Annotated in this window: 52 protein-coding genes and 1 pseudogene (2 of these 53 cut by a window edge); 36 read left to right on the plus strand and 17 right to left on the minus strand. The window is 39.7% G+C overall.

The genetic code is table 11. The annotated features are described in order from the left end of the window. The 3 genes and pseudogenes from JOD18_RS08305 to lexA form a co-directional block, all read right to left on the minus strand. A pseudogene (locus JOD18_RS08305) lies at positions 1-68 on the minus strand (IS30 family transposase) (its annotated part extends 285 nt beyond the left edge of the window); the annotation flags it as partial. Between the two features lie 88 nt (positions 69-156). After that, the gene (locus JOD18_RS08310; protein ID WP_204668488.1) at positions 157-516 is read right to left on the minus strand and encodes a hypothetical protein; all 360 of its coding nucleotides are present in this window, start codon (positions 514-516) and stop codon (positions 157-159) included. 208 nt (positions 517-724) lie between these two features. Continuing rightward, positions 725-1,345 carry a transcriptional repressor LexA gene (gene lexA / locus JOD18_RS08315; protein WP_204668489.1) on the minus strand — a complete coding sequence of 207 codons (621 nt, stop codon included), beginning with the start codon at positions 1,343-1,345 and terminating at the stop codon, positions 725-727. Positions 1,346-1,600: 255 nt separating this feature from the next. On the opposite strand from lexA, the gene JOD18_RS08320 reads away from it, so the two are divergent. The 4 genes from JOD18_RS08320 to JOD18_RS08335 all read left to right on the plus strand — a co-directional run bounded on the left by JOD18_RS08320 (position 1,601) and on the right by JOD18_RS08335 (position 5,434). Continuing rightward, positions 1,601-2,263 carry a YneB family resolvase-like protein gene (locus JOD18_RS08320; protein ID WP_204668560.1) on the plus strand — a complete coding sequence of 221 codons (663 nt, stop codon included), beginning with the start codon at positions 1,601-1,603 and terminating at the stop codon, positions 2,261-2,263. Positions 2,264-2,465: 202 nt separating this feature from the next. Then, positions 2,466-2,693: a DUF896 domain-containing protein gene (locus tag JOD18_RS08325; RefSeq protein WP_204668490.1), complete on the plus strand. Its 228-nt coding sequence runs from the start codon at positions 2,466-2,468 to the stop codon at positions 2,691-2,693. A gap of 270 nt (positions 2,694-2,963) precedes the next feature. Continuing rightward, positions 2,964-4,964 carry a transketolase gene (gene tkt, locus JOD18_RS08330; protein WP_204668491.1) on the plus strand — a complete coding sequence of 667 codons (2,001 nt, stop codon included), beginning with the start codon at positions 2,964-2,966 and terminating at the stop codon, positions 4,962-4,964. A gap of 245 nt (positions 4,965-5,209) precedes the next feature. Then, positions 5,210-5,434 (plus strand): YneF family protein, encoded by a 225-nt coding sequence (locus tag JOD18_RS08335; RefSeq protein WP_204668492.1) that lies wholly within the window; start codon positions 5,210-5,212, stop codon positions 5,432-5,434. A 518-nt stretch (positions 5,435-5,952) separates the two neighbouring features. Here the strand turns inward: JOD18_RS08335 and JOD18_RS24975 are convergent. Genes JOD18_RS24975 through JOD18_RS08350 form a run of 4 tightly spaced genes read right to left on the minus strand, consistent with a single transcriptional unit; the run spans position 5,953 to position 6,913 of the window. After that, entirely contained in the window at positions 5,953-6,171 is a 219-nt protein-coding gene (locus tag JOD18_RS24975; RefSeq protein ID WP_204668561.1) for a transposase, read from the minus strand. Next, positions 6,168-6,266, minus strand: coding sequence for a hypothetical protein (locus JOD18_RS24980; protein WP_420827790.1), 99 nt, complete (start codon positions 6,264-6,266; stop codon positions 6,168-6,170). The genes JOD18_RS24975 and JOD18_RS24980 overlap by 4 nt, the downstream gene beginning before the upstream one ends. Continuing rightward, positions 6,244-6,678, minus strand: coding sequence for a hypothetical protein (locus JOD18_RS24215; RefSeq protein WP_239587999.1), 435 nt, complete (start codon positions 6,676-6,678; stop codon positions 6,244-6,246). The genes JOD18_RS24980 and JOD18_RS24215 overlap by 23 nt, the downstream gene beginning before the upstream one ends. Continuing rightward, positions 6,656-6,913 (minus strand): hypothetical protein, encoded by a 258-nt coding sequence (locus JOD18_RS08350; protein ID WP_204668494.1) that lies wholly within the window; start codon positions 6,911-6,913, stop codon positions 6,656-6,658. The genes JOD18_RS24215 and JOD18_RS08350 overlap by 23 nt, the downstream gene beginning before the upstream one ends. A 450-nt stretch (positions 6,914-7,363) precedes the next feature. Here JOD18_RS08350 and JOD18_RS08355 point away from each other — a divergent pair, with 450 nt between their 5' ends. Continuing rightward, complete coding sequence (locus JOD18_RS08355; RefSeq protein WP_204668495.1) at positions 7,364-8,068, plus strand: cytochrome c biogenesis CcdA family protein; 705 nt, start codon at positions 7,364-7,366, stop codon at positions 8,066-8,068. A gap of 147 nt (positions 8,069-8,215) precedes the next feature. On the opposite strand, the gene JOD18_RS08360 is transcribed toward JOD18_RS08355, so the two are convergent. Next, positions 8,216-8,638, minus strand: a complete 423-nt coding sequence (locus JOD18_RS08360) for a DUF2621 family protein (protein WP_420827789.1) — start codon at positions 8,636-8,638, stop codon at positions 8,216-8,218. A 302-nt stretch (positions 8,639-8,940) separates the two neighbouring features. Here JOD18_RS08360 and JOD18_RS08365 point away from each other — a divergent pair, with 302 nt between their 5' ends. The 6 genes from JOD18_RS08365 to JOD18_RS08390 all read left to right on the plus strand — a co-directional run bounded on the left by JOD18_RS08365 (position 8,941) and on the right by JOD18_RS08390 (position 16,909). Further along, positions 8,941-10,041, plus strand: coding sequence for an ATP-binding protein (locus JOD18_RS08365; RefSeq protein WP_239588000.1), 1,101 nt, complete (start codon positions 8,941-8,943; stop codon positions 10,039-10,041). 386 nt (positions 10,042-10,427) lie between these two features. Beyond that, positions 10,428-13,130: an aconitate hydratase AcnA gene (gene acnA, locus JOD18_RS08370; protein WP_204668496.1), complete on the plus strand. Its 2,703-nt coding sequence runs from the start codon at positions 10,428-10,430 to the stop codon at positions 13,128-13,130. A 170-nt stretch (positions 13,131-13,300) separates the two neighbouring features. Continuing rightward, positions 13,301-13,897, plus strand: coding sequence for a redoxin domain-containing protein (locus tag JOD18_RS24220; RefSeq protein WP_204668497.1), 597 nt, complete (start codon positions 13,301-13,303; stop codon positions 13,895-13,897). A gap of 17 nt (positions 13,898-13,914) precedes the next feature. Then, positions 13,915-16,182 carry an AAA family ATPase gene (locus tag JOD18_RS08380; RefSeq protein WP_204668498.1) on the plus strand — a complete coding sequence of 756 codons (2,268 nt, stop codon included), beginning with the start codon at positions 13,915-13,917 and terminating at the stop codon, positions 16,180-16,182. Continuing rightward, on the plus strand, positions 16,182-16,610 hold the full coding sequence (locus JOD18_RS08385) for an acyl-CoA thioesterase (RefSeq protein WP_204668499.1): 429 nt from the start codon (positions 16,182-16,184) through the stop codon (positions 16,608-16,610). The genes JOD18_RS08380 and JOD18_RS08385 overlap by 1 nt, the downstream gene beginning before the upstream one ends. Continuing rightward, positions 16,610-16,909: a hypothetical protein gene (locus JOD18_RS08390; protein WP_204668500.1), complete on the plus strand. Its 300-nt coding sequence runs from the start codon at positions 16,610-16,612 to the stop codon at positions 16,907-16,909. The genes JOD18_RS08385 and JOD18_RS08390 overlap by 1 nt, the downstream gene beginning before the upstream one ends. Positions 16,910-17,002: 93 nt before the next feature. On the opposite strand, the gene yidD is transcribed toward JOD18_RS08390, so the two are convergent. The 3 genes from yidD to plsY form a co-directional block, all read right to left on the minus strand. Continuing rightward, complete coding sequence (yidD, locus tag JOD18_RS08395; protein ID WP_204668501.1) at positions 17,003-17,227, minus strand: membrane protein insertion efficiency factor YidD; 225 nt, start codon at positions 17,225-17,227, stop codon at positions 17,003-17,005. An 11-nt stretch (positions 17,228-17,238) separates the two neighbouring features. Beyond that, the gene (folE2, locus tag JOD18_RS08400; protein ID WP_204668502.1) at positions 17,239-18,162 is read right to left on the minus strand and encodes a GTP cyclohydrolase FolE2; all 924 of its coding nucleotides are present in this window, start codon (positions 18,160-18,162) and stop codon (positions 17,239-17,241) included. Positions 18,163-18,680: 518 nt separating this feature from the next. Then, a complete protein-coding gene (plsY, locus tag JOD18_RS08405; RefSeq protein ID WP_204668503.1) occupies positions 18,681-19,265 on the minus strand; it encodes a glycerol-3-phosphate 1-O-acyltransferase PlsY in 585 nt (194 codons plus the stop codon). A gap of 721 nt (positions 19,266-19,986) precedes the next feature. On the opposite strand from plsY, the gene JOD18_RS08410 reads away from it, so the two are divergent. The 3 genes from JOD18_RS08410 to parC all read left to right on the plus strand — a co-directional run bounded on the left by JOD18_RS08410 (position 19,987) and on the right by parC (position 25,174). Then, a complete protein-coding gene (locus tag JOD18_RS08410) occupies positions 19,987-20,400 on the plus strand; it encodes a CoA-binding protein (protein ID WP_204668504.1) in 414 nt (137 codons plus the stop codon). Positions 20,401-20,436: 36 nt separating this feature from the next. Then, positions 20,437-22,392 (plus strand): DNA topoisomerase IV subunit B, encoded by a 1,956-nt coding sequence (parE, locus tag JOD18_RS08415; protein ID WP_204668505.1) that lies wholly within the window; start codon positions 20,437-20,439, stop codon positions 22,390-22,392. 334 nt (positions 22,393-22,726) lie between these two features. Beyond that, positions 22,727-25,174: a DNA topoisomerase IV subunit A gene (gene parC / locus JOD18_RS08420; protein WP_204668506.1), complete on the plus strand. Its 2,448-nt coding sequence runs from the start codon at positions 22,727-22,729 to the stop codon at positions 25,172-25,174. A gap of 264 nt (positions 25,175-25,438) precedes the next feature. On the opposite strand, the gene JOD18_RS08425 is transcribed toward parC, so the two are convergent. Beyond that, positions 25,439-26,233, minus strand: a complete 795-nt coding sequence (locus JOD18_RS08425) for an SDR family oxidoreductase (RefSeq protein ID WP_239588001.1) — start codon at positions 26,231-26,233, stop codon at positions 25,439-25,441. Between the two features lie 276 nt (positions 26,234-26,509). On the opposite strand from JOD18_RS08425, the gene JOD18_RS08430 reads away from it, so the two are divergent. Continuing rightward, on the plus strand, positions 26,510-27,394 hold the full coding sequence (locus JOD18_RS08430; protein WP_204668507.1) for a fructose bisphosphate aldolase: 885 nt from the start codon (positions 26,510-26,512) through the stop codon (positions 27,392-27,394). 280 nt (positions 27,395-27,674) lie between these two features. After that, positions 27,675-31,277, plus strand: coding sequence for a dynamin family protein (locus tag JOD18_RS08435; RefSeq protein WP_204668508.1), 3,603 nt, complete (start codon positions 27,675-27,677; stop codon positions 31,275-31,277). 262 nt (positions 31,278-31,539) lie between these two features. On the opposite strand, the gene hisJ is transcribed toward JOD18_RS08435, so the two are convergent. Then, positions 31,540-32,352, minus strand: a complete 813-nt coding sequence (gene hisJ, locus JOD18_RS08440) for a histidinol-phosphatase HisJ (protein ID WP_338029509.1) — start codon at positions 32,350-32,352, stop codon at positions 31,540-31,542. Between the two features lie 169 nt (positions 32,353-32,521). Between hisJ and JOD18_RS08445 the strand changes: the two genes are divergently transcribed. Genes JOD18_RS08445 through hisIE form a run of 7 tightly spaced genes read left to right on the plus strand, consistent with a single transcriptional unit; the run spans position 32,522 to position 38,130 of the window. Then, positions 32,522-33,646 carry an ATP phosphoribosyltransferase regulatory subunit gene (locus tag JOD18_RS08445; RefSeq protein ID WP_204668509.1) on the plus strand — a complete coding sequence of 375 codons (1,125 nt, stop codon included), beginning with the start codon at positions 32,522-32,524 and terminating at the stop codon, positions 33,644-33,646. Next, complete coding sequence (hisG, locus tag JOD18_RS08450) at positions 33,643-34,263, plus strand: ATP phosphoribosyltransferase (RefSeq protein ID WP_204668510.1); 621 nt, start codon at positions 33,643-33,645, stop codon at positions 34,261-34,263. Before JOD18_RS08445 ends, hisG begins: the two co-directional genes overlap by 4 nt. Next, positions 34,260-35,543 (plus strand): histidinol dehydrogenase, encoded by a 1,284-nt coding sequence (hisD, locus tag JOD18_RS08455; protein WP_204668511.1) that lies wholly within the window; start codon positions 34,260-34,262, stop codon positions 35,541-35,543. Before hisG ends, hisD begins: the two co-directional genes overlap by 4 nt. Further along, on the plus strand, positions 35,543-36,130 hold the full coding sequence (hisB, locus tag JOD18_RS08460) for an imidazoleglycerol-phosphate dehydratase HisB (RefSeq protein WP_204668512.1): 588 nt from the start codon (positions 35,543-35,545) through the stop codon (positions 36,128-36,130). The genes hisD and hisB overlap by 1 nt, the downstream gene beginning before the upstream one ends. Next, positions 36,127-36,729 (plus strand): imidazole glycerol phosphate synthase subunit HisH, encoded by a 603-nt coding sequence (gene hisH / locus JOD18_RS08465; RefSeq protein WP_204668513.1) that lies wholly within the window; start codon positions 36,127-36,129, stop codon positions 36,727-36,729. The genes hisB and hisH overlap by 4 nt, the downstream gene beginning before the upstream one ends. 5 nt (positions 36,730-36,734) lie before the next feature. Further along, positions 36,735-37,493 (plus strand): imidazole glycerol phosphate synthase subunit HisF, encoded by a 759-nt coding sequence (gene hisF, locus JOD18_RS08470; RefSeq protein WP_204668514.1) that lies wholly within the window; start codon positions 36,735-36,737, stop codon positions 37,491-37,493. Beyond that, positions 37,483-38,130 (plus strand): bifunctional phosphoribosyl-AMP cyclohydrolase/phosphoribosyl-ATP diphosphatase HisIE, encoded by a 648-nt coding sequence (gene hisIE / locus JOD18_RS08475; protein ID WP_204668515.1) that lies wholly within the window; start codon positions 37,483-37,485, stop codon positions 38,128-38,130. Before hisF ends, hisIE begins: the two co-directional genes overlap by 11 nt. Before the next feature lie 62 nt (positions 38,131-38,192). Here hisIE and msrA read toward each other — a convergent pair whose 3' ends face one another. After that, positions 38,193-38,720 (minus strand): peptide-methionine (S)-S-oxide reductase MsrA, encoded by a 528-nt coding sequence (gene msrA / locus JOD18_RS08480; RefSeq protein ID WP_204668516.1) that lies wholly within the window; start codon positions 38,718-38,720, stop codon positions 38,193-38,195. A gap of 99 nt (positions 38,721-38,819) precedes the next feature. Between msrA and JOD18_RS08485 the strand changes: the two genes are divergently transcribed. After that, positions 38,820-39,704 carry a 5'-3' exonuclease gene (locus tag JOD18_RS08485; RefSeq protein WP_204668517.1) on the plus strand — a complete coding sequence of 295 codons (885 nt, stop codon included), beginning with the start codon at positions 38,820-38,822 and terminating at the stop codon, positions 39,702-39,704. 77 nt (positions 39,705-39,781) lie between these two features. On the opposite strand, the gene JOD18_RS08490 is transcribed toward JOD18_RS08485, so the two are convergent. After that, a complete protein-coding gene (locus tag JOD18_RS08490) occupies positions 39,782-40,231 on the minus strand; it encodes an HIT family protein (RefSeq protein ID WP_204668518.1) in 450 nt (149 codons plus the stop codon). 216 nt (positions 40,232-40,447) lie between these two features. Continuing rightward, a complete protein-coding gene (gene gltC / locus JOD18_RS08495; protein ID WP_204668519.1) occupies positions 40,448-41,341 on the minus strand; it encodes a glutamate biosynthesis transcriptional regulator GltC in 894 nt (297 codons plus the stop codon). A 207-nt stretch (positions 41,342-41,548) separates the two neighbouring features. On the opposite strand from gltC, the gene gltB reads away from it, so the two are divergent. The 12 genes from gltB (at position 41,549) to JOD18_RS08555 (ending at position 57,090) form a co-directional block, all read left to right on the plus strand. Beyond that, a complete protein-coding gene (gene gltB, locus JOD18_RS08500) occupies positions 41,549-46,096 on the plus strand; it encodes a glutamate synthase large subunit (RefSeq protein ID WP_204668520.1) in 4,548 nt (1,515 codons plus the stop codon). Positions 46,097-46,113: 17 nt separating this feature from the next. Next, positions 46,114-47,610, plus strand: a complete 1,497-nt coding sequence (locus JOD18_RS08505; RefSeq protein ID WP_204668521.1) for a glutamate synthase subunit beta — start codon at positions 46,114-46,116, stop codon at positions 47,608-47,610. Positions 47,611-48,152: 542 nt separating this feature from the next. Beyond that, entirely contained in the window at positions 48,153-48,818 is a 666-nt protein-coding gene (locus JOD18_RS08510) for a DUF1801 domain-containing protein (RefSeq protein ID WP_204668522.1), read from the plus strand. A 251-nt stretch (positions 48,819-49,069) separates the two neighbouring features. After that, positions 49,070-49,237, plus strand: a complete 168-nt coding sequence (locus JOD18_RS08515; RefSeq protein WP_204668523.1) for a hypothetical protein — start codon at positions 49,070-49,072, stop codon at positions 49,235-49,237. A 360-nt stretch (positions 49,238-49,597) separates the two neighbouring features. Continuing rightward, on the plus strand, positions 49,598-50,686 hold the full coding sequence (locus tag JOD18_RS08520; protein ID WP_204668524.1) for a branched-chain amino acid aminotransferase: 1,089 nt from the start codon (positions 49,598-49,600) through the stop codon (positions 50,684-50,686). Positions 50,687-51,057: 371 nt separating this feature from the next. Beyond that, positions 51,058-52,185: a glutamate 5-kinase gene (proB, locus tag JOD18_RS08525; protein ID WP_204668525.1), complete on the plus strand. Its 1,128-nt coding sequence runs from the start codon at positions 51,058-51,060 to the stop codon at positions 52,183-52,185. Next, positions 52,178-53,422: a glutamate-5-semialdehyde dehydrogenase gene (locus tag JOD18_RS08530; RefSeq protein WP_204668526.1), complete on the plus strand. Its 1,245-nt coding sequence runs from the start codon at positions 52,178-52,180 to the stop codon at positions 53,420-53,422. Before proB ends, JOD18_RS08530 begins: the two co-directional genes overlap by 8 nt. Before the next feature lie 356 nt (positions 53,423-53,778). After that, the gene (locus tag JOD18_RS08535) at positions 53,779-54,702 is read left to right on the plus strand and encodes a manganese-dependent inorganic pyrophosphatase (protein WP_204668527.1); all 924 of its coding nucleotides are present in this window, start codon (positions 53,779-53,781) and stop codon (positions 54,700-54,702) included. A 79-nt stretch (positions 54,703-54,781) separates the two neighbouring features. Then, complete coding sequence (locus JOD18_RS08540) at positions 54,782-55,354, plus strand: hypothetical protein (RefSeq protein ID WP_204668528.1); 573 nt, start codon at positions 54,782-54,784, stop codon at positions 55,352-55,354. Between the two features lie 17 nt (positions 55,355-55,371). Next, the gene (locus JOD18_RS08545) at positions 55,372-56,157 is read left to right on the plus strand and encodes a class I SAM-dependent methyltransferase (RefSeq protein ID WP_204668529.1); all 786 of its coding nucleotides are present in this window, start codon (positions 55,372-55,374) and stop codon (positions 56,155-56,157) included. 139 nt (positions 56,158-56,296) lie between these two features. Next, positions 56,297-56,572 carry a CDP-alcohol phosphatidyltransferase family protein gene (locus tag JOD18_RS08550; RefSeq protein ID WP_204668530.1) on the plus strand — a complete coding sequence of 92 codons (276 nt, stop codon included), beginning with the start codon at positions 56,297-56,299 and terminating at the stop codon, positions 56,570-56,572. Between the two features lie 44 nt (positions 56,573-56,616). Next, positions 56,617-57,090: an 8-oxo-dGTP diphosphatase gene (locus JOD18_RS08555; protein WP_204668531.1), complete on the plus strand. Its 474-nt coding sequence runs from the start codon at positions 56,617-56,619 to the stop codon at positions 57,088-57,090. A gap of 17 nt (positions 57,091-57,107) precedes the next feature. On the opposite strand, the gene JOD18_RS08560 is transcribed toward JOD18_RS08555, so the two are convergent. Then, positions 57,108-57,671, minus strand: the 3' portion of a protein-coding gene (locus JOD18_RS08560; protein ID WP_204668532.1) for a CdaR family transcriptional regulator. 537 nt of this gene lie beyond the right edge of the window; only the last 564 of its 1,101 coding nucleotides appear in the window; its start codon lies beyond the right edge, outside the window — the gene reads right to left on this strand; it ends in the stop codon at positions 57,108-57,110.

Consider the following 57,671-nt stretch of genomic DNA (forward strand, 5'->3'; position numbering starts at 1 on the left):
GTCTGAAATGCACCAGTGGGCAATCGTTTATGTAGCGTTTTAATCGCGTATTCCATGAAGTCAGACGAGGCTTAAAATAAGTCAAAAGGAATTTTCGGTTTATATAATAAATGGAAACGAGTAATTACATAAGTTATAGGTTAATGGGCTAAGGCATTATGGAATAATTCCCTCAATATTGAATTCCTTCAGTACCTCTACACCGCCGATTAGTTGAATAATGGAGCCAATTGTCTGGATAGTATCGCCTGAAATCGCTTGTTTTTGGAACAAATAATCATAAAACTCATGAGCATTTTGCACTTGTTTTGACACCGAGTCTGCCTCGATGAATTTTCCGAATGTTTCTATCCAAACTCCTTCTACAATCTTCCATTCACCTGGCGATTCTCCTTGTAATTTATATAATCGAGTTAACAAGATTGCTTCTGTTAATGTGGTGATGAAATGGGACCATTGGACAATTTCTAATTGTTTTTCAATTGTTTGTATTTCTTCCTCATTGGATTTCTTCATCTTTCCATACCCTTATTTCCGATATAAAGCTGTCTTCTCTGATAGTCTATGCGTTTTTTAGAAACAATGTTCACTCCAGCCACAACAAAAGCGTTGGGCGCTTGGAGCTGGACGCGGCTACTTTAGGTATCCACAAGCAAGAATTCTATCATTTCCAACCAATAAAAAAACATCTTACTTAGAGATATAAGTAAGATGTTTGGAAAAGTTAGATATGGCGGTATAAGCCGATGACTTTTCCAAGGATAGTGACACTTTCATAAATTAATGGCTCCATTGTGGCGTTTTCAGGCTGTAAACGGATATGATCGTTTTCTTTAAAAAATCGTTTGACCGTTGCTTCGGTATCTTCAGTCATAGCCACTACAATATCACCATTCTCAGCCGTATGCTGTTGTTTGACAATTACCTTATCACCATCCAGAATACCAGCTTCGATCATGCTTTCTCCTTCAATAATCAATACAAACAAAGGATCATCTGCCTGGGCTGTATTTTGAGGAATGGGAATATACTCTTCAATATTTTCGACAGCGGTGATAGGTATACCTGCTGTTACCTTACCTATTACTGGAGCAAAGGTAGGCTCTATTTTTGGTACACTCCATTCCTCTTCTTGTGATAATACCTCTATTGCTCTTGGCTTCGTTGGGTCTCGTCTAATATACCCTTTCTTTTCTAAACGGGCTAGATGACCATGAACAGTAGAACTTGAAGCAAGACCTACCGCTTCCCCGATTTCTCTAACGGAAGGAGGGTAACCTTTTAAACCAACCTGCTCTTTAATATAAGCCAGGATATCTTCTTGACGTCTGGATAGGTTTGTCATATCTATTACTCCTTACACGTAATATTTATTAAATAGAGTATAACACAGGTAAGAAATATTTACAAACATTCGTTCGAAAAAATGTTGACATGAACATCTGTTCGTGTATAATATAATTACGAACAAAAGTTCTGTGGAGGCGATTAAATGTTGAAAAATATAACCAAAGTAGATGTCTTTTATTTTATTGTTTTTGTTGCAGCATTAGTCATTTTTTATCTATCTGCGGTAAATAACATTTAAGTGGGATAAATGATGAGAAGAGCTATTATTTATTGTCGTGTCAGCACGGAAAAAGAAACACAAGAGACATCTATCAAACGTCAAAGAGAAGAATTAGAACGTTTTGCCAAACAGCAGCGATTGGAAATATATCGAATCATTGAAGAGAGGCAAAGTGGATTTGATATGGAAAGAGAAGGCATCTTTGAGATGTTGGAGGCATTCCAGAATCAACAGGCAGATGTTCTGTTGGTACAAGATGAAACCAGACTTGGAAGAGGGAATACCAAGATAGCTTTACTGCATCAATTGAGTAAATGGGATATAGATATTTATACTTTGTCGCACAATGGGGAACTCCAGCTTTCGGAAGGCGATTCTATGGTGCTACAGATCATTTCGATTGTAGAAGAATACCAGCGAAAACTTCACAACGCGAAAATAAAGCGTGGAATGCGTAAAGCTGTCCAAAATGGCTTTGATCCAGCCAGAAATTTAAGTAATCAAGATCAGGCAAGAGGGAGAGAGCGTAAAGAATTTCCGATTCAGGAAGTAGTGCGTTTAAAGGAGAACCATTTAACATTTCGAGAGATAGCTTCTGTATTACAAGGAATGGGCTATGATGTTTCTAAGGCAACTGTCCATCGGCGTTATCAGGAATTCCAATCACTTGAAAAAAAGGGTTATCAAGATTAAAATGAGGGGAAGAGGCGATTGCTTTTTCTCCTCTAAATTTTTGGAAGATTACTCTCGATGTGAAAAGAAGTCAAAAGTCAAATATTATAATAAGAAATGGGAATAATAAATAGAAGTACATGTTCAAAGGTCGGTAAAGCTGTGACGTTTATAATGGGCTTAAAACACCCTAGAACAGGTCTGAGTGAAAGGATGTTATACCATGTTATCAAAAGAAGAAATTGCCCGTATTAATGTATTAGCCAATAAAGCAAAGAATGAAGGTTTAACAGAAGCTGAGAAAGAGGAGCAAGCGCGATTACGTCAAGCATATCTGAAGAATGTAAGAACGTCATTTAAGAACCATATGAAGGGGATGACAGTTGTCGATCCCAACGGAAATGATGTCACGCCAGAAAAGTTAAAAAAATTTCAACGAGAAAATAAGTAATCCAGTAGGACAACTGCGTCAGTGTATCAACAGCAAAAGCTTCAAAAATGGACGTAGTTTTTCTATGGCATAAGGAGATCAAACCTCTTCTGTTTGATCTCCTTCATAACAACGTTTGAAAATGAGCACTATTATCTGATTTATCGTGGCAGAATGATTAAAAATACTGATAATTCTGAAGAAAATAGATAGATTTACTTGTCAAGCGAATCATTTCGTTATAGGATTATAGATGTGCGTACATATTTGGATATTGAAAGGGGAAAAATAATGTCAAACCAAACAGAACAATTGTCTATTAATACAATTAGAACATTGTCGATAGATGCAATTGAAAAAGCAAATTCTGGTCATCCAGGACTTCCAATGGGTGCCGCTCCAATGGCGTATACGCTTTGGACAGAACACATGAACATTAACCCAAAAAGCTCAAAATGGTTCAATAGAGATCGTTTTGTCCTTTCTGCTGGTCATGGTTCTATGTTATTGTACAGTCTATTACATCTATCTGGTTTTGATGTAACAATTGATGATTTGAAAAACTTCCGTCAATGGGACTCCAAAACACCAGGCCACCCAGAAGTGCATCATACAGATGGTGTAGAAGCAACTACTGGTCCATTAGGTCAAGGTATAGCCATGAGTGTTGGAATGGCGATGGCCGAAAAACACTTAGCAGGTAAATATAATCAAGATAACTATTCGGTAGTAGATCACTATACATTTGCTCTAGTTAGTGATGGAGATTTAATGGAAGGTATTTCTCATGAGGCATCTTCTTTAGCTGGTCATCTCCAGTTAGGCAAACTGATTGCTTTATACGACTCCAATGATATTTCCCTTGATGGTGAATTAAACAAATCATTCTCAGAGAATGTGGCTCAGCGTTATCAAGCTTACGGCTGGCAAGTGCTTCGTGTAGAAGATGGTAATGATACACAAGCTATTTCTAAAGCAATTGAAGAAGCAAAAGCCAATACAGATCAGCCAACACTTATAGAGGTAAAAACAGTGATCGGTTATGGTTCCCCAAATAAAGCTGGCTCTGCTGCCTCACACGGTGCAGCTCTAGGTGCTGACGAAGTGAAGCTTACTAAAGAATTTTATAAATGGAACCACGAACCTTTCAATGTACCGGAGGAAGTATACCAAGATTTCCATTCCAAGATTGTAGAAAACGGTCAAGCGAAAGAACAAGAATGGAACGATTTGTTTAAGGCATATAAAGAAGCATATCCAGAACTTGGACAAGAATTGGAACGTGCTATTCATAATGAATTACCACAAGACTGGGATAAAAATCTGCCAGTTTATGAAGCAGGTAAAGATTCTGCAGCTACTCGTGCAACCTCTGGTGAAGTATTGAACGCGATCGCCAAAACAGTACCAAATCTATTTGGCGGCAGTGCCGACTTAGCGGGTTCTAATAAGACAACATTAGAAGCGGATGAAGACTTTTCAGCAGCTAATTCAGCTGGTCGTAATATTTGGTTTGGTGTACGTGAATTTGCTATGGCTGCAGCCTTAAATGGTATGGCATTACATGGTGGATTAAAAGTATTTGGCGGAACGTTCTTTGTCTTTAGTGACTATTTACGTCCTGCTGTACGTCTAGCAGCTATCCAGAACTTACCAGTAACCTATGTGTTAACACATGATTCAATCGCTGTTGGGGAAGATGGTCCAACCCATGAGCCAATCGAACAGTTAGCAGCTTTCCGCGCAATGCCGAATCTATCTGTTATTCGTCCAGCTGACGGTAACGAGGTTCAAGCTGCATGGCGTTTAGCTGTTGAATCAACTGATCAGCCGACAGCACTTGTATTAACACGACAAGGTTTACCAACACTTCCAGGAACTGCAGAAAATGCATATGAAGGTGTGAAAAAAGGTGGATATGTAGTAAGTCCAGCTACAAAAGAAACGCCAGATGCAATTCTTGTAGCTACTGGTTCTGAGGTTCAATTGGCTGTGAAGGCTCAAGCTCAGTTGAAAGAAGAAGGTAAAGACGTAAGTGTTGTAAGCATTCCATCATGGGATCGCTTTGATGCACAGGATGCAGCCTACAAAGAATCAGTATTACCGAAAGCAATAACAAAACGTGTCGGTATTGAAATGGCTGCTTCTCTTGGCTGGGAACGTTATGTAGGAATCGATGGGAAAGTCATTGCAATTGACCGCTATGGTGCCTCTGCAAATGGTAATCGAATCATTGAAGAATATGGCTTTACTGTGGAAAACGTTGTGAAGCATGTAAATGAATTATTTTAAATAATGAATTGGACGGGGACAATCTCCTCGTCCAATTTTTCCGAGTATAGAAATGCCCTAGTTTAATGACGGAAACGTTTGTTCTATTTGAATCAAAACAGCCCAAAAGCTACTTCATTTGGGGACAAGCTGCAAAATAGGGAGAGCCCGCAGAAGCATTTTGTTTTATCTTACATAATAAGCGCTTGTATTATAGGGCCGTTTTTACTATACTGTATAAGAGATAGATTGAAGGAGGAACAGGAATGAGCACTTTTCTTTGGATTATACTGATCGTTGTTGCTCTTCTAGCGGGTGTTGCGCTAGGTTTCTTTATTGCGAGAAAGTATATGATGAACTATTTAAAGAAGAACCCGCCTATTAATGAACAAATGCTTCGTACATTAATGATGCAAATGGGTCAAAAACCGAGTCAGAAGAAGATTAAGCAAATGATGCGTGCAATGAATAACCAAATGGATAATAAGTAAACCTTGTTATAATAGTTACTTTATAGAAGGATTAATGCTTATTTTGTTATGCTAAATCATAGGTATTAAATAGAATCTGACAAGATAAAAATCACCGTTTTTTTCAAATGTTGAAAAGAACGGTGATTTTTTTAAAAGATAAGCGTACAATGTCAAATACTTTTTTAAAGTTTTGGATAACTCTAATACACCTACCGTAAATAAATTTTTTTACAAGTAGCATTTAACCAAGTTTATATATGAAACAGGCCTCCGTTTCTTTCTCTGCATGGATGCATTCTGACATAGAGTACAAATTAGAATTAACGTACTGATTCGCATTTACAGAACGAGTGGGATATGGCTTATCTGCGAGGTCTGTGCCTCATGAAAGTTGGATTCGATCTCCACTCGAACCAAAAGAAGGTTGCCTGTTATGATGTCACATACGCTAAACTGCTAAAGGTTGTGAAAGTTTTTTGATGATTTCCTGTTCTTAATTAAAATCAGGAGGATGCCAATAAAAAGGTTGCTGATTTTTAATCATTGCAAGTGCAATTTTTATAAATTTGTTTCCCATGGCAATATAGATTTTTCGTGCCTTTTTCCTTTAATCTTGTATAAAAGGGCTTCAAAGCTTCATTATGTGTAGATAGACAACGGCCAGTGGTATAGATAGCTCTTCTTAGATTGGTGTTTCCCTGCTTGGAAATACATCCAAAGTAACCACCATCTATTCCGGATTGTTTGATGATCAGATTTGTTCCGGCTTTTTAATAAGTTGACTGGCGCTATGATAATGGGAGAGATCACCCATTTCACAAAAAATCTCAGCCGCAGTAATAAGTCCAATACTGGGGACGGTGAGTAAAAGAAATCCCTCTGTTTGATGGAAGAGGGATTTCTTTGTTATATAATGCAATATTTTGCTTGTGCCAATCATAGGCCTTTAGCTTTTGCTTTAATAGAAATAGCTCACGAGATAGTTGTTCTAAAGGCTTAGAAACACTCTCTTTCGCTGCAAAAAGCAGCTTTTCAATTGCTGTCTTCCTCATTTTCAGGTTGTGTTCTTTAGAGAGCTTTCTTAATCCAATCTCGCCTAATTCAAGAATATGGGTAGTGTGTGAGTAGTGTTTTAGTAGGTGAAGGCTTGCCTTCCCCCAAAAATCACTAAAAATCTTTGTTGATTTGACTTTATTATCAACCAGTACGCTAACCTCCTGATATTCACGCCAAATTTGGTCATGGATACCGCGAAGTTCCATTTTTTGATGCGGGAGCGCTTATGATCTCACTTCGTCTGGCCCTTGTTAAGTTTTGAAGTTGTTTATAAACGCCGGAAGCAAGTTTTGAATTTGTCGTTTTGTTGCCTATCAAGGCTTCAGCAATAAGCTTTGAAACATCAATAGGAACTAGCAATACTTTTTCTAAATCAGCACCTTTCAGTTCTTTTGCGAATTGACTTCTTTTTAATCCTTGTTTACCATTAAGTAGTCTCATTGACTATGACCTCCTTTGGATTGGTGGATGATTGAGTAAACTTGGTTAAGTATTTCAATCGTAGCATAGTCAATGGGACTTTTTGTGTATGAACTAATTATTTCATACAAGGTATATCCAATACCAGCTATTATTAGTTATTTCAGAAATAACCTTTGTAGAAGATATGGAGAGCAAGGCAATCGCTGCGGCCGCCCGTTTCGCTTTCTCGCAGCGGACATCTAGCATGGCTAAAAGGTAGTTGTAAATGGCAGTGGATTCTTGTAAGTTCCTCTTGCTTGATAGTGTATAGAAAGATCGCAGTATGTTAAACTTGATCATAAGTTCTAAACATTTTGTAATTATTGTAACATAATTGTCGATTTCATTTCCTTGCTTATTTATATGTAGGATCTTATGATAGGTTATAATGAGTACAGCAGAAGATCTTAATTGTTTGGAGTGACCAATTTGACAGAAGTAAATGTTTTTTTAGCATTTGGAGCAGGTTTTTTATCGTTTATTTCACCATGTGTACTGCCATTGTACCCAGCATTTTTGTCTTATATTACGGGAATGAGTGTAAGTGACATTAAAGAAGAGAACGCCATGTTCAATTATAAGAGTATGTTACATACTTTTTTCTTTTTATTGGGCTTCTCAAGTATCTTTGTCATATTAGGTTTTGCAACCAGTTTTATCGGTCAGTTTTTAATGGAATGGGATAATCTTATCCGTCAAATTGGGGCTATCCTGATCGTTTTTTTTGGCTTAGTTGTCGTGGGAGCACTCAAGTTTGATTTTTTGATGAAGGAAAGGAAAGTGCGTTTCAAGAATAAGCCGGCTGGCTTTATTGGTACCTTTATTGTCGGAATGGCATTTTCATTAGGCTGGACGCCTTGTACGGGACCGATTTTATTTGCGGTGATGTCACTAGCGGCAACGAATACCGAACAGGGGATTTTGCTGATGACTGCTTATTCACTTGGTTTTTCTATCCCGTTCTTTATTTTAGCGTTCTTTATTGGTAAAATGAAATGGATAAAGCAAAATGGACCAAAATTGGTGAAGATAGGCGGATATGTCATGATCTTTATGGGATTCTTTCTATTCTTTGATCTAATGACAAAATTAACCTCCTTTCTAGCAGGGGTTTTCAATTTTCAAGGTTTTTAAGACAGCAGTAATAAGCCCTCTTCTGACTGAAGAGGGGAGATCACAGTGAGATCAGAGAAGTACAAACATGTAAGTTCTAGCCCGTATTCTCAGATCTCCTTTTTTGTTATAGGGGTTAACAAATGAATACGCAGCCAAGAACATGACTTACTTATTACGTGTTTTGGCTGCGTATTTTTCATTCTGATAATCGTCGGGTGAGTATTGAAAGTAATTTTCATAAGCTTTAAGATCAATGTTCTTTTCTTGCAGTTTTTTTCTGAGAAATCGGTGATCACGTTTCGGTGTCGCCATGATATATCCTTGAATCAATGTATCTTGGGTAACTTTCTTTTCTTTTTTCTCTAAGGCAAGCTGTCCGATTTTACCTGCTATTTTCTGACGTGCTACATCACGAAAAAGTTCAGGCACAGGACTTACCAATTCTTCTAAAAATTCTTTCTCGGATGTTTCCCATAGGTGTTTTGTTTTTTGAAGATAATATTTTTCCCAATCAAGATCTGATTTTCCATCTTGTTTTGGCAAGCTTTTGAGAAACTTGCGAAACATGAAATAACCGCCAATAGCCATTAACCCTAAAAGGATAAAAGTCCATAAAACAATCAAAGACATAAATTGAAATGTCAAGTCTATTCACCTGCCAATCTAGTGATTAAAATGGTTCAATAAGTTTGTCCAAATAATATCATGTCATTTCCTAATGATAGGAAAAAAGGATATTTTATTTTCGTGAAAAATATAGTAATATAACAATGAATCGTAAGAATAGTCATTAATATCCATATTTCTCATATAATCTATTGAGCTGTTGATATTATAGCATGTTTATATACCTCAAGAAAATATTTTAGTTGGGAACGGAGGGGAATATTTTGCTTTATGATGAAGGTCGATTAAGGAAATCAAGAGTCCATGCAGCGGCAGGACAGGAAGATCAGCTTTCGTTAGTAACATTGCCTACATATATCATTCAGCAAATAGAGGTGCACGGTTTTGACATTATTTGCATGAACGATATGTCAGGTAAGATCGAATATATCTCTGAATCTGTACAAGGTATGTTAGGCTTTTCCAAACAGGACTTATTGGGGCGTTCGGTGTTCAGATACATAATGTTTGAGGATCAACGATTCATCCAAAGTCATTTGGATTTACATGCATTTCCCAAAGAGGGGCAGCGATACACTGTAAATATCCGTAATCAATCTGGACGGTTTATTATTTTTGATATGATATTATATGTTTTCCAATTGGAGAATAAAATCAAGATGTTGTCTATCCTGAAAAATGTTACTGATAAGAAACAGGCGGAAGAAGTATTGATCAGATCAGAAAAAATGTCAGTAGCGGGTCAATTAGCAGCAGGGATCGCCCATGAAATCAGAAACCCACTTACCTCACTAAAAGGTTTTACCCAGCTATTACAGAGTGGTATTTCAAACAAAGAAGAATACTACCAAATAATGATGGATGAAATTGATAAGATTATTGCAATTACCTCTGAACTTTTATTTATTTCAAAACCTATGACAAATGAAAGAGATGATCAAAGTGTGAATGCGATGCTTCAAGATGTGATCACCTTACTGCGTACAGAAGCTAATTTATATGATATAGATATTGTGATAGAACAGGAAGAAGATATAGTGGTGGTGTGTGACTGTTCTCAAATAAAACAGGTATTAATTAATTTGATAAAAAACGCTATCGAAGAAATGAAGGATGGAGGTTTAATTCATATCTGTGTCCAGCAGACAGAAACAGATTGTATCATTTCGATCCGAGATCAGGGGCAAGGGATCCCTAGTCATTTAATTGATAAATTAAAAGAACCCTTTTTTACTACAAAAAAACAAGGAACAGGTTTGGGATTAATGATCTGTCAGCAAATAATGGATAATCACAATGGAAAAATCGAAATAGAATCCACTGCCGGTGAAGGAAGTACTTTCCATATTTATTTGCCATTATAGAGGTTGTTTATAAATCTGACAAACACGCTGTACCAAATTTCTGCGGCGAAATTGGAAATGAAGGAACCTTCATCCGTAATGTATGGCAACTGGGGATGTCAGCGCTTACTGAGAAAGCTTTCTATCCTGTAAAAAAAAGAGCGGTTTGTTTGACTAAAAATTAAATGGGAATATGGCTTTGACCTTTTACTAGATTATTGAACATGACTGATAACATCTTTTTGCTAATTTTGCAGAATAAATTCGAATTTTTGGGCTGAATCAATTTACTTATAAACCGATTTCAGCTAAAATAATAGGGTATGGACTATATTCTAATATAGTAGTTTAGCAGAACGAGTGATCCATTTTTCGCTCCAATCTTTGTCAAGGGGGTAACTGATTGAATGAGTAATCAGAATGCATTTCAAGCAAAAAAGCAATTTGAACTGAACGGCAAAACGTACAACTACTACCAATTAAAAGCTTTAGAAGAAGCGGGGATTGGTAACATTGACCGTCTGCCATTTTCTATTCGAGTATTGTTAGAATCACTAATTCGTCAATACGATGGTCGTGTTATCAATGATGTACATGTTAAAAGTTTAGCCAACTGGGGGAAAGGCAAAGGAGAAGATGTTCCATTTAAACCTTCTCGAGTTATTCTTCAAGATTTTACAGGGGTGCCGGCAGTTGTCGATCTTGCCTCTCTGCGTAAGGCAATGGTAGACATGGGAGGCTCTCCAGAAAGTATCAATCCAGAAGTACCAGTGGATCTAGTTATTGATCACTCTGTACAGGTGGATGAGTACGGTACTGCCAATGCACTGCAAGCTAATATGGAACTTGAATTTGAGCGTAATGCAGAGCGTTACGAGTTTTTAAACTGGGCACAAAAAGCATTTGATAACTATCGTGCTGTACCGCCAGCAACAGGTATTGTACACCAAGTGAACCTGGAGTATCTTGCTAACGTGGTTCATGCAGTGGAAAATAGTGAAGGTGAAATAGAAGCATTTCCAGATACATTAGTAGGAACCGATTCCCACACTACTATGATCAATGGTATTGGAGTACTAGGCTGGGGTGTTGGTGGTATTGAGGCGGAAGCAGGTATGCTTGGTCAGCCATCTTATTTCCCTGCACCAGAAGTAATTGGTGTGAAGTTCACTGGTAGTTTTCCAAATGGAACGACTGCTACTGATTTAGCACTTAAAGTAACACAAGTGCTTCGCGAGAAAAAGGTAGTAGGTAAATTTGTAGAATTCTTTGGCCCGGGATTGAAAGATATGCCATTAGCCGACCGAGCTACTATCTCTAATATGGCTCCTGAATATGGCGCTACTTGTGGTTTCTTCCCAGTTGATGAAGAGGCATTAAATTATCTTCGTTTAACTGGACGCAGTGAAGAACAGATTGCATTAGTAGAGAAATATTGCAAAGAGAACAATCTATGGTACTCAGATGACCAGCCAGATGCAGAATTTACCGATTTAGTAGAAATTGATTTGTCTGAATTAGAGCCAAACTTATCTGGTCCTAAGCGTCCTCAGGATTTAATTCCTTTATCAAAAATGAAAGAATCGTTTAATGAGGCGATTACAGCACCAGCTGGTAACCAAGGATTTGGTTTAGACAAAGCTGAATTTAATAAAGAAGTAGAAATCAAGCATCCAAATGGTAAGAAGTCTGTTATGAAGACTGGTGCCGTTGCTATCGCTGCTATTACTTCATGTACCAACACATCCAATCCATATGTTATGCTTGGAGCTGGATTGTTAGCGAAAAAAGCCGTAGAAAAAGGTTTAACTGTGCCTTCTTACGTGAAAACTTCTCTGGCACCAGGTTCAAAGGTAGTAACAGGTTATCTAGCAGATGCAGGATTAACACCATATCTGGATCAATTAGGCTTTAACCTAGTTGGATATGGTTGTACAACATGTATTGGTAACTCAGGTCCTTTACGTGAAGAAATCGAACAAGCTATTGCTGATAATGACCTTACTGTTGCCTCTGTCTTGTCTGGTAACCGTAACTTTGAAGGCCGTATTCACCCGCTGGTAAAAGCTAACTACTTAGCTTCACCGCCATTAGTAGTTGCTTATGCTCTTGCAGGAACTGTGGATATTGACTTGCAGAAAGAACCAATTGGTCAAGATGCAGATGGTAACGATGTATTTTTTAACGATATTTGGCCATCTATGGATGAAGTGCGTGCTGAAGTAGAGAAGGTTGTAACACCTGAAATCTTCCGCAGAGAATACGAAGATGTATTCAGCTCTAACGAAAAATGGAATGAAATTGAAACGACAGATGAACCACTTTATTCTTGGAATAGTGATTCAACTTATATTCAAAACCCTCCATTCTTTGAAGGTCTTTCTAAAGATTATGGTCAAGTGGAGACACTGTCTGGCTTGCGTGCCATCGGTAAATTTGGCGATTCTGTAACAACAGATCATATTTCTCCAGCCGGAGCAATTGCCAAAGACATGCCAGCAGGCCGTTATTTACAAGATAAAGGCGTATCTCCACGTAACTTTAACTCCTATGGTTCTCGTCGTGGTAACCATGAGGTTATGATGCGTGGTACATTTGCTAATATTCGTATCAAAAACCAATTAGCACCGGGGACAGAAGGTGGTTATACAACTTACTGGCCGACAGGTGATGTAATGCCTATCTATGATGCAGCTATGAAGTACCAACAAGATAACACAGGTCTTGTTGTATTAGCTGGTAATGACTATGGGATGGGAAGCTCTCGTGACTGGGCAGCGAAAGGTACTAACCTATTGGGAATCAAGACTGTTATTGCTCAAAGTTTTGAGCGTATCCACCGTTCAAACCTTGTGATGATGGGTGTACTTCCTCTTCAGTTCCAAGAAGGAGACGGTGCAGATTCTTTAGGATTGACAGGTAAAGAGACATTTGAGGTTCAGATTGATGAATCTGTAAAACCACGTGATATCGTAAAAGTAGTTGCCACAGATGAGGCTGGTAAAACAACTGAATTTGAGGTAATTGCCCGCTTCGATAGTGAAGTGGAAGTAGACTACTACCGTCATGGTGGTATCCTGCAAATGGTGTTACGTAATAAGTTAGCGTAATATTCTTTTAGAAAGAGGTAGCCTTTATAAAGGGCTGTCTCTTTTTTTTTTGCATTCCTATTTACCATATTTATTTTATGTAAACTAATTGGTGTTGATTGTTAGACGCTTGTTATCAAATTCGTTATAATAAAAGGTGTTATCATGACTTTGTATAGTAGGTGAATCATGTGTGGAAAAATATACTTTCAATTGGACTTCTTGTCAGTCTTGTCGTACTAGTTATTCTTGTGAATGCCACTGATATTTTTACTGATGAGAAAGAGCCAAATATTATTGATGTTACTGGTGACACGTCTGCGAAAGGTGTCACTATCACAGCGCCGAATGTCTCGCAATTACAAGAGGGTGATAAAGCACCGGCTTTTTCATTAGATAATTTATCTGGAGACACGGTGGAGGTTTTTGATCAGGAGCAGGAGTATTTGTTGGTGAATTTTTGGGCGACTTGGTGCCCGCCTTGTGTAGAGGAGATGCCAGATTTACAAACATTGCAGGACAACCATGAGGAAGAGATCAAGGTAATTGGCATCAATACAGAAAACTCACTGCAAAAAGCAAAAACATTTGTTGAGGAAGCACAGCTTGATTTTACAATCCTGTTAGATGAGGATAATCAAGTGTACGATGCCTTTAAAGTGATTAATATGCCGACTTCATTTATTATTCGGATCGAGGATCAAACCATTATGAAACGAATCAATGGGGCCTTGTCTTATGAACAAATGGAAGAACAACTGTTAGAAGTGAAAGAAGACAGTCTTTAGAAAAGAGGGGGATGTTTATGTCAACAAACAAATGGAAGGACATTGAAGTCAAATTGAATAACTGGAACTCACTAGATGACATTCCACCTTTTGCTGAAATTGAGATTTTACGGTTGTTGGATGAAATGGAACAGGCTGACCTGTCAGAAGAGGCGAAAGCATTACTATATTGCATGTTAATCCTCTATCGTTTAAAGCGTAATGTTACGGATGATCATTTACAAAAAGAATTAGAGGCTGTCAAACAGCGGAGTAATCATCCTATGATCACAGAGGTACAGTCTTTAAATCATTATTTATCGACATATAATGAACTGGCTGCTATGGATTTAAATCAGTATCAACTGCGCGAGACCGATTTTAATCCAGTCAAATTGAAAAAAGTAAAAGCTTTGCTGCAAGAAATGAATCGCCTTCAACAATGGAAGCTGAAGCAGCAAGTGGCGGTTTCCAACATCAGAAAAGCGTACAATCAATTGTTCTCACAAATAGAAATCATTGAAGAAATAGCAGAAGATATGGCTTTTGCTTTGGAACAAAGGAAATCGATCAAAGAGATACAACTGTATAATGAGGCGATTGACCGGCTGAATCATTTTCTGCATTTGTTTTATGATGCTTTGCCTGACTTTATCAAAGAGAAAGTAACTAATGATCCTTTAGAAGAGTTAAATCAGATGATTGGTTTAGGTGAGGTAAAACAGTATATTAACCAGTACTATCACTATTTGCGGTATCAGCAGAAGCGTAAAGAAGCAGGTTTTCAAATGAGTGATGAGCAGGGGCTGAATATGGTGATTACAGGAAATCCTGGGACTGGAAAAACCACAATTGCCCGCTTATTGGCCACTATTTATCATCGTTTAGGGATTTTAAAATCAGATCAGGTAATTGAAGTCAATCGATCACAGCTTGTTGGCTCTTTTATGGGACAGAGTGAAGAAAATACATTAAATTATGTAAAAAAAGCACTGGGAGGTGTACTTTTTATTGATGAGGCCTACAATCTGAAACGAGAAGATCAAACAGGTAATGACTATGGACAAGCCGTGATTGATACACTGGTATCGAGTATGACCAGTAAAGAATACGCAAACCAATTTGTTGTTTTCTTGGCTGGTTATCCAGAAGAGATGGAACATTTTCTTTGGGCTAATCAGGGGCTGAGAAGTCGTTTTCCAGAAGGTAATGTGATTAAATTGCCTGATTTCAATGATCACCAGCTATTGCAAATCGCTGAAGAAACGGCTTTGCAAAATGATTATTTCTTCACTGAAAAGGCTAAAAACCGCTTTCTATCCCTTATTGAAAAAGCGCGGGTAGATGATTCCTTTGGTAATGCCCGTACGGTAAGGGACTTAGTACTTCGTGTAATTTTCCATATTGGATCCAAGCAGAATAAGCCATTTGACAGTCATTGGATTGAACATATGAAGATAACCGAGGAAGTTATTGCTTCTTTAGATGATCAACAGGGCGCCGCAGACCCAATGAAGGAATTAGAGCAATTGATCGGTTTGAAACATGTGAAGGAAGAAGTAAAGAAGCTGTCTTCTTTTGTGCAGATCCAACAGAAACGGAAGGCGTTAAACTTACCGATGGTACCGATTCAGCTTCATTCGGTATTTTCAGGTAACCCAGGAACTGGGAAAACAACTGTTGCCAAATTGTTTGCCCAAATTTTGAAGCAATGTGGATTGCTCAAACGGGGGCACCTTGTTATTGCCTCCCGAAGTGACCTTGTTGCAGGATATGTAGGACAAACTGCGATGAAAACAAAGAATAAGATTCGTGAGGCCTTGGGTGGCGTACTCTTTATTGATGAGGCATATGCCTTATATCGAGGAGAGAAGGATTTCGGAAAAGAAGCCATAGATACATTAGTCGATGAAATGACGAAACATAACGAGAATTTAGTCGTTATTCTAGCCGGCTACAAAGAGGAAATGGAACGATTTATCACTAGTAATCCTGGCTTAGAATCACGTTTTAAAAAATATTTTCATTTTGAAGATTATTCTGAAGAAGAACTACTAGAGATGGTTCAATATCATGTCAATGCTTATCAATATAAACTAGAAAAAGATGTAGAGCCATTCTTAACTGACCATTTTTCGGGTATTTCAGTGTCTGGAAACGGTCGCTTTATTGTTAATTTAATTAATGAAGCTATCCAGTATCAGGCTTTACGACTAGAAATGGATACAGAGGATCGCGAGCCGTTGGAATGGTTGAACAAGAAGGATTTCGAACTAGCGTTTCAATCTATTAGGGGGACAAAGTAATGCATAAAGTAAGAACACCTATCAAAGTAAGATACCAAGAAACAGATCAAATGGGCGTAGTCTATCATGCCAACTACCTTATCTGGTTTGAGATTGGCAGGACTGCCTTTGTAGAAAGTTTGGGGTTTCAATACCATGAAATGGAGGCAGAGGGTGTTGTATCGCCAGTAGTAAATGCTAATATCCAATTTAAACATCCTATTCGTTATGGAGAAGATGCTTTTGTCGAAACGTGGGTAGATTCTTACAATGGAATTCGCACGACATACGGTTATCAAGTGATCGACCAAGCTGGGGAAATAGCTGTTACAGGTACAACTCAACATGTAATTGTCAGAAAGGACAATTTCCGTCCGCTATCCTTAAAGAAGCATTTTCCGGAGTGGGATCAAGCATATAAACAAGCATTAGAAGGACAAGAACAATAATGGCATTTGGCATTGATCGATATACATTAGCGCAGTGGAAAAGAGACGTTAATCAAGGAGAAATCGCATTTTTAACGCATTATTGGCTGGATGACCGCTTTCCGAATTGTAAGACTGTTACCAAAGTTGGCTGCAGTAATTATGACAAGCTGGTGGCATGGGGGAAAAATTATGGTTTACAAGAGGAGTGGATTCATTTAGATCCGAGATTTCCACACTTTGATTTATTTGGGGATACTCAAAAAGAAATACTGAGGCAGGAAAGACAATGGGAACACATTGATAAATTTCATTTATAAGGTTGTTCAAACCTTTGAACTTGCACTTGTAAGCATAAAAAATCGAGACTATCAGATAAGTCTCGATTTTTATCTTATAACATTTAAAAATGGTTAGTCCTGTTTCTTCTCAGGCACCGGATCATAACCACCTGGATGAAATGGGTGGCACTTTAAGATCCTTTTGATGGTTAAATAACTTGCTTTCACCACATTGAAACGCTGGAAGCATTCCAGACCATAGTTGGAACAGCTTGGATGGAAACGGCAGCTTGGCGGAAACATTGGACTAATGAAACGCTGATAGAAACGAATAATGCCGATCATTAATTGTTTCAAGCTGTTCACCTCTAGTAGTGAAGTGCTTTATCATAGCTGATTGAAGCTATGGCATCGTGTAAATGGATAGATTCTTCATTGCGGCATTGCACCGTAAATTTCTCAACAAAAGACATTTCATATAAATCGGAGGCAACTAATCGTACGATATCTTCAACAAATCGTGGATTTTCATAGGCCTGCTCTGTTACCATTTTTTCGTCCGGGCGTTTTAATACCGGATGAATACGAGCACTGGCATTGCTTTCTGCAGCTTCTAATAAGGCATATTTCCAATCGACTTCCTCTTCATCATAATCTGGAGCAAGTGTTACTTCCATTTTCACATTTCCTCGTTGATTATGAGCGCTGTATTCACTGATTTCTTTGGAACAAGGGCAGAGGGTAGTAATTTTACCTTCCAATGATACCGTGATATGATAACCGGCTGTTTTATCATATAGAATAGTAAGCTCTGCATCGGCATGGTTCAATCCGGCCATATCAGAGGCAGGTCCTTTCCGTTCAAAGAACCAAGGGAAAGCTACTGTCAGTTGGTTATCATTTTGCTCTAGGCGCTCGGCCATCTCTTTGGTGAACCGTTTTAAATTTGCAATAGATATATCGAATGGTCTGCCATTACTATACGCCTGCATTAATTCAGTGAAACGGCTCATATTTGTTCCTTTATGATCCTTCTGAATAGAAGAAGTTAATGTGAAATTACCAATCGTTGTTTGATTAGTTGGTTCTATACTGCTCACTACTTGGATAGGATGCTTCACATTGGAAATCCCTACTTGATCTATGGCAAAAAGAAAATCTTTTTTTGTGTTCTGTAAATCGCTCATCTTGTCTTTTTCTGTTGGTTTTGTTTTTTCACCTGGCGCCACTGAGCCAAATAACTTGTGACGCTCATGCTTATCGGGCAATGGTTTAGTTATTAATTCTCGCATGAATTTGACTCCTTTCGTCTCCACTATTTCAAAGTATACCCAAACTTTTTACAATATTCAATGTATTAAGCTTATTCAAATTGGTTTTAACCGACTTCTTTGATTTACCTATCACTTTTTTTCTGTTGATTTGTTACAATAATAAGGATATAAGCTGATCAGCAACTAAAATCCTGCAGGGGCTATCCGTTTTATCTGAGCGGATTTGGCAAATGTCAGACGCGAATTTTCTGTACCTTAGCGCTAACATCTGTAAGTTTTTCTATCTAATGTTTTGCAACTTCAAAAAATAAAGTAGTCCTCTCTTGATGATGACATGTTACCATTGGATCGAGCGTGCCTAGAAAGCGCCTCCCAACTCATGTACTAACTCTGAACAAGAATAAAAGGAGACAATGAAGTATGCCTCCTTTTCATTATGCTTGCCATCTAGCTTCCAAAAAATCAGCAGGCTCTAGCTGCAAAGCCATCCCAAGGAATGAAAAACTCTTACGGATTGGAAGTCTCATCTTATTGGGTTACATCCAAGTGATTTTTGGTTCTGTTTTATCAATAATTCGCTTGATGTTCGCTTTATGGCGATAAATAACGACCACTGTTAACAGGGCCGTCACGATCAGTAAGGGATAATCTTGTTGAACAGCAGTTACAATAATGGTAATAATTCCAGTTAACATTGAAGATAAAGAAACATACTTGGTTAGATATAAAATGACTAGAAAACTTGCGATCATGATGACAAACACCAAGGGATTGACACCAAGGATAACCCCGGCAGAAGTGGCAACGGCTTTACCACCCTTAAATTTTGCAAAGACAGGGAACATATGCCCAATAACGGCAACTACACCAACTAATAACGGATAGACTTCTGTTGCCTGAAAGATAACGGGCAAGGTGGCTGCTAGAGTTCCTTTAAGGATATCGATCACAGTAACGGCTATCCCCGCTTTGATACCGAGTACGCGAAAAGTATTAGTAGCACCTAAATTTCCGCTGCCATGTTCTCTAATATCCTTTTGATAACCGACCTTGCCAATAATCAAGCCGGTAGGTATGGAACCAAGCAAATAAGCCAAAATGATAAAAATAATATACTCCATCTCTAAACTCCTTAATTCATGGTATCATTGATTTCTTTATTTTAGCATGTAATCTTGAAAATTACTATAACTCTTTGATGGAGCAAGGTTTGAGCAGCTATTTTTCAGAACCAGCCGAAAAAGCAGCCTAAACTTTTAGTGAATGATTCGCTAAATACATTTATTCTTATGGAAAACGGTATTGGTTGAGTAATTATTTTGATATACTTTATGTAAACAAGACCACTTTTTTTATTTATCAAGTCAATCAAGAGGTTTCATCATTACTTATTTCTTCAGTCATACAGTCGCTAATCTGTCTGGCTAGCAATTCTACATTTTCACTCTCTAGTAAGAACTCCTATTCTATTATAGAAAGTAAAATAAACTTATCTTTCAGCGGGCTTTTGGCTAATGAAATATAACGCGAACAGGCTTATAGAAAGCAATTGATAAATCTCCACTTAAATATTTCCCGTCCTTTTATTTCAAAGGGTCATTTTCCATTTTTAAGTCAAGATGTTGATATATCAAGGCTTGCATTGTTGGGATTCCACGGTTATCATTGGTCATGTATATAAGCATATAATCTCAATTGAATACTCTGGTTAGCGATTTTTTGTGATATCATCAATAGAGTGGATAGGCAATTGTCGGCCACCTCAATGAAAAAGTCACAAATAGTTTACTTGCGTTAACTGCTAATAGTATGATTTAATCAATAAAAATGAGGTGTCGAATAATGAACAGGGATAATCAACAACAATTAATGATCGAAATGCTGCAAGATACAAAAACCATTGCAGTGGTTGGACTTTCTGATAAGCCTTATCGAACCTCTTATCAGATCGCTCAGGCGATGCAAACAGCAGGTTATCGTATTATTCCAGTTAATCCCCATGTGCAAGAAGTATTGGGGGAGAAGGCATATGATAAAGTCACAGATATTGATATTCCATTTGAAATGATTAATATTTTTCGGAGATCGGTATTTTTACCTGCTTTAGCAGAAGAACTGATCCAAACAGAGGCACGCTATATTTGGATGCAGCAAGGTGTTCAAGATCAGCAAGTATATCAATACCTGACAGAGAATGGAAAACAAGTGATTATGAATCAATGTATTAAAGTAGCACATGCCGTATTATTAAGGTAGGACGGTTTAGCAGTAAAGAAAGAGAGGAACTATTGTATGAGCAAAAACAATGCAGTATATGGTGATGAATCGATTCAAGTATTAGAGGGTTTAGAAGCGGTGCGGAAACGTCCGGGTATGTATATTGGAAGTACCGATGCTCGTGGTCTACACCATCTGGTATTTGAGATCTTAGATAACTCAGTAGACGAAGCCTTATCAGGTTTTGGCGAGAAGATATCTGTCATGATTCATCCCGATCAAAGTGTCACGGTTACAGATAATGGCCGCGGCATGCCAACTGGTATGCATCAAACAGGCAGACCGACTCCAGAGGTTATTCTAACGGTATTGCATGCAGGGGGAAAATTTGGTCAGGGTGGTTATAAAACGAGCGGTGGTCTTCATGGAGTAGGTGCCTCCGTAGTGAACGCCTTGTCTGAGTGGTTAGAAGTAACGATCTATCGAGACGGCTATACTTTCTACCAACGCTTCGAGGATGGCGGTAAACCGGTTACCACATTGGAGAAAAAAGGAAAGACAAGAAAACGTGGAACAACGATTACGTTTAAACCAGATCGAACCGTTTTTTCAACCGACACCTTTCAATTTGATATTTTGGCTGAACGTCTGCGTGAGGCGGCTTTCTTGTTAAAAGGAGTTACCATTGAGTTGACCGATGAACGGTCGGAAAAGATTACCGAAACTTACCATTATCCACATGGATTAGAGCAGTTTGTCGCCTACTTAAATGAAGAGAAGGATGTGCTTCATGATGTCGTTTCCTTTGAAGGGAATCAACAGGGCATGGAGCTTGATTTTGCTTTTCAATTTAATGATGGTTATGCGGAGAATATTCTTTCCTTTGTTAATAACGTACGGACAAAAGATGGCGGGACGCATGAATCAGGGGCCAAAACAGCTATCACGCGTGTGTTTAATGACTATGCCAGAAAGGTCAGCTTGTTGAAAGAAAAAGATAAGAACCTTGAAGGTAATGATATTCGTGAAGGTTTTACGGCTGTGATCTCGATTAAGATTCCAGAAGAGAAACTGCAGTTTGAAGGACAGACCAAAGGTAAACTAGGAACTGCAGAAGCCCGCTCAGTTGTCGATGCGATTGTGGCTGAGAATTTGCTCTATTTCCTAGAAGAGAACCCTGACAGTGCGTCGATGCTGATTAAGAAAGCGATCCGTGCCAAAGACGCCCGAATGGCGGCCAGAAAGGCGCGTGAGGAAGCACGTTCAGGCAAAAAGAAACGTCGGAAGGAATCATTACTAAGCGGTAAATTAACCCCAGCTCAATCCCGGAATGCAGAGAAGAATGAACTGTACTTAGTCGAGGGTGATTCGGCGGGCGGTTCAGCCAAACAAGGAAGAGACCGTAAGTTTCAAGCCGTATTACCGCTTCGAGGCAAAGTAGTGAACACAGAAAAAGCCAAATTGGTTGATATTTTGAAAAATGAAGAGATTTCAACGATTATTCATACGATTGGTGCAGGAGTTGGTACTGACTTCGACATTGAAGACTGTCAATATCATAAAGTAGTCATTATGACGGATGCCGATACAGATGGGGCACACATTCAAGTTCTATTGTTGACATTCTTTTATCGTTATATGAGGCCTTTGATTGAAGCTGGTAAAGTATTTATTGCCTTGCCGCCATTGTATCAAGTATCAAAAGGCAAAGGGGCAAAAGCTCAAGTAGAATATTGTTGGACAGAAGATGAACTAGCTTCGGTTACCAAAAAGTTCAAAAACGGTTATCATTTACAGCGGTACAAAGGTCTCGGTGAAATGAATGCTGATCAGCTTTGGGAAACGACAATGAATCCTGAAACAAGGACATTGATTCGTGTCACGATTGATGATGTAGCAAGGGCAGAACGGCGTGTTACCACCTTAATGGGTGACAAGGTCGAGCCACGGCGTAAATGGATTGAATCCCATGTTCAGTTTGGTTTAGAAGATGATGAGAATATTATCGACAATCAGAACATTCAAGCATAAGAGGTTGTTCAAAAAGTCCAATAAAAATGACACAGCGAATTTCTGCGTTGGTGCTTTTCCGTTACTCACGTATGAAAAGCAAGTGGAACTTCTACTAAGATCGTCCACATTGTGTGGACAACGCAGAAGTCAACACATCCTGTGCAAGTCTGTTACTCAAAGCGGCGCCGCCTTGAACTTTCGACGCACACGATGTGCTAGTATCGGTGTTGCAACAAATGGTTTCGGTGGGGCGAGTAACCGCAGTCCCAGGACGTTGCGAACTTAACCGATGATGGTCCTTTTTACCGGGCTTTTTGAACAAGCACTATAAGTTGTTTTAGGAGGAATTTCGTTGGCAGTAGAAAAATACTTAGATCTCCCATTAGAAGATGTGATGGGAGATCGCTTTGGACGTTACAGTAAATATATTATTCAAGACCGAGCACTTCCTGACGTACGTGATGGCCTAAAGCCTGTACAGCGTCGAATTTTGTTTGCGATGCATGAGGAGAGGAATACACATGATAAGCCGTTTCGTAAGTCTGCCAAAACAGTTGGTACAGTAATTGGTAATTACCACCCGCATGGGGACTCTTCTGTTTATGAGGCAATGGTTCGGTTAAGTCAATCATGGAAGCTGCGCAATGTCTTGGTTGAAATGCATGGTAATAACGGGAGTGTCGATGGTGATCCGCCGGCAGCAATGCGTTACACAGAGGCAAGGCTGTCAGCCATTTCACAGGAATTACTTCGTGATATTGATAAAGAGACAGTGGATTATGTTCCTAACTTTGATGATACAGCAAATGAACCGGTTGTCTTACCAGCAAAAATCCCGAACCTGTTAGTCAATGGTTCTACCGGGATTTCTGCCGGTTATGCAACCGAGATTCCGCCGCATAATTTAGGAGAAGTGATTGATGCTATCATCACCTGTCTGGATAAACCTGGCGTTACGATTGAAGAATTATTAAAGATTATCACCGGTCCGGATTTTCCTACTGGGGGGATTATCCAAGGCTATGAAGGTCTAAAAAAGGCATACGAAACAGGTAGAGGAAAAATTGTCGTACGTGGCCGGGCGGTGATTGAATCAATCAAAGGAAATCGTGAGCAGATTGTGATAGATGAGATACCATACGAGGTTAATAAAGCAGCACTAGTAAAGCGGATGGACGAACTGCGGCTAGACCGTAAGGTGGAAGGAATTGCTGAGGTTCGTGATGAAACCGATCGTACTGGATTGCGTATTGTGATTGAACTGAAGAAGAATGCGGACAGCCAAGGCGTGTTAAACTATTTATATAAAAATACCGATCTGCAAATCACTTATAATTTTAATATGGTTGCGATTAAGGACCGTACACCGCAGTTACTGAATATTCGTCAAATGATTGATGCTTATATCGATCATCAGAAAGAAGTTATTACCAGACAGACACAATATGACTTGCGCAAAGCGGAAAAGCGAGCACATATTGTCGAAGGTTTGATAAAGGCTGTTTCTATTCTGGATGAATTAATTCAAACGATACGTGCCTCTCAGGATAAGCAAGATGCTAAGAAACGCATCATTGCTGCTTATCAATTTACCGAGGAACAAGCCGAAGCAATTGTGATGTTACAACTATATCGCTTAACCAATACCGACATCACTGCCTTGGAGGAAGAAGCAAGTCAATTGCAGCAGGCAATCAATAATTATCAAGCCATTTTGGCAGATGAAAAGAAATTGCTCTCATTTATGAAAAAAGACCTGCGACAAATGAAGAAAAAATATGCTGACGACCGCAAAACTAAGATAGAGGAAAAAATCGAAGAATTGAAAATTAATGTGGAAGTCACCGTTGCCAGTGAAGATGTGATTACGTCTGTCACAGAGCAAGGATATATTAAAAGAACAAGCATTCGTTCTTTTACGGCGTCCAGTCAAGAAGACTTTGTGATGAAGGATGATGATCATTTAATTTCACTGTTTGAATTAAATACAACCGATCATTTATTGTTGTTTACTAACAAAGGCCGCTATTTGCCAATACCTGTCCATCAGCTGCCTGATATTCGCTGGAAGGAGCTTGGCCAGCATATCTCCAATATTACCTCGGTGGAAAAAGACGAAAGAATCATGAAGGCCTTACCAGTCAGAGAGTTTCATGCGGAGAAATTCCTGCTCTTCTTTACTAAGAATGGCATGGTGAAGAAAAGTAAGATGGATTTATATGCATCACAGCGTTTTTCTAGGCCTTTAATTGCGTTAAATGTAAAAGAGGGCGACGAATTAATCAATGTCTATGAAACAGATGGTCATCAAGATCTGTTTGTAGCAACAAATAAAGGTTACGGCCTTTGGTATCATGAATCAGAAGTATCGACTGTTGGGCAGCGGGCAGCGGGCGTGAAGGCAATTCAATTAAAAGCAGATGAGCATGTGGTGAATGCTGTGATGCTGGATGAATGGAACGAAGATCGTCAGCTGTTTGCAGCCACTCAACGAGGCTCTTGTAAACGGATGTCATTAGATCGCTTTGAAAAGTCCTCTCGTGCCAAAAAAGGGTTAGTGATGTTGCGCGAACTGAAGGCCAAGCCCCATCGCCTGGTTGGTTTCGAACTGACAAGGGAAGAGGATCAATTTACATTAATCACAGCAAAGCAAGAGAACCATACAGTCAAGCCATTTACCTTGCCATTAAGTGATCGTTACAGCAATGGTTCGTATGTAGTGGACACCGATACAATCGGTGAAGTCACTAGGGTTAAACCTTATATGGAAGTGACCAAACCATTTCAAGATAAAGAATAATGACTAACAGACTGTCGCAAAATGTAAATATTGCATTTTGCGACAGTCTTTTTTCTCATAAGATCAGAAAGTATATAATTTTTCATGCATCCTTCTTATTCAAGAATAGCCATGTCCAGCTCCAAGCGCCAAACTTTAGAGATTTCACTTCACGCCCTGCGATAAGTCGACATCGACTCCTTCCGTCGTCGTGTTTCCTTTATCTCCGTTGTGACGCTCCAATCTCTACGTTTTTAAAAGGGCGCTTTGCGCTTTTCGTTCTCCTCATAATAGGGATTCTGCTCCGTCAATAAACATTTCTGTGCCTGTAATATGGCTGGCATGATCAGAAGCTAAAAAAGTAACAAGATTGGCTACTTGTTCAGGTGTGCCAGGTTTATGTTCAAGCGGTTTGTCGCCTTTTGGGTATTCAATCGGAATACGAATCTTATCTAGTTCAGGTGTTTTTTCAGTATTTTCTCCGATATTTGTTTCAATAGCCCCTGGACAAATAATATTTACTCGAATGCCGTATTGCGCCAGTTCTAGTGCAGCCATTTTCCCAAAAGCCATCTGAGCAGCCTTTGATGAACTGTATGCCGCCATCCCTAAGTTAGAAAAGACACGATTTCCATTGACTGAACTGGTAATAATAATGCTGCCACCCGTTTCTTTCATTAATGGAATAGCATATTTCACGGTATGAAATGTTCCCTTTAAGTTGGTTTGCATTGTTTTATCCCAGTCCTCTGAGGATAAATCTTCAATTGGAGCGAGCACGCCATTAATACCTGCATTAGCAAAGACAATATCTAACTTATTGTACCTGCTTTCCAGCTCTTTCATTGCTTCTTTTACTCGCTGGCCATCGGTGAGGTCAACATCTGCTACAACCGCTTCGCCACCAAGTCTTATTATTTCATCCTGAACCTTTGCTGTCTTTTCTTCTTTTAAGTCAACTAGAAAAAGTTTTGCACCGCCTCTGGCTAATGCCAAGGCAGCAGCTCGTCCTATCCCTGAACCTGCTCCAGTTACTAAGGCTGCCTTTCCATCGAACATATACTGATTGTTAGCTTTCATCTGCCATCCTCCTATTTTTTTCGAAGTAATTGTCTCGCTCGTCATCTCTTGCAATCGAAATATGCCATACGAGATGTGAACGCCCCGACAAGTCTAGTTTTATTATTTCTAGATGTAAATCTTTTATGAAATAACTTGATTATGGGATACCCTTTTTGTATATATTAAAACAAACGATTCGACATCAAACAGCAAATTTACCCCCAGCAATTAACTATGATACAATAGCTGTATGGTAAATAATGCTTATTACCAATAACCAAAGGAGTGGTAAACATGCTTGCAGATCAATTGGACAAGATGAAGTATGGAAAAGGCTTTATAGCAGCTTTGGATCAAAGTGGTGGCAGTACTCCAAAGGCACTGGCTGCATATGGGATTTCGGAAGAGGCTTATTCTAATGAGGAAGAGATGTTTGATTTAGTGCATCAAATGCGTACACGTATCATTACCTCTCCAGCATTCGATTCCGAATACATTTTGGGTGCCATTCTATTTGAACAGACAATGGACAGTAAGATTAAAGATATATATACAGCCGATTATTTGGCAAACGAAAAAGGAATTATTCCTTTTTTAAAAGTGGATAAAGGATTGGCAGAAGAAAACGATGGTGTCCAACTAATGAAACCGATTGATAACCTCAGCGAGATCTTGCAGCGTGCAAAAGCACGGCATATTTTTGGGACGAAAATGCGTTCTGTGATCAAGAAAGCCAATCCAGAAGCCATCCAACAGGTGGTAGAACAGCAATTTAGCATCGCCAAAGAGATTATTGCCGCAGGTTTAGTGCCAATTATTGAGCCTGAGGTAGATATACACAGTGAGGATAAAGAACGCTCTGAAGAGATATTGAAAGAGCAATTAAAAAAGCACTTGAACCAATTAGAACAAGATCAACTAGTCATGTTAAAATTATCGATTCCAACACAAGCCAATTTCTATTTAGAATTGACAGAACATCCAAATGTGGTGCGTGTGGTAGCATTATCTGGAGGATACAGCCGTGAAGAAGCAAATCATAAATTAAAAGAGAATGACGGGTTGATTGCCAGCTTTTCTAGGGCGTTAAGCCAAGATTTACGAGCAGATCAAACAGAAGAGGCCTTTGATAATGCACTAAAAGAAGCCGTTCAATCAATATATGAAGCCTCGATATAGTTGGAAGAGGAGCGATAGAAGCAGAAAACGGCGCATTTTCTTGTGTTGTACCAGCTTCGATCCTGAGGGAAAGTGCAACTTTTTTAAATCTCTGCAAAGAAGATGGTGCTCATTGATAGACAAGGTGTTGGGGAGCAGATCCATACATGGACTGGCTCCTTCTTCTTTTTGGAAAAATAATAAAGCGACAACATTCGTTTTATCCGAATAAAAACTATTAGCCATATCTTGAAAAAATCAGTATAATGGGGAAAAAGAATCATCGTCAAGGAGTTTTAGCATGCAAATAACGAAACAAGATATAGATCAAGAAAAGTTACGACTTGCGCAAATGTTCGACTTTTTTCAACAGCAGCAAGAAGATACATATAAAGAACAAATCTTAGATTATTTCGATAAATTACAAAACCAAATGCTCCATATTTGTTTCAGCGGGCATTTTTCGGCCGGTAAATCGACATTAATTAATCATTTAATGGAAGAAGCACTTTTGCCGCAGAGTCCAATCCCTACTAGTGCTAATATTGTAGAAATTAAACGTGGGGAAGAAGCGGTGATTATTCATTTTGCCGAGCGTCCAGCGGTAAAAATGGAAACCTTGCCGCCATTGGAGCAACTTCATCAATTATGCCGAGATGGGGATGAAATCAAGAAGGTAGAAATTTTTAAGGAATTGGCACAATTACCTCAAGGGGTTAGTTTTATGGATACCCCTGGGATTGATGCAGCTAATGACGCGGATCGGCTGATGACAGAGTCAGCTTTGCATAAAGTAGATGTCTTATTTTATATTATGGATTATAACCATGTCCAATCCGAAGTAAATGCCAAGTTTCTTAAGCAAATAGATGAAATGAACAAACCGTATTATGTCGTTATTAATCAAATGGATAAGCATGATGAAGAAGAAATCTCGTTTACTTCTTTTCAAGCAAGTATTGACAAGGTATTTCAGCAATGGCAGATTAAACCTGTCCAAATATTTTATACATCGATGCAACAAGGGGCAGCGATCAATCAGTTAGATGCACTGCGTAAAACCGTATTCCAGCTTATGACAGAGAATCATCAGCAGATCTTAGCAGAGACGATTAACCAAGGTGTGTCACATTCTGTCACGGATTTTATTAAAAACAGCAAGAAAGCGTTAACTGATCGTATAGAGATGTTAGACGAAGCCATCGCTGAAATTGCCCCTGCTGTGTCATCTCTGATTGAAATGGAACAGACTTATCAGGCTAAATTGCAGGAAAGGGAAGCGATCGAGACAGAATTTCTAGGTGAAGTGGAGAAAACGACCAAAAATGCCCAATTAGTACCCTTTGAAATCCGTGAGCGAGCCGAACAAGTACTGCAAGCTTATGATCCCAAATTCAAACTGGGGTTATTCCGCAATCAAAAGAAAATTCAAACCGAGAGGGAGCAACGATTAAGCACCTTTTACCAAGCCGTCAAGGAAAAAACAGAAACGAATTTGGAATGGAAGCTGCGTGATAAACTTTTAGATTTGGTAAAGCCTTATCTGGCTGCCGATTTCTCTGAAGCTATTTTCAGCTCACACATCCAGCCAGATGATTTGGTCAAGCAAATGAATGAAGGGGCAACGGTTAACGGAGAGTATCTGTTAGTTTATACAGAGAATGTAGCACAAATGATTAAGAAGGTGTACCGTCAGCATTATAAACAGAAATGGCACAGCTTAAAACCGGCTGTTTTAGAGCCAATTGAAGCAGAAATAGAACAGCTGCAGCAAGAAATAGAACAGCAGCGCCATTATCACATGCTGCGTGAAGAAAAGAATCAGGAAGAGCTAGCTTTTTCTAAGAAAAGAATGGAAGCAGAAGCGATTTTATCTACAGATTATCCGTATAATGAGTCATTAATGGAAGTGATCTTGGAATGGTTACGCGGTAAAGAAGTAACTGTTGTATCCAAGATAGAAGATTTACCAACTGCCAAACAAGCTGCTGATTTACCTGTTTCAGAAGCGGAACCAAAGGATTCGGAGGCAGTCAGCCTGTTCCGATATGATGAGGCTTTATCTGATGCCGAACAGGCGTTTTCGCTAATCGAGTCGATTCAAGGTTTAGAACAGCTGGCCGATGAACTGCAGAATAAGCAAGCACGTTTAAAGGATCGATCTTTTACGATTGCTTTGTTTGGGGCTTTTAGTGCTGGGAAGTCTTCCTTTGCAAATGCCTTGATTGGGGAGAAGGTATTACCGGTCTCACCAAATCCAACCACGGCAGCTATAAATAAGATCAGTCCAGTGCGTGCAGGTTATCAGCATAAAGATGTACATGTAGTGATTAAAGATGAACAGGAATTAACCGCTGATATTAATGAGATTACCAGACAGACTTTTGATCATATCAAAGAAGCCTATCGCTGGGTGAAAAAAACAAATCTGAAAAAATTGGCAATGGAGGATCAGCATAAATCATTCTTAACCGCCTTTTATCATGGCTTTGAGAAGATGGAAGATCGGATCGGTACAGAATATGTAATTGATTTCGACCAATTTCAGCAATATATCCGTGATGAGGAGATTGCGTGTTTTGTCAAGGAGATGGAGTTGTTCTATCAGTCAGATTTAACTGACAAACAGATTACCTTAGTTGATACACCTGGTGCAGATTCGGTCAACGCTAGGCATACAGATTTGGCATTTTCTTATATCAAGGATGCAGACGCCATTCTGTTTGTAACGTACTATAACCACCCTTTCTCTAAACCAGATCAGCAATTCTTAGAACGTCTTGGCAAGGTTAAGGATGCCTTTGAATTAGATAAGATGTTCTTTATTATCAATGCGATTGATTTAGCAAAAGACGTAACAGAGGCACAATTAGTCCAGGATTATATTCGTAAAGAGCTACAAACCTTTGATATTCAAAACCCGCGTATGTACGCTGTTTCCAGTAAACAAGCAACAGACAAGAAAACAGCAGCAACTGGATTGCCAATGTTTGAACAGGCCTTCTTTTCCTTTATAAAAGAAGAGTTATCACAAATGAGTATGCGATCCATTTATACCGATTTATCAAAGGCACTCGGTTTAGTATCTAATTGGCTGAGCATGATCGATGGCAATGAACATGAGAAAGCAAAAATGAAGGCCGAAAGTCAGCACAAACAAGAACAAATCCAAGCACAGCTTCACTCATCAGTGGATGATTTGTATATTGATACTGTGCAACAACAGCTCCATAAACAAGCCTTCTATGCGATTCAGCGTTTGTCGATTCAATACCAGGATGTTTTTAAAGATTTTGTCCATCCAGGTATGATTCAATCGCCAGGACGTAAAGGGAAAAAGGAATTAGAAGCAGCCATATTAGAAGTAGTTAAGGCCTTAAATACTAGGCTAACACATGAGTATGAAGCAATTACTATTCGTTTGGAGCAAGTCTTTAACCAAGCGGTGCAGCAATGGCGAAAAGATACTCAAGCGAAAGCAGCTAAAATAGATGATGCTTTTTCTTTTTCACAGCTTGATACGATCCATTTAACAGAACCAGTGATTGGCTTAAAAGACATCCGTTTGGATGAAAAATTGCTGGCTAAATGGGTGCAGGCATATAAAGATACTAAACTGTTTTTTGCTCATGATGGCAGAAAAGAAGTAGAAGAGGGGTCTGGTGAATATCTGCAGTTACAGTGGAAAGAGGCCGTGCAACGATTGGAGAAACAGCTGGGAGAATATTATAAAACACAATGGCAAACTCACTATCAAGAGCTAACCAATCAATTGGAGCAAGAAGTGGTTTCCTATTACCACCATCTAATCGCCGGTATGGAAGATCAGGCAGGCAATAAAGAGACATTGCAAACAGTAAGTCAGCAACTAACCGCTATTTTAGCGGGTAAAGAGAATCTTTAACCGTACTAGGCAACAATCGTTCGGGAAGCAGTTTGATGCATACGAGAAAAACTAAGAAGAGCATTTGATCCTTTACCTTTTAGCCAAGGTGGATATCCATTAAGAGCAAAACGGTCAGCCGCAGCAATTGCGTTGCTCTCTATACCTTCTACGGGGGTTATTTCTGAAATAGCTAATAATGGCTAGTATTGGATATACTTTCCTTTAAAAAGAACCTGGATTCCTTTGGAGTCCAGGTTCCTATCTCTGAGGCAGCAAGGGTTTAAGCAAAGAGTTGTTTAAGCTGATCAAATCCCCTTGCAATCGTTTCTGCTTGATGGCTGTCCGAACCAGGCTTTAATTCAATTCCCTTAGCAATTGCTTGGTGAACAATAGCAGGCGCTGGATAGATCTCTTGACAGTCTTCCTTATATAGACCAGCCGTATTCAAATCCAATGCCAGTTGCTCTTGCTTGATAAGATCCAGTAGGCGGCCAGTTACAGCTTCAAAATTATCCTTCATCGGAAAGGACTGCTGGAATTTATGGACAAGGGTGAGGTGGCCGATTCTAGTAGGTTTATAGGGTCCAAGATCCGCCACTATCGATTGTTTGACCGTTTGGTAATACTTTTCATAAACAGACTTTAAACTACCAAAAATATGAATAATGTGCTGAAATTCATCGCGGCTGTAATCCAGACAAACATACTGCTGGTCAGGTGTTTTTAACATATGTACAGATAAAATGGCGTCGTCTATGAAAGGACCGTATTGGTTCAAAAATGCTGTAACCTCCTGCTCAAAGCCTTCAATATAATCCAATTCAAAGCCTAGGTTAATCCTAATATCGGTTTTATATTGTGTTTTAACGGTTTCAATCACGTCTATATACGCCTCTAAATCCTGCCAGCTCATGGAACTATCTCGTTTAGGAGCCGGATCGGTAAAGTTTTTAGGCAATGGGGCGTGTTCAGTAAAACTGATTTCTGTTAAGCCTTTAGCAATGGCCTGTTCTATGTACTGTGATAGTGCATCATTTGATCCATGCGGGCAAAAAGGGGTATGGACATGATAATCTCCATATATGTTCATCATACGGCATCTCCTTTAGTTGTTTATTCTTGTTCCTATTGTATCGTTTGCCAAGAAATTTGCAAAGACATAATTGACAGAGTAAAAAGTAGTGTGGTAAGGTTATAACATAACAAAACACTTTATCACGGTAGAGTGGTAAATTAATAAAGTGATATAGGATGTGAACGACATGTTTTTACCATCAGGAAGCCAGGATGAAACTGGTGTTCAAATATCAAATCGCTTAAAGGCATCTGAAGTATTTCGCCTGGTAGCGGAACAACGCAATTTCAAACCAATTACAACCCCAGTAGTGGAGTATGCCGCTACTTTCACGAACGATATCGCTGGTATGGATCTGCATTCCATGTTGAAATGGTTTAATGGAGAGGGAGAGATTGAGGTGCTACGCCCCGATTGGACCGCTGCCATTGCGCGTGCGATTGCAGGACAGCCGCCCTCCGAACAGAAATGGTCCTATCAAGGCAGTGTTTTCCGTTTTGATAAGGCGGAAAAAGAAAGCAGGCAAGCAGGAATTGAAATTGTTCATGCTGAACGTTTCTATGGTGAGGCTGAGAGCTTATTAACGGCTATTGCCTATCTGCAGCGCCTAGATATTACGAGTTATGTGTTAGAATTAGGACATACAGGGATTTTTGAAGCGATTATTGCCCCTTATTCGTTTACTAAAGAGCAAGAACAGCAGCTATTACAAGCTATGCATGATAAGCGTGCTGATCTAGTCGAAGAAATCGCCCTGATTCACGAGGATGCCGAACTAGCAAGCTCACTTATCTCACTTATTGACGCTTATGGTTCACGAGATATCATAGAGCAGTATCGCCGTAAGTGGTCTGCGCGTCAAAATCTATTAGCTATTTTAGACCATATCGAGCAGTTAATTGATTTGCTGGAAGCGAGCGGTGTAACAGAAGTAATTGTTGATCTTGGCCGTGTAAAAAACCTGCCATATTATGATGGAATTATGTTCCGTGCGTTTTTGACAAATGATGGTTCCACTTGTTTTTCGGGCGGGAGATATGACAAACTGTATGAACAATTTCAACAGAGAATCTCAGCTGTCGGCCTTGCCTTTGATGTCGATATCTTAGCAAAACATATGAAACCAGCCTCAGAAGTAGTCAAGAGCTGTATTATAGCCAGTCCAGCAACACATGCCGTGGCAGAAGCATATCGTGCTGAATTGGAGGGGCAAGTGGTTGATATTCAATATCAGCTGGAAACACCAGCAAACTATCAAACGATCTATGAAGTGATAGAAGAGAACGGTCAGTATAAGGTGGTAAAGTTATGAAACCAGTTATTGCATTAACTAAGGGACGGTTAGAAAAACAATTCTTGGCTTTCTTTGAGAGCCTTGGATATGACGTAGAACCTTTACGGGATAAAGGGCGGAAATTACAGATCGAGACAAAAGAATTCTCCTTCTTCTTTGCCAAGGGTGTTGATGTAACCACTTATGTCGAGAATGGTATTGCTGATATCGGTGTGGTAGGAGGAGATATCTTGGTGGAGCATCAGCCGGATGTCTATAATCTATTTCCTTTACCTTTCGGACATTGCCGCATGGCATTGGCAACTAAAGCCGACTATCAGTGGCCAGGCCGCAAGAAACGGATTGCCAGCACATTCACCCGAATAACGAAAGAATATTTCAAAGAAAAAGGGGAGTCTGTCGATATTATTCGTTTGGAGGGATCGGTAGAATTAGCACCAATCCTTGGTTTGGCAGACGCCATTGTCGATATTGTCGAGACTGGTACCACACTAAAGGAAAATGGTCTGGTCATTGAGGACGAATTCTTTTCTTTTAGTGCCCGTCTGATTGCCAATCGATCTTCGTTAAAGATTAAACGCGACCAGTTAGTACCAGTAATTGAACGATTTAAGGAAGGAGTGAAACAAGGATGATTCCTTTATTAACCCCCGAACAATTTTTACAAAAAGCAGCGCCAGAGAGAACGAACAGCAAACAACAGCAGGTTTACTTACAGGCAGCAAATACCATTATTACTGATGTGCAGGAACAAGGTGATCAAGCTGTTCGAAATTATATTGAGAAATTTGATGGTCAGGCACCAGCGTCTTTTTTAGTAACGGAAAAAGAACGAAAGAAGGCCTGGAATCTCGTGGATGATCAAGTGATTCGCTCCTTACAGCGTGCAGCAGATAATATCCGTGAATTTCACCGCAAACAGCTGCAAAATTCACGTATTATGCAGGCAGAGGCAGATATCACATCTGGCCAGTTATTTCGCCCTATTGATCGAGTAGGGATCTATGTACCGGGTGGAACGGCAGTCTATCCATCTTCGGTATTGATGAATGCTATTCCTGCTATATTAGCCGGTGTAAAGGAGGTAGTGATGACAACACCTGTTAAGCACGGAGAAGAGCTGACACCTATCCTGGCTGTTGCAGCAGATATTGCTGGTGTCACCAATATTTATAAAGTAGGCGGAGTGCAGGCGATTGCTGCTCTAGCCTATGGGACAGAATCGATTCCAAAAGTTGACAAAATTGTCGGCCCTGGAAATGCTTATGTGGCAGCAGCGAAAAAGCTAGTCTATGGAGATGTTGGAATTGATATGATTGCTGGTCCAAGTGAAGTGGCAATTATTGCCGATCAGACAGCCAACCCTAAATATGTGGCAGCTGATCTAATTGCCCAAGCAGAGCATGATACAAATGCCCGTGCTTTTCTTATTACGACTTCTCAAGAATTGGCAGATCGTGTCGAACAGGCGCTAATAGAGCAAATAGCTTCCTTGCCGCGCCAAGATATTGCCGAAACATCGTTGAAAGAAAAAGGTGCTGCCGTAGTGGTCGAATCACTAGATGAAGCTTTTGCCTTATCGAATCAAATCGCTCCTGAGCACTTGGAGATTCAAGTAAATAACCCGCTTAGCTATTTAAGCAAGGTGCGACATGCAGGCTCTGTCTTTCTAGGAGATTATACTCCAGAGGCTTTGGGGGATTATTTTGCAGGTCCTAACCATGTCTTGCCGACCTCTGGAACAGCAAAATTTTCTTCTGGTTTATCCGTAGATGATTTTGTCAAGAAGACTACTTATATATATTATACGAAAGCTGCGTTAAAACAAGCCGGTAAAGACGTGATTGCGATTGCGAATCAAGAGCAATTGGAAGGTCATGGCCTTGCCGTTCAAAAACGTTTGGAGGACAAATAATGAGAACTGCTAGTAAGTCAAGAGAGACCTTAGAAACAAAGGTTGAGGTTTCCGTTAATTTAGATGACTCAAGTGAAATCAGTATTGATACAGGAGTTGGTTTTTTTGACCATATGCTAAACGCCTTAGCCCGTCATGGCAGAATTGGGTTAAAGGTACAAGCACAAGGTGATTTGCATATTGATAGCCACCATACTGTAGAAGATGTTGGCATCGTGCTTGGACAATTAGTTAGAGAAGCATTAGGAGATATGCAGTCGATTAATCGTTATGGAAGCTCCTATGTGCCAATGGATGAAGCACTTGGATTTGTTGCACTGGATATAAGCGGCCGACCGTTCCTTGTATTTGAAGCAGAGTTGGAAAATGAGAAATTGGGGAATTTTGATACCGAATTGGTCCGGGAATTTATGCAGGCCTTTGCCTTTCAATCAGCGATCACTCTCCATGCTAAGGTGCTATATGGCCATAATACCCATCACAAAATTGAGGCCTTATTTAAGGCATTAGGACGCGCTTTGGGGGAAGCTGTACGCATTAACCCAGAAATTAAAGGGGTCAACTCAACAAAGGGGACGATCGAATGATCGCAATTGTAGATTATGGAATGGGAAATATCGCAAGTGTAAGAACGGCCTTTGAACGTTTAGGTTATCAAGTTAAAGTAACGGATCAGCCAGAACTATTGCGACAAGCCAGCCACATTATTCTGCCTGGTGTCGGGTCGTTTCAGGCTGCTGTAGCAGAGATTAAGGAACGGCAATTAACCAAGGTGTTACAAGAACTAGCAGAAGAAAAGCCCTTTCTAGGTATCTGTCTGGGGATGCAGCTGTTGTTTGAAACAGGGTATGAGAATGGTATTACCACTGGCTTAGGTTTGATCCCAGGAGAGGTCAAATTAATCGAAACACCATATATACTGCCGCATATCGGTTGGAATCAACTAGATATCCAAACGAACCAACCAGAATTGGAGGCTTTTCAGGATCAACATGTCTATTTTGTTCATTCCTTTCAAGCCGTAACTGTACCAGACTATCTGGCGGCTACAGCAGTCTATGGGGCGGAAGTGCCTGCTATTGTGCGTAAAGGCAATGTATTTGGTATGCAATTCCACCCGGAGAAAAGCGGACCAGTTGGTGTACAACTGTTAAAAACATTTCTGGAAATAACGGAAGGGGAGTAAATCAGATGATTGCTAAACGCATCATACCTTGTCTGGATGTGAAGGAAGGCAAGGTTGTAAAAGGAACCAACTTTGTGGGATTAAGAGAGTTGGGTGATCCGGTTGAAATGGCTGCCAGTTATTCTAAGGCAGGAGCAGATGAGATTGTGTTTCTAGATATATCGGCAACGAATGAAGGCCGGCAAACGATGGTAGATATTGTGAAGGATACGGCAGAAAAAGTATTTGTACCGTTTACTGTTGGTGGAGGAGTGCGGACCATCGAAGATGTGAACCGTCTCTTACAGGCAGGGGCAGATAAGGTGGGGATGAACTCTGCTGCTGTAAGTAATCCAGAATTGATTACCGAAAGTGCGGACCGTTTTGGAGCACAGTGTATTGTCGTAGCGATTGATGCCAAACGTGTCGGTGATAAATGGCATGTGATGACACATGGAGGCACCAAAGATACTGGTATAGACGCATTGGAATGGGCAAAAGAAGTGGAGCGACGTGGTGCCGGTGAAATCTTGCTAACAAGTGTAGATACCGATGGTGTAAAAGAAGGGTTTGATATTCCGTTAACCAAGGCCGTTGTGGACGCTGTCCGTATTCCAGTTATTGCTTCAGGAGGTGTCGGTAAGCCAGAACATTTCCCAGAAGTGTTTCAGAAAACGGATGTATCTGCTGGTCTGGCTGCCTCAATTTTTCATGAAAATACCTTCACCGTTCAAGAAGTGAAACAAGTATGTGCTGAAAAAGGAGTGATGATTCGTGACGCCTGATTTTTCCAAAGGGCTCGTACCTGCTATTATTACTGACTATTATACGAAGGACGTCCTGATGCTTGGCTATATGAATGAGGAAAGCTATCAAAAAACATTAGAAACGAGACAGACATGGTTCTATTCCCGCTCAAGGGATGAATTATGGCATAAGGGTGCTACGTCAGGCAATATTCAAGAAGTGCAGTCTATTAGTTTGGATTGTGACCAGGATACACTTCTAATTCAGGTGATACCGGCTGGACCTGCCTGTCATACCGGGGCTGCGAGCTGTTTCTTTCATCATGTCGCTGATACAGAAGAGAATTTTGATCCGGCCATTATTGAGAATGTAATGGCGGAAGTAGAAGAACGTAAGACAGTACAAGTGGAGAATTCCTATACTAATTACCTGTTTGATAAAGGCGTTGATAAGATTGGTAAGAAAGTGATTGAAGAGGCTGGAGAGGTCGTTATTGCAGCCAAAAACAATGATAAAGAGGAATTAACCAATGAAGTCAGTGATCTGTTATATCATACCTTGGTGATGATGGCAAACCAGGGCGTCACACTTGCCGATGTGAAGCAAGAATTATCCCAGCGTTTTTCTAAGAAAGGCAACAGCAAGGGAGATCGTTCTGCAATTAAGAAGTGGTAAAAAACAAAAACACCGGCCTCTATTAAGACTGGTGTTTTTGCTATTTCCTATGCTAGATTAATTTATTTCCAATGTTGTTCGATAAAAGCATCTCTGCCTGATTTTAGACGCTCGCTTTTGTATTTCTCTGTGCTTTTTTTATAGAAATCTTGGTGATAGTCTTCTGCTGGATAAAAGATGGCAGCTGGCAGAATACTAGTGACAATTTCCTTTTGAAAACGGTTAGAATCAGCCAATGCCTTTTTGGAAGCTTCGGCCAGTTGTTGCTGTTTATCCGTATGATAGAAGATAGCGGCACGATATTGTGAACCGCGATCCGTATATTGACCGTCAGCATCGGTCGGGTCAATTTGCTGCCAGTATAATTCTAAAATACGCTGATAGGAAATCTTGCTTGGATCATATGTAATTTGCACGGCTTCATAATGCCCGGTTGTGCCAGTTTTTACCTCTGGATAAGTAGGGTTAACTGTTTTACCGCCAGTATAGCCTGATACGACACTGATCACACCATCCCATTGGTCAAATGGGGTGACCATACACCAAAAACACCCGCCAGCAAATGTTGCTACTTCATGTTGATTTGTCATCTGCTAAACTCCTTTAGTATTGCAAAATTTTCTACTAACCTTTAATATACAGATGATGACCGATAATGTAAATGAAATAATCTTAGAGGGTGGATAATAATGAATGAGAAATCACATGTATTAATAATCGATGGAATGGCCTTGTTATTTCGAGGTTTTTTTGCAACGGCGTTTACCGGTAATTTTATGGTTAATAGTAAAGGTATCCCAAGAAACGGCTTATTTGGTTTTCTTAATTATTTTACCAATGCGATCGAAACTTTCCAGCCGACCCATGTTATATGCTGTTGGGATATGGGAAGTAAAACCTTCCGCAATGAGTGGTATGAAGGTTACAAATCAAACCGTGAAGCACCCCCTGAAGAATTGGTACCTCAATTTGATCTTGCCAAAGATATTGTCACTATGTTTCAGGTGCCAAATGTCGGAGAAGTAGGTTATGAGGCAGATGACTGTATAGGTACACTTGCCGAAAACTTGCACAAGGATCACTTGGTGACGATTGTCAGCGGGGATCAAGATCTTTTACAGCTAGTAGATGATAATATTCAGGTCGCGATTATGAAAAAAGGGCAAGGCAACTATGATGTCTTTAATCAAGATAACTTTTATGAGAAAATGGCACTCACACCTAAACAAATTATTGAGCTTAAAGGCTTGATGGGAGATAGTTCGGATAATTATCCAGGTATAAAAGGGGTCGGTGAAAAGACGGCATTAAAGCTGCTGCAGGAGTATAATACCATTGACAACCTTCTTGCCCATAAAGAACAACTGACAAAAGGGATGCAAAAGAAAATTGACACCTACTATGATGATCTAATGATTTCTCGTAAACTAGCAGCTATCTATACAAAAGTACCGTTTGATTTTTCGATAGAGGAGGCTAAATGGACACAAGATCTAACGGCTATTGAAACCTACTTAATGGAAGAGTTAGAGTTTCAGCATCCAGATCGATGGTTAGGGAAGTTAATAGGCTAGACTGTAAAAAAAATGTACCACATGCGATTGTATGTTGGTACATTTTTTATGGTGCACTGTTTTTGAGAAGGGCAGAGTTATACTATCTTATTTAATTCTTCTAATAACCTGCTCTTTAATTCTTTTAATTCGTCACTGCTTGGTTTTACACTTTCTGAATACATCACTTCTTTCGGTGTCCACCAAACAGGATGCGTTGGGGTAGGTTCAGTCAATCTTCTAGGGAATATGTGCCAATGCAGATGTGAATCACCGTTGCCAAGAAGTTCGTAGTTAAGTTTATCTGGTTTAAACGCTCGATAAACAGCTTCCGATACGTTGCTCATTTCAACCAGAAACCTCTGCCTATAATCACTATCTAATTCGTGAAGTTCATGTTTATGTTCTTTACAAAGAAATAGTGTGTAACCTTCGAAATATTGATGGTCCCCAATCACCACATAGCCTGTTTCGAGCTCAGCGACAAAATATTTATTTGCGCCTTCTTTAATCATATTCATTCGATGGCAAATCAAACAATCTTCCATTAATGGAATCTCCCATATTTTTTGCGTGCTAAATAATTCCATATACATACACACTCATTTTGAGATATATTTGATTAAATCTATGAAAAGACGCTGTTAGAAAAAAGTACACTTGGTTCAATCTTTCTACTCGATGCTTCCCACTTGTCCCACAGGAGTCGATTTCTTTTTACTCCATCATTTGTTCCCTATAACAGCGTCAACATGGTAGCTCTATCACTTCTTATTTGCAAAATAATAATTAATAAAATCATAAAAAACTTGTTCAGATGGCGCTAACCTGCGATTTCTGGGAATAATTACGCCAACGGTTCGTTTTAATTCTGGATTCTTAATCGCGATTTTTACACTGTAGTCTGAATTCAGATCATTAAAGGCACTTTCCGGTAATAAAGTAATCCCGATACCGGCAGCAACAAGCCCCTTAATGGCATCTAAGTCTTCCCCTTCTGAGGTGATTCTTGGTGTAAACCCAGCATTGATACAACCATCTGTCACCAACTGGTGCAGGATAAAACCTTCTGGAAACAACACAAAATCTTCATCGTGCAAGTCTTGAAAATCTACGCTTGTCTGTTCTGCTAAACGGTGTGATTTAGGAACCAAGGCATAAAAATTTTCTTCAAATAACACATTTCCAATAATTCCGGGGTGTTCAGTAAATACAGGGCCCAAAAAGGCGACATCAAGTTCTCTGTTTTCGACAGACTCAATTAAAAAATTATAAGAACCCTGGCGTAATTGAAAGCCGATTTTAGGATGAAGCTTCTTAAATTCCGAGACAACGGTTGGCAGTAAATTACTGGCAAGACTAGTTGGAAAGCCGACTTTAATCAATCCGCGTTCTGGATCAATATATTCATCAATTTGCTTTTTCGCATGATCAATGGCTTTTAATGCCGTTTTGGTATGGGTTAAGAATATCTTGCCGATATGAGTCAAGCGAACATTCCTGCCTTCTCTCTCAAACAGTTCGACACCAAGTTCTGCTTCTAGGTTGCTTATTTGTCGGCTAATGGCAGATTGAGCTACATGTAAGGCAACTGCCGCTTCAGAGACATGCTCCCGTTCTGCAACCTCAACAAAATAGCGAAGTTGACGTAATTCCATGGTTTCACCTCATTAGTATATATCAAAATTAGATAGATTTCATGCAAACTATATATTGTTTAGAATAAATAAATGACATATCATAATAATAGTCAGGTTAATGGTTGAAGAATGAAGAAATCTTGTCAGGAAATCTACCGGCCAAAGTAGAGAACAAAGCTTCATTCATGATGACATTAACCAGTATGAGAAACGGGGGCGACCTAGATGACATATGATAATTTACCGAAGGCACAAGGACTTTACCATCCCAATTTCGAGCATGATGCTTGTGGTATCGGTTTATACGCACATATTAAAGGTAAACAAACACATGACATTGTAAAAAAAGGATTAAGTATGCTCTGTAAGCTGGAACACCGCGGCGGTCAAGGCAGTGATCCACTCACAGGCGATGGTTCTGGCTTAATGGTACAGATTCCTGATTATTATTTTAGAAGAGAATGCAAAGACTTTCAACTTCCGAGCGTAGGAAATTATGGTGTTGGTATGTTATTTTTATCTCAAAATGAGATAGAACAAACCAAAACAATTGATAAAATAAATCAAGTAATTGCGCAAGAAGGTCAGTTATTAATTGGCTGGAGAGATGTTCCAGTAGATCCTTCCCATATTGGTAAAGGAGCGATTACAACCTTGCCGGCAGTGAAACAGGTGTTTATTGAAGCAGAAGGCGTGGAAGGGCTGGCGTTTGAACGTAAATTATATATTATCCGCAAGCAAATAGAACACTGGGCTAAAGAGCAATCTGTTCGTTTTTATGCAGCTAGTTTTTCCAATCGGACAATTGTTTATAAAGGTTTGTTAACACCAGAGCAAGTAGACAGTTTTTATTTAGATTTGCAAGACGAGGATTTTGTATCGGCCTTTTCACTAGTACACTCACGATTCAGCACCAATACTTTCCCCTCTTGGGAACGTGCTCATCCGAATCGTTATTTAATTCATAATGGTGAGATTAATACGTTGAGAGGAAATATTAATTGGATGAAGGCAAGAGAACAGCAATTTGTCTCTGATGCCTTTGGAGAGGATCTTGATAAAATTCTTCCAATTATCAATGATGGCGGAAGTGATTCGGCAACGTTAGATAATGCGCTGGAATTTCTGACCCTTGCTGGTCGTACACCAGCTCATGCAGCCATGATGCTGATTCCGGAACCATGGGATAAAAATGATCATATGGATGCAAAGAAACGTGCATTCTATCAATATCACAGCATGATGATGGAGCCTTGGGACGGGCCGACATCGATTACTTTTACTAATGGGAAACAAATCGGTGCGATTCTGGATCGTAATGGATTACGCCCAGCGCGTTACTATATAACAAAAGATGATTATTTAATCTATTCATCTGAGGTTGGTGTGATTGATTATGAGGAAGAGAATATTTTGCTTAAAGAACGTCTTAGTCCAGGGAAAATGTTACTGCTTGATCTAGAAAAAGGCAGAATTATTTCAGATCAAGAGATTAAGCGAGAAGTAGCAGAAGCTTTTCCTTATCAAGAGTGGTTGAAAGATCAAGCTTCCAGCTTAGAAATAGAAGCAAAAAATGATGTGGCGGTTGATAACCAATTAGTGGTGAAACAAAAGGCCTTCCACTATACAACAGAAGATATTGAAAAATATTTATTACCATTGATCGAAACTGGGAAAGACCCAATTGGTGCGATGGGGATGGATATGCCATTAGCGGTACTATCAGAACGTCCTCAGAGTCTGTTTAACTATTTCAAACAATTGTTTGCTCAGGTTACTAATCCACCAATTGATGCGTACCGTGAACAATTGGTTACTTCAATGTTGACATGGCTTGGCGGAGAAGGGGACATTCTTCACCCGTCTAAACAACAAGCAAAACGTGTCCAGCTTACATCACCGATTTTATCAAACTACCAGATTGATCAATTGGTTAGCGGCAAGATAGAAGGCATGTATACGGCAGTAATTGATACCTTATTCACTGATAATCTGGAACAATCACTCCATGATGTATTTGAACAAGCTAAAGAAGCGATTCGAGCTGGAAAGAATATTATCGTATTAAGCGATAAACATATGGATATGAAGAAGAAGCCGATTCCTGTATTGCTTGCTGTGAGCGGCTTGCACCAATATTTAGTACGAGAAGGATTGCGAACAAAAGCAAGTATTATCGCACAAGCAGGTGAGGCAAGAGAGGTACACCATTTTGCTGCATTGCTAGGCTTTGGTGTGGATGCAATCCATCCTTATCTTGTCTATCAAACCTATTATGAGGCGATTCTCAATGACAGACTACAGATGGAGATCAAAGATGTTCAAGAGCGTTTTATTGCGATTGCCACAGAAGGTATTATCAAGATTATGTCAAAGATTGGTATCTCAACTGTTCAGAGTTACCGTGGTGCACAAATCTTTGAAGCAGTTGGTATTAGTAAGCAGGTAATTGAAAAGTATTTCACAGGCACACCATCACAAATCGATGGAATCGACCTGGATATCATTCAGAAAGAAACAGAGCTGCACCATCAAAAAGGCTATCAACAAGCAATTGATCATTCCTTGGCAGCCGGAAGTGATTTCCAATGGCGTCAAGTCGGTGAACATCATGCCTTTAATCCAACAACGATATACACGTTACAATGGGCGTGCCGCCGTGGCGATTATAGTTTGTTTAAGAAATTTACAAAGGCGGCTAATAAAGAACAAATTGGTTTTCTGCGTCACTTGCTTGACTTTAAACCAAGCCAAAGTATTTCGATAGATGAAGTGGAATCAGTTGATTCTATCGTCAAACGATTTAAAACAGGTGCTATGTCTTATGGTTCTATTAGTAAAGAAGCACATGAAACGCTGGCCATTGCTATGAATCGTCTTGGCGGAAAAAGTAATAGTGGTGAAGGCGGTGAAGATCCAAACCGTTTTACGCCAGATAAAAATGGTGATCTACGTTCGAGCGCGATCAAACAGGTAGCTTCTGGACGCTTTGGTGTCACCAGTCACTATTTGGTTCATGCCAAGGAACTCCAAATCAAGGTGGCACAAGGTGCAAAACCTGGTGAAGGCGGACAACTGCCTGCAGACAAGGTATATCCATGGGTTGCTGAAGTCCGCGGTTCCACACCGGGGGTCGACTTAATTTCACCACCGCCTCACCATGATATTTATTCGATTGAGGATTTGGCACAGTTAATCCATGATTTGAAAAATGCTAATCGTGATGCTCGGATAAGTGTGAAATTGGTAGCCAAATCAGGTGTCGGTACGATTGCTGCTGGTGTAGCCAAAGGTAATGCAGATGTGATTTCTGTTGTTGGTTATGATGGCGGAACAGGTGCCTCACCAAAAACAAGTATCAAACATGCCGGTTTGCCATGGGAGCTAGGCTTGGCAGAAGCCCATCAAACATTATTATTAAACGGCTTAAGAGATCGCGTTATTTTAGAAACAGATGGTAAATTATTAACTGGCAGAGATGTAGTAATGGCAGCTTTATTAGGAGCTGAAGAGTATGGTTTTGCCACAGCACCGCTTGTTGTCGTTGGCTGTGTCATGATGCGTGTTTGTCATCAAGATACGTGTCCTGTCGGAGTTGCAACACAGAATCCTGAATTACGGAAAAAATTTAGCGGTGATCCCGAACATGTAATCAATTTCATGCGATTTATCGCACAAGAAGTCCGTGAAATTATGGCAGAACTCGGATTTAGAACGATGGATGAGATGGTAGGGCGCACTGATATCCTAGAGGTATCTGATCGTATTCAGCAGCATTGGAAAGCGAAATATTTAGATTTATCTACCTTGCTTTATCAGCCAGAAGGCAATCGCAGCAACAGGACATCACAGGACCATAAGCTAGATCAGTCACTGGATGTAACATGTATCCTACCAGCTGTCGAAAGAGCAATTCAAACAGGTGAAGCTTTAGAGGCTTCTTATCCAATCAAGAATACCGATCGTGTCGTCGGTACGATTGTAGGAAGTGAAATTACGAGAAGGTATGGGGCACAAGGACTGCCAGAGGATACAATAAACCTTCACTTTAGAGGTTCAGCCGGTCAGAGTTTCGGTGCTTTTATTCCATCGGGTATGACAATGACTGTCACTGGCGATGCCAACGATTATGTCGGGAAAGGATTATCAGGTGGTAAAGTAATTGTCCGTGCTTCTGAGAAATCGACTATCCATCCAAGCTATAATGTGATTGCAGGTAATGTATCCTTCTATGGAGCAACAAGTGGCGAAGCATATATTCAAGGGCTGGCCGGGGAACGTTTCGCGGTTAGAAACAGTGGCGCAAGGTTAGTGGTTGAAGGTGTCGGTGACCACGGCTGTGAATATATGACGGGCGGCAGTGTTGTCATCTTAGGTAATATCGGCAAAAACTTTGCAGCAGGTATGTCTGGTGGTGTTGCATATGTTCGGCCAAGTGATATCCAACAATTTAAAGCATTGTGCAATGATGAGCTGATTCATTTTGACAGGCTGACTGATCGTGAAGAAATCGAACAGGTGAAAGAGTTAATTATTAATCATCATGAATATACCAATAGTGAAAAAGCAGCAATGGTATTAAATAACTGGGAAGAGGAAGTAAAACAGTTTGTCAAAGTAATTCCGAAAGATTATCAGCTGATGCTGGAACAGATTGCATGGTTTAAAGAACAAGGCTTATCTGAAGAAGAGGCACATTATCAAGCATTTATGGCAAAGAAAAATGGAGAAATTACCGTGGCCTCAACTACAAATGAAGTACTAGTAAATTAGAAAGGAGATAGGAAATAATGGGAAAAGCAACAGGATTTATGGATTATCAGCGTCAAACAGCAGATGAGCGAGATCCATTAGTGCGGATTCATGATTGGAAAGAATACGCTGCTCCTTTCTCAGATGAAATAGCTAAAACACAAGGAGCGCGGTGCATGGATTGTGGAATTCCATTCTGTCATATTGGAAAAGAGATAGAAGGGGCAACATCTGGCTGTCCGATCTATAATCTGATTCCAGAATGGAATGATCTCGTCTATAAAGGGAGATGGAAAGAGGCTTTAGATCGTTTAATGAAGACAAACAATTTTCCAGAGTTTACAGGAAGGGTTTGTCCAGCACCATGTGAAGGGTCATGTACGGTAGCCATCAATGATCCAGCAGTAACCATTAAAAATATCGAACAAAAGATTATTGAAAAAGGCTTTGAGGAAGGTTGGATTGAACCTCGTATTCCAGCATACCGCACAGGCAAAAAAGTAGCGATTATTGGTTCAGGTCCAGCAGGTTTGGCTGCAGCTGATCAATTAAATCAAGCCGGACATCATGTTACTGTATTTGAGCGTGCCGATCGTGCAGGTGGGTTATTAACATACGGTATCCCAAATATGAAGTTAGATAAAGGGATAGTCGAACGCCGAATCAATTTACTGAAACAAGAAGGCATTGCATTTGTTCTAAACACAGAAGTCGGTAAAGATATCTCAGCCGAATCGATCAAGGCAGATTATGATTCCGTTATTCTTTGTACCGGTGCTCAGAAACATCGTGATTTGCCGCTGGAAGGCCGTGAAGCGGAAGGGGTTCGTTTTGCAATGGATTATCTGACAAGAGCGACAGAGAAATTACTAGATGAGCAAGTAGAATTGGAGTCCGAATTAAATGCGGAAGGCAAAGATGTGATTGTGATTGGCGGAGGAGATACCGGTGCTGACTGTATTGCTACAGCTATTCGACAAGGGGCGAAAAGTATTGTCCAGTTTGGGAAACACCCGCAATTACCGGTGAAAAGGGATGATAATAATCAATGGCCTGCTTTTCCGCAAGTATTTAGTTTAGAATATGCTCACAAGGAAGCAAAAGAAAAATTCGGGGCTGATATTCGTCAATATTCGATTCAAACAACGAAATTTGTGACGGACAAACAAGGTAAACTAACAGAATTACACACGATCGAGATGAAAAAAACGCGTGATGAAAATGGGATGTTTGTTTTTGAAGAATTACCTGGTACAGAAAGAGTCTGGCCGGCGCAACTGGTATTAATAGCAATCGGATTTCAAGGAGCAGAACAGCCAGTATTAGACGCTTTTCATGTGCAAACCACAAATAACAAAGTAAATGCCAGCTACGGCGATTTTCGCACCAATGTGGAACATGTTTTTGCTGCTGGTGATGTCCGCCGTGGTCAAAGTTTGATTGTTTGGGCTATTAATGAGGGCAGAGAGGTTGCGCATCAGGTAGATCAATATTTAATGGGCACCACGTCCCTTCCTAGCGTAGCGAATATGTAAATCTAAATAAAAAATCCTCTTCACTCTAATCGGAGTGGAGAGGATTTTTTACACTGTAGAAAAGTATAAAAATTTGTAAAACGAAGGCTTTCGCCATAAAGATTTGGCGGTAAGCCAAGTTTTTCTAATAAAATCAGAAAGTATATCATTTTTCATGCGTTCATTCTTATTCAAGAATAGTAATGTCCAGCTCCAAGCGCCAAACTAACTTTAGAGAGTTCACTTCACGCCTTACGATAAGTCAACATCGACTCCTGCAGGAATAACTGAAGCCAGGCCAGGCGGCATAGAAATACTATGAAAGTGTCTTTTGCTTGAACAGATGTTGCAGTTGTACTCTTGAGTGAAAGCGACTTCTCAGAACGGACATCTATCTTGGCTAAAAGGTAAAGGACCAAATGCTCTTCTTGGTTTTTCTAATAAGGCGAAATGGACAGGATAGGAGGGAGATCGTATAATATAGTGAGTCACTATTATTAAATAGATACTATTGCCAGCCATTGCTTAACAGCTGGTGGTGCATGGAAAAGGTGTGATCTGTAATGACCGAAGCGAAATTAAATCCCAAGGTCGATGAATTTTTAAGTCAAACAAAAAACTGGAAAGAAGCATTCGAGCAATTCAGGGAAATCTTGCTTCAATGCGGACTAACCGAAGATTTTAAATGGAAACACCCTTGTTATACATTTGAGGGGAAGAATATAGTATTAATGCATGGTTTTAAGGATTATTGCGCCCTATTATTTCATAAAGGGGCTTTATTGAAGGATCCTCAAGGCATTCTTGTGCAGCAAACAGAGAATGTACAGTCTGCCCGTCAGATTCGGTTTACACATGTCGATCAAATCATGGAACAGAATGCGACGATAAAAGAATATGTACAAGAGGCAATAAACATAGAAAAGGCTGGTTTGAAGGTTGAAGTGAAACAACATCAAGAATACAGTGTCCCAGAAGAGCTAGATCAGGCATTTGCGGAAAGCCCTGACTTGAAAGAGGCCTTCGAAACACTGACACCGGGACGGCAAAGAGCCTATCTACTGCATTTTTCTCAGCCAAAACAATCCAAAACACGCACCGCCCGGATTGAAAAGAATCGACCACGAATCCTAATGGGCAAAGGTTTAACGGATTGTATTTGCGGCCAATCGAAGCGATATCCGATTTGTGATGGTTCACATAAGTATTTGGATCAGGAGGCAGAATAAGTAGTAATATATCAACATGGAGGTAAATTATACGCACGTAAGTTTGCTCCCTGTTTCTTCTTGCTATACTGTTAATAAAGACAGGAATGGGGGAGGTTTATGAAAAAGCGATAATTTTTATCCAATAGCCGAAAATACTCGTGACTTCAGTCGTGTAGAATCGGCTTCGGTTGAGACCTAGATTTAACTGTGTTCATGAGCCAACCTATGTGTTAACCTTACCTTTAACGACGGAAACATGGCAGGAACACTTGCTTGAAAAACGTCTGAATTTAGGGCGGAATATATACAATGCCTGCTTAGGGGAAGCCCTTTTAAAAGCGATAGCATTTGATGATGAAGAAACGATTGAAACATCTCTTGCCCTGCACAGATTGGGTTATTACAAATTTTGTAAAAAATATGGCAGCTCTTTTTAAATCTATGAGCTAATTTTTAAACTACCGTCATTATGCTCTATCGCAACATTTGCACCAGTATTTCTTTTATGGCAAAAATTCCAGGTGGCATAGTTTGAGCAGAACCTTTGCACAGAAAGTCTCGCCATCTCTACAGAAATTCACTGTGTGTTATTTTTTAAGAAGTAGCTCTGAACTTTAAGGAATCAACAAAAGTCCTCCCGCTAGTTAACTTGATTTTTTACAATCTTTTTGCAAGTATACCTAGAAACATCATTATTCTGCCATATATATCTTTTAAAGAACAAATAGTTGTCATTCATGTCCTTTTAGTAATAAAATAGATAGTATGCAGAATTTATTTGAATAAGGAGTCTTGTTATGTCAGAGAATACGATCACTTTCACCAAAAACGAAAACCCAAAAGTAAAGCCGCAATCAGATCAGCTTTCTTTTGGAAAATACTTTACCGACCACATGTTTATTCAAGACTATTCACCACAAGAGGGTTGGCACAATCCGCGTGTTGTCCCTTATCAGCCGATTGTATTAGATCCGGCCGCAATAATTTTTCATTATGGTCAAACTGTATTTGAAGGTCTGAAGGCTTATAAAACCAAATCAGGTCAAATCAAGTTATTCCGGCCAGACAAGAATATGGATCGTTTAAACCGTTCTAACGATAGAATGTGTATTCCGCCGATCGATGAGGAATTCGCTGTCGAGGCTGTTAAATATCTTGTTCAAATTGACCAAGACTGGGTACCGGATGCTCCTGGCACATCCCTTTATGTCCGGCCATTTATTATTTCAACAGAGCCATATTTAGGCGTATCACCGTCGGCTACTTACCAATTTATTGTGATTTTATCGCCAGTAGGGGCTTACTACGAATCAGGAATTAACCCGGTTAAGATCGCTGTTGAAGATCGCTATGTCCGTACGGTAAAAGGCGGGACAGGAGAGGCAAAGACTGCTGGAAACTATGCCTCTAGTCTAAAGGCGCAAGAAGTTGTAGCAAAAGAAGGCTATGAACAAGTATTATGGCTGGATGGCATAGAGAAAAAATATATTGAAGAAGTAGGTAGTATGAACGTGTTCTTTAAAGTCAATGGTGAGGTGATTACACCGGAACTTAACGGCAGTATTTTGGCAGGGGTTACGCGTGACTCTGTGATTGAACTGTTAAAACACTGGAATATCCCTGTAACAGAACGCCGTATTACCATGGAAGAACTTTATAACTATCACCAAAAAGGTGAACTGGAAGAAGCGTTTGGTTCCGGAACGGCAGCCGTAATTTCACCGATTGGCGAATTGGTATGGGAAGGTAAAAAAATGACGATTAACAATAGTGAAACAGGTGAAATTTCTAAACGGTTATATGATACATTAACCGGTATCCAATATGGTACAGAGGAAGATGTTTTTAATTGGACTACACCAATCAAAGAAACACTTGAGAAATAAACTAAGATTCGTTATAATAAGAAGCAATATATGTCAAAAGTAATGATTAGAGTCATTAGTTGATACAAAGGTAAGCAGAGAATGGAATTCATAGGCTGAGAGATTCCATGACCCTCTTGATCAATGAACCTGCTCTATGAACTGTTAAGCCCAAACTTAACCGTCACTCGGCGTTAGCGAGTTTAAGAGGGTCATCGTTTAGCGATGATCAATAGAAGGTGGTACCGCGGAAACAGCTCTTTTCGTCCTTACATGTGAGGAGGAGAAGGGCTGTTTTTGTGTAATAAAGATGGTTCCAAAAGTCCAATAAAAAATGACGCAGCGAATGTCGAAGTTGGCAATAACGGTAATTTTAAAAAGGCGTGAATGATATGGCAAAACAACGAGTAGTTGTGAAGATTGGCAGTAGTTCTCTAACGAATAAAAATGGTGGTTTGGATTTATTGCAGTTGCAGGAACACACACAGGCAATTGCAAAATTAAAGCAGCAAAATTATGAGGTGATCCTGATTTCCTCAGGAGCCGTTTCGGCAGGTTTCTTTGATTTGGGATATCCAACAAGGCCGGTCACTGTGGTGGGACGGCAGGCAGCTGCTGCCGTAGGGCAAGGATTGCTGGTTCAGGCGTACACCGACGAATTTCGCAAATTTAATATGGTTACGTCCCAGTTATTATTGACCAAAGATGTCTTTCGTAATGAGACACAATATAGCAATGTCTATTCGACATTATCAGAGCTGTTAAAACGTGATGTAATTCCGATCATCAATGAAAATGATACGATTGCGGTCGATGAATTAACGTTTGGTGATAATGATATGTTATCTGCCTTAGTAAGCGGGCTGGTACATGCCGATTTCTTGATTATTTTAACGGATATAAATGGCCTGTACGATAAGAATCCCAATACAGATCCTACAGCCAAACGTTATGATCGTTTAGAGACAATCTCAGACGATATATTGCAGCAAACGAATTCCGATTCCGGATCCAAATTTGGAACTGGTGGCATGAAATCAAAACTGATTGCCGCTAAGACGGCGCTTTCTCTTGGCGTGAAAGTGTTTGTCGGTACAGGAAAAGGGCAAGATAAATTGCTCCGCATTATGCATAATCAAGGAGATGGAACATATATCGGAGAGGGTTTGACGAACAGCTACCGTAAACAAAAACAGTGGATTGCTTTTCATTCCAAATCGGCAGGTAAACTGCATGTCGATAAAGGAGCAAGTGATGCGATATTACATCACGGAAAAAGTCTGCTGCCGGCAGGCATTAAATGGGTAGAAGGAACTTTTGTTGCTGGTGATGTGGTAGAAGTGGTATTTGAGGAAGAAGTTATTGCCAAAGGTCAAGTCAACTATTCTTCGGAAGAACTTATCAAATCTAAAGGAGAACCTAGTAAAGTAGCAATGGAACAGGCAGATCGAACTCGACCCGAGGTGATTCATCGAGATCGGTTGGTATTATCGATAAAGGAGGAATATTATTATGAGTGATTTAATCCAGAAAGCACAATTATTGAAGGGGACGACGACTGCTCTTGGTACAAGTACAACGGAAGCAAAGAATGAGGCATTGTTAATTCTTGCCGATGAGTTACGCAAACAAAAGGATTTCATTATCCAAGAGAACCAGCGTGACATTGACAATGGGCGTAATAATGGTATGAGCGAATCATTAATCGACCGCCTTGTCTTAAATGAGCAGCGTATAGATGAAATGGCAGATGCTATGCAAGAGTTGACGCAGCTGGCTGATCCAATTGGTGATGTGATGGAAGAATGGACCCGTCCAAATGGCTTACGGATTAAAAAAGTACGTGTACCAATTGGAGTAGTGGGCATGATTTATGAAGCTCGGCCAAATGTAACCATTGACGCAGCAAGTCTTTGCTTAAAAACCGGAAATGCGGTGTTGTTAAGAGGAAGTTCCTCGGCTATCCATTCGAATACGGCTTTGGTCAAAGTAATCCATGAGGCCTTGAAACAATCTGATTTACCTGATGCTGCGGTACAATTAATTGAAGATACAAGTCGTCAAACCGCGTCAGAGATGTTTAAACTAAACGACTATTTGGATGTATTAATTCCAAGAGGCGGTAAAAACTTAATTGATACTGTAGTAGCGAATTCCTCTGTGCCGGTGTTAGAAACAGGTGCAGGTAACTGTCATCTATTTATTGATCAGACAGCAGATAAAGAAATGGCTATCAAAGTAGCTGTTAATGCCAAAACACAACGTCCATCAGTCTGTAACGCAATCGAAACGATCTTAGTAGACCGTACATGGGCAGAACAGCACCTAGCTGAACTTGTGTCAGCACTGCAAGAGAAAGAAGTAGAAATTCGCGGTGATGCTTTCACACAAAGCAAAGGAAATAATATTAAGGCAGTCACAGACGAAGATTATTATGAAGAATTTAACGATTATGTTGTAGCAGTAAAGGTCGTAGATACAGTCCAAGAAGCAATCGACCATATTAACCAATATGGTACGACACACTCGGAAGCAATTATATCTGAGGACGATCAGCATGTCGTCGATTTTATGAATCAAGTAGATGCAGCAGCCGTTTATCATAACTCATCGACTAGATTTACTGATGGCTTTGAATTTGGGTTTGGAGCAGAGATTGGAATTAGTACGCAAAAATTACACGCCAGGGGACCAATGGGCTTAGAAGCACTTACCTCCAATAAATATTTACTGTTCGGTAATGGTCAAACCAAATAAAGAGGTTGTTCAAAAAGCCCAACAAAAATGACACGGCGAATTTCTGCGTTGGCTTGCTTTTCCGCTACTCACGTATTAAAAACATACGCTCCGTTGCTCAAAGGCTACGCCGCCTTGAACTTCTTGGTCCTTTTTATTGAACTTTTTGAACACGCAAATAAACGGTTTTTCTTTTCAACCATTTCCTGTATAATGGATGCTAGATTGAGAGTACTTCCTTGTAAGTTTTTCTCACAACTAAACTATGGAAGCAGATTTAATCCCTATATTAACCATTTATAGAAAACGGAGCTTCCCATGACGTTGGGCTGGGAAGGTCTTCGTTTTTCTTAATAGAGTAAAAAGGAGCATGAGACATGACGAATACATTAATTTTTGGACACAAGAATCCTGATACAGACACGATCTGTTCAGCAATTGCCTATGCCGAATTAAAGAAGGCATTAGGGGAAGAGACAGAAGCTGTGCGCTTAGGAGAAGTAAATAATGAAACTCAATACGCGTTAGATCAATTCAACCAATCAGCACCGCGCATGGTTGAGAATGTATCAGACGAAGTAGACCAGGTTATCTTGGTTGATCATAACGAACGTCAGCAAAGTGCTGATGATATTGATCGTGTACAAGTATTGGAAGTAATCGATCATCATCGTATCGCCAATTTCGAAACAAAGGATCCTGTCTATTATCGTGCAGAACCTGTTGGTTGTACAGCTACGATTCTTAATAAGCTATATAAAGAGAATGGTGTCGAAATCAAAAAAGATATCGCAGGTCTGATGCTGTCTGCGATTATTTCTGACTCCTTACTATTCAAATCTCCAACATGTACAGAACAAGATGTAGAAGCTGCCAAAGAATTAGCTGCCATTGCCGGAGTAGAGGCCGAAGAATATGGTCTTAATATGTTAAAGGCTGGTGCAGATCTAAGTGATAAGTCTGCGAAGGAATTAATTACAATGGATGCTAAAGAATTTGATATGAACGGCCACAAAGTCGAGATAGCCCAAGTCAATACAGTGGATGTGAATGATGTATTAGCACTTCGTAGTGAGATTGAGCCAGTTATCGAACAAACGGTAGCAGATAAAGGTCTTTCCTTGTTTGCCTTTATTATTACAGATATCTTAAATAATGACTCCGTTGTACTTGCAGTAGGAGATGAACTTGCTAAGGTAGAGGCGGCATTTGATGTAACCTTAGATAATCAAACAGCAGCATTGCCTGGCGTGGTATCCCGTAAGAAACAAGTAGTGCCAAACTTACAAAATGTTTTTTAATGTAAGTCATTCTTGTAAAAAAGACAGGTAAATACCTGTCTTTTTATTTAACTTTGTATAAGTAAGGGTGAATTTTTTGATGAAAAGGTTAATAGCAGGTGCTGTTTGTTTATTTCTTATTGCTTGTACGGGACAGAATGAAATTCAGCCTAGTCAATTAACCGATCGAGAACAGTGGATGGTTAGTTCGTTTGCTGATTATTTCTTTTTATTCGATTACCATCTAAAAGAAGACTATCAAGAAATTGAGCTATGGGCAGAGCAGTGGCAGAACGGAGAATTGGCGAATGAACAGCCCTATCTTTATACCACTCAAGTAGACACCAAGGGAAGCCTTCTGTTTTCTGTAACAAATGATGAAGAGGCAGATTCTGCAGAAATTACCATCGGAACGATCGAATCGGAGGGCAGCGGTACAGCAAGTTTTGTCTTAGACTTCCCTCATGACAATGTTGATTATGTGCTTTCAGAGAATACATTTCCAGAGGGTGAATGGAACGATGAGGTTGTTTTTGCCATACTAGGTTTTGATACTAGTGAAAATTTTGGGGATAGTGTAACTATTTCTTCTTTTGAAACACCTGATCAACTTCAAGATGAGTTAGCAAACTATAAAGAAGCCTTCGTGTTTAAAGGGAAATTGATCAAATAAAAGAAGGAAGTATAAAAATGATTATTACAACGACTGGGCGTACGAAAGATGCCCAAATCAAGGAAGCTTTACGTTTATCCAATACATATAATATTCCTTATATACCGAGAAAAAAGACATCTATCGCCAAGTTAAAAGAAAGACACCAAAGGGATATCCTTGTTGTTGGGGGAGAGCAGCTTTATCTTTCACCGCTCCTGCAGTCAGAAAAGGTATTTTTTCATCCTAGTTTGGCGATGATCAGGGCGAAGCGAATCGCTAAAGGTGAAAGTGATACCTTTATTGAAGTGGCTGGATTAAAACCAGGAATGTCATTGTTAGATTGCACGTTAGGTTTAGCCTCTGACAGTATGATTGCAAGTATGACGGTAGGTGACACTGGACATGTTACGGGAATCGAAGGCAGTTTTCCCTTAGCTGTTCTTTTGAAAGAGGGGCTTTCTTCATTAGATACTGGTTATTCTGTTTTGAATGAGGCGATGAGACTTGTTGAAGTAGAGTATGGAGATCATGTTGATTATCTGCAAACTCTGCCTAATAACAGCTATGATGTTGTCTATTTTGACCCTATGTTTACCGAAACAGTCGAGGAATCTGTTCATATGCAAGCGATCAAGGCGACAGTTCTAACCAATGATCTATCAGAACAAATAATAGAAGAAGCGAAAAGAGTAGCCAGTACCCGTGTAGTTTTAAAAGACCATTGGCAAAGTAAGCGTTTTGAGCAATACGGTTTTAAACAGTTAAAAAGAAGATCGGCCTTGTTCCATTATGGAATCATTGATCTGCAAACAGAAGAGTAGACGCTACTGCTGCTATAATAACCAGCTCTCCCCCAGCCTTGGATATTTTTTGGCTGAAGGCTTTTTTATGTTAAAATGAAATGAAAGGGTTTTATTTTTTTCGGCTATGGAGTGATCATAAGATGGAGCTAGAGCATGGATGGCCGTTATTATTCTAAGCCGTGAGTTTGCTGTTACTGGGCTTCGATTAATTGCTATAAAAGAAGGAATAGTCATTGCTGCAAGTAATCTAGCGAAATGGAAAACAAGAATGCAAATCATGGCTATTTCGGCATTATTGCTCCATAATTACCCTTTTATTTATATTAATCTCCCATTTGATACGATATTCTTATGGATAGCATTGATCATAACGTTGATATCTGGATGGGAATATTTTTCTAAAAACAAACAAATTTTACTGAAGAGTATGTAGATTTTTCTAAATTAATAGTAGCAACATAATAAAGGAGATAAACAATGAGTGACACAATATACCACAAGATATGGACTGTTTGCATGATTCGAAAAGGGGATCAAGTACTACTGCTTAATAGACAGCATGATGATTTTAAAGGTTATATCCCTCCAGGCGGAAAGGTAGATTTTCCAGAAAGTTTGGTGAAGAGTGCTATAAGAGAAGTCAAGGAAGAGACTGGGCTGGAAGTGACCAATTTACAGTATAAAGGCCTTTATGAATATGTCAATCCAGTGGCAGACAAGCGTTATATGATCTTTAACTATATTACTACTGAATTTACAGGTGAACTATTGGAAGACTTTCCAGAAGGCGAAGCTGTTTGGGTAAATATTGAGGACGCTTATAAGCTGCCTATGCAGCAATCAATCCGCCGCCGGTTTCCTTTGTTTTTTGAAGAGGGAACGTTTGAAATCCAAGTCACATGGAATCATCAAGAGGACAGAGCAGGAGAAGTTTCCATTCTTCGTACATAGGGGACAGGGGGCTGTTTTCAGCCTTCCCCTTCATTTTGTTGATAAATCCACAAGGCTACTTGCAGCATGAAGGCGTCTTTAAAAATTCTAGGATCATAACCGGTTTCCTTTGTTATTTTGTTAAGACGGTAGATTAAGGTATTGCGATGTAAAAATAAAGCATCAGCTGTTTTCTGGATATTGAGATTATGGTTAAAGAAGCTATTCAAAGTATGCGCCTTTGCTTGATTCATATGCTGTAATACACGATTGGCAAATCGTTCTCTAAGTGTTTGATCCAGTTGATAGAACAGAGCTCTTGCCTCTAAGTGGGCGAAAGAAACAATTTCGATGGCAGGGTTACTTAATTTTAAGGCCAGTTTACAGTCGGAGTAGGCCTGATTAAATTGCTCCAATTGATCAAAAGGTAAGCTATAAGCCAATTTGAAGTTTATTTGCAACTGTTTTAAGAGCTGTACTAACGGTTGAATTTTTACTAGTATTTCCTTTTCCTCCAGCCTGCTGATGGCAATAAACAGTCGTTGCAGCCCGCGAAAACCTGCAATTGCTGTATGACTTCCGAATATTCGTTCTATTTTTTG

Origin of the sequence: Gracilibacillus alcaliphilus, from assembly GCF_016909015.1 — a bacterium.
Lineage (GTDB): Bacteria > Bacillota > Bacilli > Bacillales > Amphibacillaceae > Gracilibacillus > Gracilibacillus alcaliphilus.

What these genes read in the sequence shown, in the direction of transcription:
- JOD18_RS08310 (WP_204668488.1), bottom strand. Translation starts at nt 516, where the DNA reads ATGAAGAAATCCAATGAGGAAGAAATACAAACAATTGAAAAACAATTA.
- lexA (WP_204668489.1), bottom strand. Translation starts at nt 1,345, where the DNA reads ATGACAAACCTATCCAGACGTCAAGAAGATATCCTGGCTTATATTAAA.
- JOD18_RS08320 (WP_204668560.1), top strand. Translation starts at nt 1,601, where the DNA reads ATGAGAAGAGCTATTATTTATTGTCGTGTCAGCACGGAAAAAGAAACA.
- JOD18_RS08325 (WP_204668490.1), top strand. Translation starts at nt 2,466, where the DNA reads ATGTTATCAAAAGAAGAAATTGCCCGTATTAATGTATTAGCCAATAAA.
- tkt (WP_204668491.1), top strand. Translation starts at nt 2,964, where the DNA reads ATGTCAAACCAAACAGAACAATTGTCTATTAATACAATTAGAACATTG.
- JOD18_RS08335 (WP_204668492.1), top strand. Translation starts at nt 5,210, where the DNA reads ATGAGCACTTTTCTTTGGATTATACTGATCGTTGTTGCTCTTCTAGCG.
- JOD18_RS24215 (WP_239587999.1), bottom strand. Translation starts at nt 6,678, where the DNA reads ATGGAACTTCGCGGTATCCATGACCAAATTTGGCGTGAATATCAGGAG.
- JOD18_RS08350 (WP_204668494.1), bottom strand. Translation starts at nt 6,913, where the DNA reads ATGAGACTACTTAATGGTAAACAAGGATTAAAAAGAAGTCAATTCGCA.
- JOD18_RS08360 (WP_420827789.1), bottom strand. Translation starts at nt 8,638, where the DNA reads ATGGCTATTGGCGGTTATTTCATGTTTCGCAAGTTTCTCAAAAGCTTG.
- acnA (WP_204668496.1), top strand. Translation starts at nt 10,428, where the DNA reads ATGAGTAATCAGAATGCATTTCAAGCAAAAAAGCAATTTGAACTGAAC.
- JOD18_RS08380 (WP_204668498.1), top strand. Translation starts at nt 13,915, where the DNA reads ATGTCAACAAACAAATGGAAGGACATTGAAGTCAAATTGAATAACTGG.
- JOD18_RS08385 (WP_204668499.1), top strand. Translation starts at nt 16,182, where the DNA reads ATGCATAAAGTAAGAACACCTATCAAAGTAAGATACCAAGAAACAGAT.
- JOD18_RS08390 (WP_204668500.1), top strand. Translation starts at nt 16,610, where the DNA reads ATGGCATTTGGCATTGATCGATATACATTAGCGCAGTGGAAAAGAGAC.
- folE2 (WP_204668502.1), bottom strand. Translation starts at nt 18,162, where the DNA reads ATGCGAGAATTAATAACTAAACCATTGCCCGATAAGCATGAGCGTCAC.
- plsY (WP_204668503.1), bottom strand. Translation starts at nt 19,265, where the DNA reads ATGGAGTATATTATTTTTATCATTTTGGCTTATTTGCTTGGTTCCATA.
- JOD18_RS08410 (WP_204668504.1), top strand. Translation starts at nt 19,987, where the DNA reads ATGAACAGGGATAATCAACAACAATTAATGATCGAAATGCTGCAAGAT.
- parE (WP_204668505.1), top strand. Translation starts at nt 20,437, where the DNA reads ATGAGCAAAAACAATGCAGTATATGGTGATGAATCGATTCAAGTATTA.
- JOD18_RS08425 (WP_239588001.1), bottom strand. Translation starts at nt 26,233, where the DNA reads ATGAAAGCTAACAATCAGTATATGTTCGATGGAAAGGCAGCCTTAGTA.
- JOD18_RS08430 (WP_204668507.1), top strand. Translation starts at nt 26,510, where the DNA reads ATGCTTGCAGATCAATTGGACAAGATGAAGTATGGAAAAGGCTTTATA.
- JOD18_RS08435 (WP_204668508.1), top strand. Translation starts at nt 27,675, where the DNA reads ATGCAAATAACGAAACAAGATATAGATCAAGAAAAGTTACGACTTGCG.
- hisJ (WP_338029509.1), bottom strand. Translation starts at nt 32,352, where the DNA reads ATGATGAACATATATGGAGATTATCATGTCCATACCCCTTTTTGCCCG.
- JOD18_RS08445 (WP_204668509.1), top strand. Translation starts at nt 32,522, where the DNA reads ATGTTTTTACCATCAGGAAGCCAGGATGAAACTGGTGTTCAAATATCA.
- hisG (WP_204668510.1), top strand. Translation starts at nt 33,643, where the DNA reads ATGAAACCAGTTATTGCATTAACTAAGGGACGGTTAGAAAAACAATTC.
- hisD (WP_204668511.1), top strand. Translation starts at nt 34,260, where the DNA reads ATGATTCCTTTATTAACCCCCGAACAATTTTTACAAAAAGCAGCGCCA.
- hisB (WP_204668512.1), top strand. Translation starts at nt 35,543, where the DNA reads ATGAGAACTGCTAGTAAGTCAAGAGAGACCTTAGAAACAAAGGTTGAG.
- hisH (WP_204668513.1), top strand. Translation starts at nt 36,127, where the DNA reads ATGATCGCAATTGTAGATTATGGAATGGGAAATATCGCAAGTGTAAGA.
- hisF (WP_204668514.1), top strand. Translation starts at nt 36,735, where the DNA reads ATGATTGCTAAACGCATCATACCTTGTCTGGATGTGAAGGAAGGCAAG.
- msrA (WP_204668516.1), bottom strand. Translation starts at nt 38,720, where the DNA reads ATGACAAATCAACATGAAGTAGCAACATTTGCTGGCGGGTGTTTTTGG.
- JOD18_RS08485 (WP_204668517.1), top strand. Translation starts at nt 38,820, where the DNA reads ATGAATGAGAAATCACATGTATTAATAATCGATGGAATGGCCTTGTTA.
- JOD18_RS08490 (WP_204668518.1), bottom strand. Translation starts at nt 40,231, where the DNA reads ATGGAAGATTGTTTGATTTGCCATCGAATGAATATGATTAAAGAAGGC.
- gltC (WP_204668519.1), bottom strand. Translation starts at nt 41,341, where the DNA reads ATGGAATTACGTCAACTTCGCTATTTTGTTGAGGTTGCAGAACGGGAG.
- gltB (WP_204668520.1), top strand. Translation starts at nt 41,549, where the DNA reads ATGACATATGATAATTTACCGAAGGCACAAGGACTTTACCATCCCAAT.
- JOD18_RS08505 (WP_204668521.1), top strand. Translation starts at nt 46,114, where the DNA reads ATGGGAAAAGCAACAGGATTTATGGATTATCAGCGTCAAACAGCAGAT.
- JOD18_RS08510 (WP_204668522.1), top strand. Translation starts at nt 48,153, where the DNA reads ATGACCGAAGCGAAATTAAATCCCAAGGTCGATGAATTTTTAAGTCAA.
- JOD18_RS08520 (WP_204668524.1), top strand. Translation starts at nt 49,598, where the DNA reads ATGTCAGAGAATACGATCACTTTCACCAAAAACGAAAACCCAAAAGTA.
- proB (WP_204668525.1), top strand. Translation starts at nt 51,058, where the DNA reads ATGGCAAAACAACGAGTAGTTGTGAAGATTGGCAGTAGTTCTCTAACG.
- JOD18_RS08530 (WP_204668526.1), top strand. Translation starts at nt 52,178, where the DNA reads ATGAGTGATTTAATCCAGAAAGCACAATTATTGAAGGGGACGACGACT.
- JOD18_RS08535 (WP_204668527.1), top strand. Translation starts at nt 53,779, where the DNA reads ATGACGAATACATTAATTTTTGGACACAAGAATCCTGATACAGACACG.
- JOD18_RS08540 (WP_204668528.1), top strand. Translation starts at nt 54,782, where the DNA reads ATGAAAAGGTTAATAGCAGGTGCTGTTTGTTTATTTCTTATTGCTTGT.
- JOD18_RS08545 (WP_204668529.1), top strand. Translation starts at nt 55,372, where the DNA reads ATGATTATTACAACGACTGGGCGTACGAAAGATGCCCAAATCAAGGAA.
- JOD18_RS08550 (WP_204668530.1), top strand. Translation starts at nt 56,297, where the DNA reads ATGGCCGTTATTATTCTAAGCCGTGAGTTTGCTGTTACTGGGCTTCGA.
- JOD18_RS08555 (WP_204668531.1), top strand. Translation starts at nt 56,617, where the DNA reads ATGAGTGACACAATATACCACAAGATATGGACTGTTTGCATGATTCGA.